At 69.0% G+C, this 53,387-nt stretch carries 63 protein-coding genes (1 of these 63 running past the window's edge); 32 read left to right on the top strand and 31 right to left on the bottom strand.

Features of this window, described 5'->3' with window-relative positions; all coding sequences use genetic code 11:
- On the top strand, window positions 1-309 hold a 309-nt coding region (locus tag AB0L53_RS42680), incomplete at its 5' end, for an SDR family oxidoreductase (protein ID WP_364007282.1).
- A gap of 386 nt (window positions 310-695) precedes the next feature.
- On the opposite strand, the gene AB0L53_RS42685 is transcribed toward AB0L53_RS42680, so the two are convergent.
- Window positions 696-1,376, bottom strand: coding sequence for a DUF2637 domain-containing protein (locus tag AB0L53_RS42685; RefSeq protein WP_364007285.1), 681 nt, complete (start codon window positions 1,374-1,376; stop codon window positions 696-698).
- 398 nt (window positions 1,377-1,774) lie between these two features.
- On the opposite strand from AB0L53_RS42685, the gene AB0L53_RS42690 reads away from it, so the two are divergent.
- The 7 genes from AB0L53_RS42690 to AB0L53_RS42720 all read left to right on the top strand — a co-directional run bounded on the left by AB0L53_RS42690 (window position 1,775) and on the right by AB0L53_RS42720 (window position 7,969).
- On the top strand, window positions 1,775-2,821 hold the full coding sequence (locus AB0L53_RS42690) for a LacI family DNA-binding transcriptional regulator (RefSeq protein ID WP_364007288.1): 1,047 nt from the start codon (window positions 1,775-1,777) through the stop codon (window positions 2,819-2,821).
- 100 nt (window positions 2,822-2,921) lie between these two features.
- The gene (locus tag AB0L53_RS42695) at window positions 2,922-3,839 is read left to right on the top strand and encodes a transporter substrate-binding domain-containing protein (RefSeq protein WP_364007291.1); all 918 of its coding nucleotides are present in this window, start codon (window positions 2,922-2,924) and stop codon (window positions 3,837-3,839) included.
- A gap of 62 nt (window positions 3,840-3,901) precedes the next feature.
- On the top strand, window positions 3,902-4,651 hold the full coding sequence (locus AB0L53_RS42700) for an amino acid ABC transporter permease (protein ID WP_364007294.1): 750 nt from the start codon (window positions 3,902-3,904) through the stop codon (window positions 4,649-4,651).
- A 27-nt stretch (window positions 4,652-4,678) separates the two neighbouring features.
- Window positions 4,679-5,482 (top strand): amino acid ABC transporter ATP-binding protein, encoded by an 804-nt coding sequence (locus AB0L53_RS42705; RefSeq protein ID WP_364007297.1) that lies wholly within the window; start codon window positions 4,679-4,681, stop codon window positions 5,480-5,482.
- A 79-nt stretch (window positions 5,483-5,561) separates the two neighbouring features.
- Window positions 5,562-6,254: an HAD family hydrolase gene (locus AB0L53_RS42710; protein ID WP_364007300.1), complete on the top strand. Its 693-nt coding sequence runs from the start codon at window positions 5,562-5,564 to the stop codon at window positions 6,252-6,254.
- Between the two features lie 49 nt (window positions 6,255-6,303).
- Window positions 6,304-6,963: a hypothetical protein gene (locus AB0L53_RS42715; RefSeq protein ID WP_364007303.1), complete on the top strand. Its 660-nt coding sequence runs from the start codon at window positions 6,304-6,306 to the stop codon at window positions 6,961-6,963.
- 37 nt (window positions 6,964-7,000) lie between these two features.
- Entirely contained in the window at window positions 7,001-7,969 is a 969-nt protein-coding gene (locus tag AB0L53_RS42720; RefSeq protein ID WP_364007306.1) for a C-terminal binding protein, read from the top strand.
- Between the two features lie 84 nt (window positions 7,970-8,053).
- On the opposite strand, the gene AB0L53_RS42725 is transcribed toward AB0L53_RS42720, so the two are convergent.
- Window positions 8,054-8,629 carry a WHG domain-containing protein gene (locus AB0L53_RS42725; RefSeq protein WP_364007309.1) on the bottom strand — a complete coding sequence of 192 codons (576 nt, stop codon included), beginning with the start codon at window positions 8,627-8,629 and terminating at the stop codon, window positions 8,054-8,056.
- 68 nt (window positions 8,630-8,697) lie between these two features.
- Here AB0L53_RS42725 and AB0L53_RS42730 point away from each other — a divergent pair, with 68 nt between their 5' ends.
- From AB0L53_RS42730 to AB0L53_RS42750, 5 genes are all read left to right on the top strand, one after another.
- Window positions 8,698-10,026: an alpha/beta fold hydrolase gene (locus AB0L53_RS42730; RefSeq protein WP_364007312.1), complete on the top strand. Its 1,329-nt coding sequence runs from the start codon at window positions 8,698-8,700 to the stop codon at window positions 10,024-10,026.
- Between the two features lie 84 nt (window positions 10,027-10,110).
- Entirely contained in the window at window positions 10,111-10,509 is a 399-nt protein-coding gene (locus tag AB0L53_RS42735; protein ID WP_364007315.1) for a metalloregulator ArsR/SmtB family transcription factor, read from the top strand.
- Window positions 10,506-11,228, top strand: coding sequence for a cation transporter (locus tag AB0L53_RS42740; protein ID WP_364007318.1), 723 nt, complete (start codon window positions 10,506-10,508; stop codon window positions 11,226-11,228). Before AB0L53_RS42735 ends, AB0L53_RS42740 begins: the two co-directional genes overlap by 4 nt.
- On the top strand, window positions 11,225-11,575 hold the full coding sequence (locus tag AB0L53_RS42745) for a DUF3703 domain-containing protein (RefSeq protein ID WP_364007321.1): 351 nt from the start codon (window positions 11,225-11,227) through the stop codon (window positions 11,573-11,575). The genes AB0L53_RS42740 and AB0L53_RS42745 overlap by 4 nt, the downstream gene beginning before the upstream one ends.
- Before the next feature lie 387 nt (window positions 11,576-11,962).
- Window positions 11,963-12,994, top strand: coding sequence for a cation diffusion facilitator family transporter (locus AB0L53_RS42750; RefSeq protein WP_364007324.1), 1,032 nt, complete (start codon window positions 11,963-11,965; stop codon window positions 12,992-12,994).
- A gap of 67 nt (window positions 12,995-13,061) precedes the next feature.
- Here AB0L53_RS42750 and AB0L53_RS42755 read toward each other — a convergent pair whose 3' ends face one another.
- From AB0L53_RS42755 to AB0L53_RS42785, 7 genes are all read right to left on the bottom strand, one after another.
- Entirely contained in the window at window positions 13,062-13,490 is a 429-nt protein-coding gene (locus AB0L53_RS42755) for a hypothetical protein (RefSeq protein ID WP_364007327.1), read from the bottom strand.
- Between the two features lie 110 nt (window positions 13,491-13,600).
- Window positions 13,601-14,215 (bottom strand): vitamin K epoxide reductase family protein, encoded by a 615-nt coding sequence (locus AB0L53_RS42760; RefSeq protein WP_364007330.1) that lies wholly within the window; start codon window positions 14,213-14,215, stop codon window positions 13,601-13,603.
- Complete coding sequence (locus AB0L53_RS42765) at window positions 14,212-14,889, bottom strand: DsbA family protein (protein WP_364007333.1); 678 nt, start codon at window positions 14,887-14,889, stop codon at window positions 14,212-14,214. Before AB0L53_RS42765 ends, AB0L53_RS42760 begins: the two co-directional genes overlap by 4 nt.
- Window positions 14,886-15,404, bottom strand: coding sequence for a DUF305 domain-containing protein (locus AB0L53_RS42770; RefSeq protein ID WP_364007336.1), 519 nt, complete (start codon window positions 15,402-15,404; stop codon window positions 14,886-14,888). The genes AB0L53_RS42765 and AB0L53_RS42770 overlap by 4 nt, the downstream gene beginning before the upstream one ends.
- Window positions 15,405-15,511: 107 nt before the next feature.
- Window positions 15,512-16,123 (bottom strand): DUF3105 domain-containing protein, encoded by a 612-nt coding sequence (locus AB0L53_RS42775; RefSeq protein ID WP_364007339.1) that lies wholly within the window; start codon window positions 16,121-16,123, stop codon window positions 15,512-15,514.
- 83 nt (window positions 16,124-16,206) lie between these two features.
- On the bottom strand, window positions 16,207-17,139 hold the full coding sequence (locus tag AB0L53_RS42780) for a M56 family metallopeptidase (RefSeq protein ID WP_364007342.1): 933 nt from the start codon (window positions 17,137-17,139) through the stop codon (window positions 16,207-16,209).
- Window positions 17,136-17,498, bottom strand: coding sequence for a BlaI/MecI/CopY family transcriptional regulator (locus tag AB0L53_RS42785; RefSeq protein WP_364007345.1), 363 nt, complete (start codon window positions 17,496-17,498; stop codon window positions 17,136-17,138). The genes AB0L53_RS42780 and AB0L53_RS42785 overlap by 4 nt, the downstream gene beginning before the upstream one ends.
- A 162-nt stretch (window positions 17,499-17,660) precedes the next feature.
- Here AB0L53_RS42785 and AB0L53_RS42790 point away from each other — a divergent pair, with 162 nt between their 5' ends.
- The 5 genes from AB0L53_RS42790 to AB0L53_RS42810 all read left to right on the top strand — a co-directional run bounded on the left by AB0L53_RS42790 (window position 17,661) and on the right by AB0L53_RS42810 (window position 22,270).
- The gene (locus AB0L53_RS42790) at window positions 17,661-18,041 is read left to right on the top strand and encodes a metalloregulator ArsR/SmtB family transcription factor (protein WP_364007348.1); all 381 of its coding nucleotides are present in this window, start codon (window positions 17,661-17,663) and stop codon (window positions 18,039-18,041) included.
- Window positions 18,041-18,940 carry a cation diffusion facilitator family transporter gene (locus tag AB0L53_RS42795; RefSeq protein ID WP_364007351.1) on the top strand — a complete coding sequence of 300 codons (900 nt, stop codon included), beginning with the start codon at window positions 18,041-18,043 and terminating at the stop codon, window positions 18,938-18,940. The genes AB0L53_RS42790 and AB0L53_RS42795 overlap by 1 nt, the downstream gene beginning before the upstream one ends.
- Before the next feature lie 213 nt (window positions 18,941-19,153).
- On the top strand, window positions 19,154-20,698 hold the full coding sequence (locus AB0L53_RS42800; RefSeq protein WP_364007354.1) for a CARDB domain-containing protein: 1,545 nt from the start codon (window positions 19,154-19,156) through the stop codon (window positions 20,696-20,698).
- A 114-nt stretch (window positions 20,699-20,812) separates the two neighbouring features.
- A complete protein-coding gene (locus AB0L53_RS42805) occupies window positions 20,813-21,301 on the top strand; it encodes a hypothetical protein (protein WP_364007357.1) in 489 nt (162 codons plus the stop codon).
- A gap of 384 nt (window positions 21,302-21,685) precedes the next feature.
- Window positions 21,686-22,270, top strand: a complete 585-nt coding sequence (locus AB0L53_RS42810; RefSeq protein WP_364007360.1) for a DUF4142 domain-containing protein — start codon at window positions 21,686-21,688, stop codon at window positions 22,268-22,270.
- A gap of 113 nt (window positions 22,271-22,383) precedes the next feature.
- On the opposite strand, the gene AB0L53_RS42815 is transcribed toward AB0L53_RS42810, so the two are convergent.
- Complete coding sequence (locus AB0L53_RS42815) at window positions 22,384-22,605, bottom strand: helix-turn-helix transcriptional regulator (protein ID WP_364007363.1); 222 nt, start codon at window positions 22,603-22,605, stop codon at window positions 22,384-22,386.
- Window positions 22,605-22,841: a DUF2975 domain-containing protein gene (locus AB0L53_RS42820; RefSeq protein WP_364007366.1), complete on the bottom strand. Its 237-nt coding sequence runs from the start codon at window positions 22,839-22,841 to the stop codon at window positions 22,605-22,607. Before AB0L53_RS42820 ends, AB0L53_RS42815 begins: the two co-directional genes overlap by 1 nt.
- Here AB0L53_RS42820 and AB0L53_RS42825 point away from each other — a divergent pair.
- Together AB0L53_RS42825 and AB0L53_RS42830 are read left to right on the top strand one after the other, a co-directional pair.
- Entirely contained in the window at window positions 22,834-23,079 is a 246-nt protein-coding gene (locus tag AB0L53_RS42825; RefSeq protein WP_364007369.1) for a helix-turn-helix domain-containing protein, read from the top strand. The two genes, AB0L53_RS42820 and AB0L53_RS42825, sit on opposite strands and share 8 nt — an antisense overlap.
- A 57-nt stretch (window positions 23,080-23,136) precedes the next feature.
- Complete coding sequence (locus AB0L53_RS42830; protein ID WP_364007371.1) at window positions 23,137-24,150, top strand: hypothetical protein; 1,014 nt, start codon at window positions 23,137-23,139, stop codon at window positions 24,148-24,150.
- A gap of 72 nt (window positions 24,151-24,222) precedes the next feature.
- On the opposite strand, the gene AB0L53_RS42835 is transcribed toward AB0L53_RS42830, so the two are convergent.
- Together AB0L53_RS42835 and AB0L53_RS42840 are read right to left on the bottom strand one after the other, a co-directional pair.
- Window positions 24,223-24,591, bottom strand: coding sequence for a YbaB/EbfC family nucleoid-associated protein (locus tag AB0L53_RS42835; RefSeq protein ID WP_364007374.1), 369 nt, complete (start codon window positions 24,589-24,591; stop codon window positions 24,223-24,225).
- A gap of 19 nt (window positions 24,592-24,610) precedes the next feature.
- On the bottom strand, window positions 24,611-25,000 hold the full coding sequence (locus tag AB0L53_RS42840) for a YbaB/EbfC family nucleoid-associated protein (RefSeq protein WP_364007377.1): 390 nt from the start codon (window positions 24,998-25,000) through the stop codon (window positions 24,611-24,613).
- Between the two features lie 239 nt (window positions 25,001-25,239).
- Between AB0L53_RS42840 and AB0L53_RS42845 the strand changes: the two genes are divergently transcribed.
- The 4 genes from AB0L53_RS42845 to AB0L53_RS42860 all read left to right on the top strand — a co-directional run bounded on the left by AB0L53_RS42845 (window position 25,240) and on the right by AB0L53_RS42860 (window position 27,300).
- A complete protein-coding gene (locus AB0L53_RS42845; protein ID WP_364007380.1) occupies window positions 25,240-25,551 on the top strand; it encodes a hypothetical protein in 312 nt (103 codons plus the stop codon).
- Entirely contained in the window at window positions 25,548-25,928 is a 381-nt protein-coding gene (locus AB0L53_RS42850) for a hypothetical protein (protein ID WP_364007383.1), read from the top strand. Before AB0L53_RS42845 ends, AB0L53_RS42850 begins: the two co-directional genes overlap by 4 nt.
- Before the next feature lie 26 nt (window positions 25,929-25,954).
- Window positions 25,955-26,314, top strand: a complete 360-nt coding sequence (locus tag AB0L53_RS42855; RefSeq protein ID WP_364007386.1) for a hypothetical protein — start codon at window positions 25,955-25,957, stop codon at window positions 26,312-26,314.
- A gap of 305 nt (window positions 26,315-26,619) precedes the next feature.
- Entirely contained in the window at window positions 26,620-27,300 is a 681-nt protein-coding gene (locus AB0L53_RS42860) for a hypothetical protein (protein ID WP_358533836.1), read from the top strand.
- An 81-nt stretch (window positions 27,301-27,381) separates the two neighbouring features.
- Here AB0L53_RS42860 and AB0L53_RS42865 read toward each other — a convergent pair whose 3' ends face one another.
- Together AB0L53_RS42865 and AB0L53_RS42870 are read right to left on the bottom strand one after the other, a co-directional pair.
- Window positions 27,382-28,809 carry a DHA2 family efflux MFS transporter permease subunit gene (locus tag AB0L53_RS42865; protein ID WP_364007390.1) on the bottom strand — a complete coding sequence of 476 codons (1,428 nt, stop codon included), beginning with the start codon at window positions 28,807-28,809 and terminating at the stop codon, window positions 27,382-27,384.
- Between the two features lie 110 nt (window positions 28,810-28,919).
- Window positions 28,920-29,516, bottom strand: coding sequence for a TetR family transcriptional regulator (locus tag AB0L53_RS42870; protein ID WP_364007393.1), 597 nt, complete (start codon window positions 29,514-29,516; stop codon window positions 28,920-28,922).
- 100 nt (window positions 29,517-29,616) lie between these two features.
- On the opposite strand from AB0L53_RS42870, the gene AB0L53_RS42875 reads away from it, so the two are divergent.
- On the top strand, window positions 29,617-30,204 hold the full coding sequence (locus AB0L53_RS42875; RefSeq protein ID WP_364007396.1) for a DUF2218 domain-containing protein: 588 nt from the start codon (window positions 29,617-29,619) through the stop codon (window positions 30,202-30,204).
- On the opposite strand, the gene AB0L53_RS42880 is transcribed toward AB0L53_RS42875, so the two are convergent.
- Window positions 30,188-30,778 carry a TetR/AcrR family transcriptional regulator gene (locus tag AB0L53_RS42880; protein ID WP_364007399.1) on the bottom strand — a complete coding sequence of 197 codons (591 nt, stop codon included), beginning with the start codon at window positions 30,776-30,778 and terminating at the stop codon, window positions 30,188-30,190. The two genes, AB0L53_RS42875 and AB0L53_RS42880, sit on opposite strands and share 17 nt — an antisense overlap.
- A 112-nt stretch (window positions 30,779-30,890) precedes the next feature.
- On the opposite strand from AB0L53_RS42880, the gene AB0L53_RS42885 reads away from it, so the two are divergent.
- The gene (locus AB0L53_RS42885; protein ID WP_364007402.1) at window positions 30,891-31,373 is read left to right on the top strand and encodes a DUF4396 domain-containing protein; all 483 of its coding nucleotides are present in this window, start codon (window positions 30,891-30,893) and stop codon (window positions 31,371-31,373) included.
- A 40-nt stretch (window positions 31,374-31,413) separates the two neighbouring features.
- Here AB0L53_RS42885 and AB0L53_RS42890 read toward each other — a convergent pair whose 3' ends face one another.
- From AB0L53_RS42890 to AB0L53_RS42910, 5 genes are all read right to left on the bottom strand, one after another.
- Entirely contained in the window at window positions 31,414-33,624 is a 2,211-nt protein-coding gene (locus AB0L53_RS42890; RefSeq protein WP_364007405.1) for a heavy metal translocating P-type ATPase, read from the bottom strand.
- A gap of 16 nt (window positions 33,625-33,640) precedes the next feature.
- Window positions 33,641-34,378, bottom strand: a complete 738-nt coding sequence (locus AB0L53_RS42895) for a hypothetical protein (protein ID WP_364007408.1) — start codon at window positions 34,376-34,378, stop codon at window positions 33,641-33,643.
- Between the two features lie 288 nt (window positions 34,379-34,666).
- Entirely contained in the window at window positions 34,667-36,952 is a 2,286-nt protein-coding gene (locus AB0L53_RS42900) for a xanthine dehydrogenase family protein molybdopterin-binding subunit (protein WP_364007411.1), read from the bottom strand.
- Window positions 36,949-37,908, bottom strand: a complete 960-nt coding sequence (locus tag AB0L53_RS42905) for a xanthine dehydrogenase family protein subunit M (RefSeq protein WP_364007414.1) — start codon at window positions 37,906-37,908, stop codon at window positions 36,949-36,951. The genes AB0L53_RS42900 and AB0L53_RS42905 overlap by 4 nt, the downstream gene beginning before the upstream one ends.
- Window positions 37,905-38,396, bottom strand: coding sequence for a 2Fe-2S iron-sulfur cluster-binding protein (locus tag AB0L53_RS42910; protein WP_364007417.1), 492 nt, complete (start codon window positions 38,394-38,396; stop codon window positions 37,905-37,907). Before AB0L53_RS42910 ends, AB0L53_RS42905 begins: the two co-directional genes overlap by 4 nt.
- A 157-nt stretch (window positions 38,397-38,553) precedes the next feature.
- Between AB0L53_RS42910 and cseB the strand changes: the two genes are divergently transcribed.
- Together cseB and AB0L53_RS42920 are read left to right on the top strand one after the other, a co-directional pair.
- Window positions 38,554-39,267: a two-component system response regulator CseB gene (gene cseB / locus AB0L53_RS42915; RefSeq protein ID WP_364007420.1), complete on the top strand. Its 714-nt coding sequence runs from the start codon at window positions 38,554-38,556 to the stop codon at window positions 39,265-39,267.
- Window position 39,268: 1 nt separating this feature from the next.
- On the top strand, window positions 39,269-40,498 hold the full coding sequence (locus AB0L53_RS42920; RefSeq protein WP_364007423.1) for a HAMP domain-containing sensor histidine kinase: 1,230 nt from the start codon (window positions 39,269-39,271) through the stop codon (window positions 40,496-40,498).
- A 101-nt stretch (window positions 40,499-40,599) separates the two neighbouring features.
- Here the strand turns inward: AB0L53_RS42920 and AB0L53_RS42925 are convergent, their stop codons facing one another.
- On the bottom strand, window positions 40,600-40,953 hold the full coding sequence (locus AB0L53_RS42925; RefSeq protein WP_357938526.1) for a DoxX family protein: 354 nt from the start codon (window positions 40,951-40,953) through the stop codon (window positions 40,600-40,602).
- A gap of 200 nt (window positions 40,954-41,153) precedes the next feature.
- Between AB0L53_RS42925 and sigJ the strand changes: the two genes are divergently transcribed.
- Window positions 41,154-42,065, top strand: a complete 912-nt coding sequence (gene sigJ / locus AB0L53_RS42930; RefSeq protein WP_364007426.1) for an RNA polymerase sigma factor SigJ — start codon at window positions 41,154-41,156, stop codon at window positions 42,063-42,065.
- Between the two features lie 99 nt (window positions 42,066-42,164).
- Here the strand turns inward: sigJ and AB0L53_RS42935 are convergent, their stop codons facing one another.
- The 3 genes from AB0L53_RS42935 to AB0L53_RS42945 form a co-directional block, all read right to left on the bottom strand.
- On the bottom strand, window positions 42,165-42,785 hold the full coding sequence (locus tag AB0L53_RS42935; RefSeq protein WP_364007429.1) for a hypothetical protein: 621 nt from the start codon (window positions 42,783-42,785) through the stop codon (window positions 42,165-42,167).
- A 187-nt stretch (window positions 42,786-42,972) separates the two neighbouring features.
- Window positions 42,973-45,765: an AAA family ATPase gene (locus AB0L53_RS42940; RefSeq protein ID WP_364007432.1), complete on the bottom strand. Its 2,793-nt coding sequence runs from the start codon at window positions 45,763-45,765 to the stop codon at window positions 42,973-42,975.
- Between the two features lie 146 nt (window positions 45,766-45,911).
- A complete protein-coding gene (locus AB0L53_RS42945; protein WP_364007435.1) occupies window positions 45,912-46,736 on the bottom strand; it encodes an NAD(P)H-binding protein in 825 nt (274 codons plus the stop codon).
- Window positions 46,737-46,836: 100 nt separating this feature from the next.
- On the opposite strand from AB0L53_RS42945, the gene AB0L53_RS42950 reads away from it, so the two are divergent.
- Complete coding sequence (locus AB0L53_RS42950; protein WP_364007438.1) at window positions 46,837-47,232, top strand: helix-turn-helix domain-containing protein; 396 nt, start codon at window positions 46,837-46,839, stop codon at window positions 47,230-47,232.
- Here AB0L53_RS42950 and AB0L53_RS42955 read toward each other — a convergent pair.
- Both AB0L53_RS42955 and AB0L53_RS42960 read right to left on the bottom strand, forming a co-directional pair.
- On the bottom strand, window positions 47,218-47,631 hold the full coding sequence (locus AB0L53_RS42955) for a DUF2332 family protein (RefSeq protein ID WP_364007441.1): 414 nt from the start codon (window positions 47,629-47,631) through the stop codon (window positions 47,218-47,220). The two genes, AB0L53_RS42950 and AB0L53_RS42955, sit on opposite strands and share 15 nt — an antisense overlap.
- A 45-nt stretch (window positions 47,632-47,676) precedes the next feature.
- Entirely contained in the window at window positions 47,677-48,243 is a 567-nt protein-coding gene (locus AB0L53_RS42960; protein ID WP_364007444.1) for a nucleoside deaminase, read from the bottom strand.
- Window positions 48,244-48,353: 110 nt separating this feature from the next.
- On the opposite strand from AB0L53_RS42960, the gene AB0L53_RS42965 reads away from it, so the two are divergent.
- A complete protein-coding gene (locus tag AB0L53_RS42965; RefSeq protein ID WP_364007447.1) occupies window positions 48,354-49,322 on the top strand; it encodes an antibiotic biosynthesis monooxygenase in 969 nt (322 codons plus the stop codon).
- Window positions 49,323-49,446: 124 nt separating this feature from the next.
- Entirely contained in the window at window positions 49,447-50,247 is an 801-nt protein-coding gene (locus AB0L53_RS42970) for an IclR family transcriptional regulator C-terminal domain-containing protein (protein WP_364007450.1), read from the top strand.
- A 13-nt stretch (window positions 50,248-50,260) separates the two neighbouring features.
- Here the strand turns inward: AB0L53_RS42970 and AB0L53_RS42975 are convergent, their stop codons facing one another.
- The 4 genes in view from AB0L53_RS42975 to AB0L53_RS42990 are tightly spaced (each overlapping or abutting the next) and all read right to left on the bottom strand, a layout consistent with a single transcriptional unit that may run on beyond the window.
- Window positions 50,261-50,620, bottom strand: coding sequence for a hypothetical protein (locus AB0L53_RS42975; protein WP_364007453.1), 360 nt, complete (start codon window positions 50,618-50,620; stop codon window positions 50,261-50,263).
- On the bottom strand, window positions 50,617-51,480 hold the full coding sequence (locus tag AB0L53_RS42980; RefSeq protein WP_364007456.1) for an extradiol ring-cleavage dioxygenase: 864 nt from the start codon (window positions 51,478-51,480) through the stop codon (window positions 50,617-50,619). The genes AB0L53_RS42975 and AB0L53_RS42980 overlap by 4 nt, the downstream gene beginning before the upstream one ends.
- On the bottom strand, window positions 51,473-52,294 hold the full coding sequence (locus tag AB0L53_RS42985) for a citryl-CoA lyase (RefSeq protein WP_364007459.1): 822 nt from the start codon (window positions 52,292-52,294) through the stop codon (window positions 51,473-51,475). The genes AB0L53_RS42980 and AB0L53_RS42985 overlap by 8 nt, the downstream gene beginning before the upstream one ends.
- Window positions 52,279-53,387, bottom strand: partial view of a CoA transferase gene (locus AB0L53_RS42990; protein WP_364007462.1) — the 3' portion only. It continues 31 nt past the right edge of the window; 1,109 of the gene's 1,140 nt are visible here — the last part of the coding sequence; its start codon lies beyond the right edge, outside the window; the stop codon is at window positions 52,279-52,281. Before AB0L53_RS42990 ends, AB0L53_RS42985 begins: the two co-directional genes overlap by 16 nt.

Below are 53,387 nucleotides of genomic sequence, written 5' to 3' on the forward strand. Positions count from 1 at the left end.
GGCGCGTACGCGGCGTCGAAGGCGGCCGTCCGGTCCTTCGCGCGGACGTGGTCCAACGAGCTCAAGGGCCGCGGCATCCGGGTCAACGTGGTCTCACCGGCATGGATCGAGACTCCCGGGGGCACCGCCGCTTTCGGCGACGAGGAGACCGCCCGGGCCGTCAAGGAGAATGTCGCCGCGACCGTGGCCAAGGGCCGCATGGGTCAGCCTGAGGAGGCCGCCGCAGTCGTGGCCTTCCTGGCCTCGGAACAGAGCAGCTACGTCGTCGGCGCGAACATCTACGTCGACGGTGGCACGAACCAGATCTGAGCAGGCACCACACGATGGGTGGCATCTGAAGCGTCCCAGGTTCTATGCCGCTACTATCCAGGCGGCGCAGCCACCAACATCGACGTCGGCGCCGAGATCGACCAGCAGTCCACGGCCCGAGCGGGCTCCTCGGCGAGGAGTCGAGCCGATGCCGCCGATTGGGCTGCCGACCGCGCTGCGCGTTCCGGCCAACGAGACTGACAACAACCCCGGTACCAACATCTACAGACCAGATGGCCGGAACAACGTCGGCGGGGGGGTGTTCCGCCTTATTCCTGCTGCCGAAACGGCGTCGCCACGTCGGCCCCGCGCATGCGGGGGCGTTCTGTGGGAACAGCCCGAGGATTTCCCTCAGTGGCTCAACCGCATCCCAGTAGCTCACTGCGTCATGCGGCGGTGGAGTGATCATGCTCCACGAGCTTCCCTTCGAGACCTACTCGCTTGATCCAACACCCCCAGCGAGCACTCCGCGCGAACTTCTCAGCGATAACCCGGCCCGACGGGAGCGCCCCATCAGGAAGGCGATTCGCCAGGGCCCACCGCCAAGCGGCGCGACGGAGGTCTTCCACCTCGCAGCTATGAGAACCCGGGTGATCTGAGGAATCGTGGTCATCCTCGCCAACAAGTTCCCGATCCCCTGCCATCTCACCCTGCAAGACAGCAGGCTCCTGCGTAGAAGCCCTGCGAATCTGGGACATCAAGAGCTCGTAACTACCGATCAACGCGACGCTCGGCCACGCCGCGATGACGCGGCCGATTAGGCTCGGCTCAGCGACGGCGATGTTGGCTCCGAGGCTGGCGAGACTGCCGATCAGCAACATGGTCCACGCCAGCAACCCGCCGCGGGAGCCGTACCGGTTGGCCAGGAGGATGGACCTTGAGGCGACGACGATCGCGCCGTCGACCGCGAGCGGGATGAGCACCGCCGCCGCATGATCCTCACCGTGGCGGAGGCAGAGCTCATGCATGTGCCGGAACGACACGACCGCCGCGATGGTTGCGAGAAGCAGGACTCCTGTGATCGTCGTACGGTGAATGCGGCGCACGGCTCGCATGTTCGTCTCCATAGCTGCTCAACCCTCCCGACTTGGGAGAACGAGTGTGGTGGAGGCGCTGAAGGGCATGTACGTATCGGCGGTGTCCCCCCTCGGACACATACCTTTCGCACACGTGGGGGCCAGGGACAACCTGAGCCTCCACTAGCTGTTTCTGGGGCCTGTACGTCAGGCGCAGCCCGATCTGGGCATAGAGCTCCGCCTTGTCCAGCGGATCAGCCTCCTGGATGACCTTGACGAGGTCTCCGAGTGCGGTCATCACGGCGTGAATCTCTGCGATGCTGGGCGAGCTCGCGGTCGCACTCCGCGATCTTCAGCTTGAGGATCCCGCAGTTGCCTCAGCGGCGTTGCACTCATCCAGGCTCAGCGATTTGTCCGCGGCCTACCGAATCTGTAACGTTCAAGTAACCATGGCTCAGTCATCTAATCCGGGCAACCGTCGGCCGACGGTGCGTGACGTGGCCAAGCTGGCCAACGTCTCCATGCAGACGGTCTCCAACGTGCTGCACAACAGGTCCAGCCAGATGACCCCCGAGACGCGGGCGCGGGTGGAGCAGGCGATGAAGGATTTGGCCTACCACCCCAACGCCGCGGCTCGTGGGCTGCGCTCGTCGAGCACGCGGACGTTCGGCTTTCTGCTTCTCGATGAGGCTCCGAGCTTCATGGCCGATCCATTGACCAGCCTGCTCGTCGCGGGGGTGGGGGACATCGCCCGCGACGAGGGCTATGAGCTGCTGCTGCGGGCCGAGCGCCCCCTTGCGGCCGAACGCTCGCTGGTGCGTCCGCTGCACGCGGGGCGGGTGGACGGCGCGTTCGTGCTGATGTCCGGCGAGCCAGGGCTGCGACAGGACTACATCGGGCAGTTGGCCGGGACGGGCGTGCCGTTCGTCTTGTTCGATGAGGTCGTCGACGATACGGCGCTGCTCTCGGTGCGGACCGACGAGCGTCAATGCGCGCGCAGGCTTACCGAGCATCTGCTGGCCGCGGGGCACCAGCGGATCGCGTTCATCGCGGCGAAGCTGCCGTGGGCGGTGGTGGAGCAGCGTCACCTCGGCTACCGGGACGCCCTGGCCGCCGCCGGGCGCAGCGTGGCGCCACACCTGGAGCTCTTCGAGGCGACCTGGCAGGCGGATGGCGGCGAGCGGATGGCCCGCCGGCTGCTGGAGCTGGCCGATCCGCCATCGGCCATCATGTGCGCCAGCGACGTGCTGGCCATCGGGGCCATCCACACGGCCAAGGAACTAGGGCGCCGGGTTCCGGATGACGTCGCCATCTGCGGGTTCGACGACTTCGAGTTCTCCCGCTTCGTCGATCCACCACTGACCACGGTCCGCGTTCCCGCGTACGAGATGGGCCGGACGGCCGCTGGTTTGCTGCTCGACCGCCTGGCCGGGCGGCCCATCAGCGAGCCCCACGTGGTCCTGAGCAATCAGCTGGTTCTCCGCGCATCTGCCTGATAATCGCCAGCACCCCCTTGAACGTTCTAGTAGCAACAGTTAGCATCCTGGACATCGAAGCTTTAACGTTCTAGAAGCCTCGCTGCTAGAAGGAGACGACATGCGCGCCCTGACAACGATCGGCCAGATGCGACGGAGCCTTGCCATCATGTCGGGCGTCTCGCTCGCGACTCTGCTCGTCGCCTGCGGGGCCGGCGGCTCCGCCGCCGAAGAAGGTTCCGGCGCTCGCGTGGTCAAGGTGGCGATCGTCCCCACGATGCCCTACATCGGCGTGCAGAACGGCAAGCTCATCGGCCTCGACGGTGAGCTGTTCAACAAGGCAGCGGACAAGCTCGGCCTGGAAGTGAAGCCGTACACCGTCAACTTCACCGGCCTGATGGCCGGCGTCCAGGCCCACCGCTATGACATCGGGATCGGCGACATCTTCTGGAAAGCCGAGCGGGCGCAGGAAGGGATCTTCACCGACCCGCCCTTCTACTCGCCGGTCGTGCTCGCTGAGCGGCATGGCCTGAAGGTCACGACCGTCGACGGGCTGAAGGGCAAGCAGTTGGGCACCGGTCAGGGCTTCGTCTACGTTCCGGCCCTGCAGAAGGTGCCGGGCGCGAAAGTCCACACATACCCGACTTATCAGGACACGCTGCAAGATTTGAACGCCGGTCGCATCGACATAGCCTTCCTCGACCCGCTCACTGTCTCCTACTCCCGGCAGCGGGACCCGAAGTCCACTTACGATGTCGTGCCGCTCACCCCACCGGACGCGGCACAACTCGCCGCCCAGCCCCAGTACTCGGCATTCCTCCCGCTCATGACGGGGTGGTATCTCAACAAGGCCGAGAGCGCGTTGGAGGGCAGGCTCAGCAAGATCATCCGCGAGTTCTACGCGTCGGGAGAGGCCGGCCAGATAGTCCGTAAGTACGGCGGTGATCCGGAGACGATGCTCAGGCCCTACCGGGAGTTCAGCGCCCAGCGGCGCGCGACGGATCGGCCCGCGGATTGGAAAGCTCCGAGCATCCCCTGATCAGAGGGTGCTCGTGAAGGAGGGATTTCGAGAAAGAGGGATTTCGAAAAGAGGGATGACGCATGAACGACCTGTTCCAGGGCGTGCCGTGGGCCGACTACGTGCCGGATCTGTGGGCCGCGTTTCTCAGCACTCTCAGCTACACCGTGGTCAGCTTCGTGGCGGCGGCCGTCATCGGCCTGGTGACGGCGCTGGCCCGGCTGGCGAAGTTCAGACCGGTCAGCGCGGCAGCGCAGATCTACACCGAGACGTTCAAGAACCTCCCGCTGATCACCGAACTCTACATCCTGTACTTCGGCCTGGCCTCGGTCGGCGTCAACCTCAGCGCCTTCCAGGCGGGGAGCCTGGGGCTGGCTCTGTTCTACGGCGCCTACCTCTCCGAGATCTTCCGAGCCGGCCTGCGTGGGGTACCCAAGGCCCAGCGTGAGGCCGCCTACGCGCTGGGGTTGTCATCCGGCCGGACGCTGCGGCACGTGATACTGCCCCAGGCCGCGCGGATCGCGGTCCCCGGCACCAGCACGATGATGGTCGACCTGCTCAAGGGCACCTCGCTCATGGTCGCGATCGGTGGCGGCGAGCTGATGACACAGGGCACGCTCATCGCGTCGGACACCTTCCGCGCCCTGCAGGTCTACATCGTGATCGGCCTGATCTACCTCGCCCTGTGCGCTCCGCTGTCACGCCTCATGCTGCGGCTTGAGCGCCGAATGCACGCCGGCGACGCGCTGTCGCCCAGCCGCCGCCGGGTGTGTGGCCTGATCCGGCAGGTGCAACAGGACGGCACGGCCCTGTACGCCTCCAGCCGGTCCTGACACCGAATCCACACGAAAGAAGCTGTGATGAGCACGTCCCCTTCCCGACCGGTGGTGGAGAGCGAGTCGCCGGCGATCCGGCTGCGCGCTCTGCGCAAGAGCTTCGACGGCCATGAAGTGCTCAAGGGCGTTGCCCTGGACATCCGCCATGGGGAGGTCCTGAGCGTCCTGGGCCGCAGCGGGGGAGGGAAGAGCACCGTACTTCGCTGCGTCAATCTCCTGGAACGCCCGACGAGCGGCACGATCGAGATCGAGGGCGAGACGATTTTCGCCGATGGTGCGGCCGTTCGGGGCCAGAATCTCGTACGGTTGCGCCGCCGGGTCGGCATGGTCTTCCAGAACTTCCAGGTCTTCCCCCACCTGACGGCCGCCGAGAACGTGGTGTTGCCGCTGGTGCACGGCGCCGAGGTGCCCGAGCCCGAAGCGGTCGACCAGGCGCTGCGGATGCTGCACAGGGTCGGCCTCGCGGACAAGGCGCTGCGGACCCCGGACACCATGTCGGGCGGGGAGCAGCAGCGCGTGGCCATCGCCAGGGCCCTCGCGCTGAATCCCGTCGCGCTGCTCTTCGACGAACCCACCTCCGCGCTCGATCCCGAATCCACCCGCGAGGTTCTGGGCGTCATCAAGGAACTGGCGGCGGACGGCATGACCATGGTGGTGGTCACCCACGAACTGGGCTTCGCCAGGGAAGTCGCCGACCGCGTGGCGTTCTTCGACGACGGCGTCATCGTCGAGGAGGGGGAGGCCCAGGAGGTGATCGGCAACCCGCAGCACCCGCGTACACGCGCCTTCATCACGGGCATGGAAACCGAGCCGCACACCGTTCACTGACTCTTCGTGGCCGCGACGCCACCCGCCTGGCAGCCGCGCGGCCGAGCACGTCCCGAGCGGGAACCAACAAGGAGATGAGATGGATCGCTGGGTTACTTTCGACTGCTACGGCACGCTGATGAATTGGAAGGCAGGACTGGCCGAGATCGTCCAGCCGCTCGCCGGCGAGCGCACCGACGCGCTTGTCGATGCGCTCGCCTACCTGGAACCACCGATCGCCGCGCGGCAGCCGCATCTGTCCTACCGGCAGGTGCTCTCACAAACGCTTCAACAGGCTGCCGCCCGGGAGCTGATCCCCTTCACGGCCGAGCAGCACGACCTGCTCGCGGACGGTTGGGGTCGGTTGCCGGCCTTCCCGGACGCCTCCGATGCCCTGGCCGGGCTGCGCTCGGCCGGATGGCGGCCGGCCGTACTGACCAACTGCGACGACGATCTGTTCGCCCACTCGGCCCGTACGCTCGGTCAACCGCTGGATGAGGTGGTCACCGCGGAGCAGGTCCGTTCCTACAAGCCGGTGCTGAACCACTTCCGCGAGTTCGCCGCCCGTACCGGCGCGGGGCCGTCGAACTGGGTGCACGTCGGCAACAGCTGGATGGCCGACATCGTGTCCGCCGCCCGGCTCGGACTGCCGCGCGTGTGGATCGACCGGGACCGCAGCGGCCATGACCCCTCGCTCGCCACGATCGCCGTTCCGGATGCCAAGGATCTGGCGGAAGTCGTAGGGCGCGCCCTGGACATGGGAGCGGCGCCCGGCATCGACCCGCTCCGATGAGACCCGGATCCCGACGCCCCCGCCCCCGACGCAAGGAGAAGAACTGCCCATGACCAGAGATAGCGCGTTCCTGGCGGCGCTGGCCGAGCTGCACTCCGCCCCCGTCGCGGACTGCCTCGACCAGGCGGGGCTCCCCTGTGCGGTGATGGCGCCGCACATCCGGCCTGTGTCCCCGGACTTCCGGGTGGCAGGCTTCGCCGCCACCATGCATGTGGTGGAGGTCGAAGCCAAGCCCGACGACACCGCGAACTACTACACGAACGAGCTGGCAGCGGTGGACGGGCTGCGCCCAGGTGACCTGCTGGTGGTGTCGCACGCTCGAAAGGCCGGATTCTGGGGTGAACTGCTGGCCACGGCCGCCGCCAGGAAGGGCGCGGTGGGACTGGTCGGCGACTGCTACGCACGCGATTCGCACGCCCTGACCGAGATGAACTTCCCGTCCTTCGTGGCCGGTTTCAACCCGCTCGACAGCCTGGGACGGCTCGACGTCGACAGCCTGGGCACGGATGTCGAGTGCGGCGGGGTCACCGTGCGTCAGGGCGACCTGGTGGTCGCCGACGCCGACGGGATCGTGGTGGTGCCCGCCGAGGTGATCGAGCCGATCGTCTCGGCGGTCCGGGCCAAGCTGGCACGCGAAGACGCCATGCGTCACGACTTGCGGACCGGTATGGGAATCGTCGAAGCCTTCCGCAAGCACGAGATCCTCTGAGCAGCGGTTTTCCGGAAGGGACTTTTAGGAAAGGACAATGATGGCAACCCTGAAAAGGGTGGTGGTGCTCGACCACCCGGAGCCGCAGGGGCTGGATCCCGCCCTGGTGGGCCCGGAGGCCGAGCTGATAGACGCCTCCGGGCGTCACGACGCCCTCGAGCTGTGCCGCTCGGCCGACGTGATCGTCACCGACACCGTTCCGGTGCCCGCCGCGCTGGTGGCGAGGCTGGAGCGGTGTCGGCTGATCTGCGAGTACGGCGTGGGCGTCGACAACATCGACGTGCCCGCCGCGACGGCGGCCGGGATCTATGTGTCGCGGGTGCCGTCCTACTGTGTAGAGGAGTTGGCCGACCACGCCGTGGCGCTGATCCTGGCTTCAACCCGGGGCATCGTCAGATATCACGATCACGTACGGGCTGGCGGATGGGACTACCGCCAGGCCGGTACGCTCCGGCGTACCCGGGGGCAGGTCCTCGGCCTGCTCGGTATGGGCCATGCCGGCCATGCGGTCGCTGTCCGAGCCGCCGCGCTCGGGTTCCGCGTCCTGGCGACCGATCCGGTGATCGACCCTGGTGATCCGCGCGCGGGGGCCGCCGAGTTGGTGCCGCTCGAGCGGCTGGTGACCGAAGCCGATGTGCTCAGCCTGCACGCCCCGCTGACACCCGCCACCACGCACGTCATCTCCGCCGCGCGGCTGGCGGCGATGAAACCCACGGCTTACCTGGTCAACACCGCACGGGGCGGCCTCGTCGACCAGGAGGCACTGGTGGCGGCACTGCGGGCCGGCCGGATCGCGGGCGCGGCCCTCGACGTCCTGGAGGCCGAACCTCCGCAGGTCCAGGAGGAGCTTCTTGGTCTGCCGAACGTGATCGTGACCCCGCACGCGGGCTTCTACTCCGAGGAGTCGCTGACGGACCTCACCCATGGGGTGTTCACCGAGGTCCGTGCCGCGCTGAGCGGGCTACGCCCGCGCAACGCGGTGAACCAGCCGCTCAACACCGACTAACCCTTCAGCACTCTTCGGTCTCCAGCCCCAGGACCTGGGGCTGGCGCTCCGGCTTCTTCCCTATACCACGTCGCTGCTGCGAAGTCATGCCGTCCAGCCACGTAGCGCGGCGGGGATCGTCGAGCGGAACGTGGTCTCGGCCGTGGCGGCGTCGAGGGCCCCGGCCAATTCGAGAGTCACCAGCCCGTGCAGGGTCACCCAGAGTGAGAGCGCGATGGAGGTCGCATCGCCCGAGAGCACGGAGGCCGACAGAGCGCGGTCTATCGCCTCGATGAGCGGCCTGACGGGGTCACCGACCCCCACGGCACCGGATGGGTCGAAGCTCTGCACGCCGCCGAACAACACCGTGTAGAGGTGGCGGTGCTCGCGTCCCCACCGCCGGTACGCGACCGCGAGCGCGTAGAGGTCGGCGAGGGGGTCATCGGAGGCCGCCACCGCTGACAGTTCCTGGGACAGCCCGGCGACCGCTCTGTCGCGCACTTCGGCGATCAGCCCGTCCTTGCCGTCGAACAGCGAGTAGACGGCCGCGGTCGCGGTCCCGGCGGCAGCGGCCAGGGCGCGGATGGTGATCGATTCCCGTGGGCGGGTCGCGAACATCTGGGTCGCGGACTCGATGAGGCGGTCCTTCACGGTGTCGTCGTTGGTTCTCGGTCTTCCCACGACGACCAGCCTAGCCGAGCTGGTAGCGTTTCCAAACGCTGTTCTGGAACAACGTTTGGAAACCGTAGATGCCTCTCACCGTTCCCCTCCGCCTCATCGGCCGCCTGATCCTCGCCGCGCTCGCCGTCGTCGGGCTGGCCGGGCTGTTCCTCGCCCTCGTCGTTCTGACGGATGGCGTGCGCGCGGGGCTCGCCGCCTGGCTGACCGCCTTTGGCGCCGGAGTCATCGCCGCACTGTGGCGAGGACGCGGCCGTACCTGGCCGGGTCGGCTGTGGCCCTTCGCACCGGTGATCGTCGCCGCCGCCCTCACGGTGTCGGTCTGCATCCCCACCGCCCCCACGACCCGGCAGTATCCGCCCGACCTGTCATTCGTCGCTACGAGACACTGGAGCCTGAGCACGGGCAGCCGGGTCGCCGTCTACCACTATCCCCCCGCCGCCGGTGTCCCCCGGCACCCCACGCCGCTCGTGTACCTCCACGGAGGGCCCGTCCGCAACATCTCCGTGCTCGACCACCGATTCCTTCGAAGCCTGGCCGGACAGGGCTACGACGTGTACGCCTACGAGCAGCCCGGCGGCGGACGGAGCGACCTGCTGCCCATGGAGCAGTACACGATCTCCAGGTCCGTACGCGACCTCGCCGCCTTCATCGATCGACTGGGCAAGGGCCCGGTCGACGTCCTCGGATTCTCCGCGGGCGCGGTCGTTCTCACCCGGGCCCTGGCCACCGCGGACGTCGCCGTCCACGTGCACCGGGCGATCATCGCCGAGCCCGGCCCCATGGACGGCCCCACCACGCTGATCAGCGGGCAACAGGGACGGCCGTCCGCGCGCGGCCTCGCTCAGGCCCCGACCGAACCCCGGGCGACGCGCGTCCCCCGGTACGCCGTCGCGCTCGGCCTCATCCAACTCGGGCTCCTCCCGCCCGGCACCGGCCTGATCACGCAGGCCGAAGGCGTCAACGCCTTCAAGGCCGCCGATCTCGGCAGCGACACCGCCTCCGCCTACTGCGCGCAGGACGTCGGCCGCATCCCTGCCGAGGACACCGCGGAGAACTTCTCCTTCAGCGCCGCCGCGAGCCTCCGCATCATGCAGACGATCAAGGACTCAGCTTCCATCGCCTCCGAGCTGAAACGCTCCCGCACGCCCGCGATGCTGATGATCGCCGAATGCTCGTCGCAGGTACGCCAATGGGCTACCGCCATCCTTGCCGCCGACCCCGCCATCGAGCGAACCCAATACATGCCCGGTGTCGGACACCACATGTGGAACGGCCTCGACGACAACAACGAACGCGCCGCCGCCGTCATCACGGCATTCCTCCAGGGCGAGCCGTCGCCTGTGCGGAACTACCCGACCCGCGCCGACGTCTCCGCCTTCCTCCGCGACCACAGGTGAAGTCCGCAGCGGGCCGACCTACGGGCGGACATCCGAAACCAGTCCCCTTGCACCGACATGCCCACATCGGGCTATCATCGTCATATGGCGATTGATTCTGAAGGTGGCCGGTGCGTCAGTGCTGACATCGCCGCCGGCATCTCCCCGGCGGCGGCGCTCTTCCACTCCCTGGCCGATGAGACCCGGCTGCGCATCGTGCAGCGGCTCGCACGCGGCGAGGCCCGCGTCGTGGATCTGACCAGCCAACTCGGGCTGGCCCAGTCCACGGTGTCCAAGCACCTGGCCTGCCTGCGCGACTGCGGCCTGGTCGACTACCGGGCCGAAGGACGGCAGTCGTTCTACAGCTTGACCCGGCCCGAGCTGATGGATCTGCTGGCCTCGGCCGAGCACCTGCTGGCCGCCACCGGCCACGCCGTGGCGCTGTGCCCGACCTATGGAGTGAAAACCGGCGACGGGGACGCCGAACTGGAACCGATGTCATGAGCGCGGTGAACCTGCACGGCATCGGCATGGCCCAGCGCGCCGTACTGCGGCGCCGAATCCGGCTGCTGGTCGCGGCGACCATCACCTACAACGTGATCGAAGCCATCGTGGCGATCACCGCGGGCACCATCGCCTCCTCCGCCGCGCTCATCGGGTTCGGCCTGGACTCGATCGTGGAGGTCGCCTCGGCTGCCGCGGTGGCCTGGCAGTTCTCCGTCACCGACCACGAGCGGCGGGAGAAGGTGGCTCTGCGGGTCATCGCGATCTCATTCTTCGCGCTGGCCGCGTACGTGGGCTTCGACGCCGTCCGGGCGCTGCTCGGTGTCGGCGAGGCCGAGCACTCCACGCCCGGCCTCATCCTGGCCGCGCTCTCTCTGGCGGTCATGCCGTTCCTGTCGTACGCCCAGCGCCGCGCCGGCCGCGAGCTCGGCTCGGCCTCGGCCGTTGCCGACTCCAAGCAGACCCTGCTGTGCACCTACCTGTCCGCGGTGTTGCTCGTGGGGCTGGCGCTCAACAGTCTGTTCGGCTGGTCCTGGGCCGACCCGATCGCCGCTCTGGTCATTGCCGCGGTCGCGGTCAAAGAGGGCCGCGAGGCCTGGCGCGGCGACGCCTGCTGCGCCATCCCCGCCGCCACCATGCTCACCCCGGCCGCCGACGTCGCCGAGCCCGGCGGCTGCGCCAGTGGCTGCTGCTCGTCTCCACAGGAGGAATCCCGATGATCGGCCGTCCGATGCCCGTCCGCGTACGGGCCGCCTACCGCGCCGAGATGCGCGCCGCCCGCACCACCACCGACCCCGAGGCCAGGTGGCGGCACCTGGAACGGGCGCACATCATCTCCCAGCCCTGGCCCTGGCCGCACACGGCCAACCACATCGCCATGTTCGCCCTGGCCGTCCGCCTGCGCGACCGGCGCGAAGCCCTCGGGCAGGTCGTGCGCATCATCGTGGCCGCGCCAGGCTCGGCGCTGGGCCGCTACCCCGAGGGCAACACCGGGCGCGCCACGGTGGGACTGACCCAGCCCATGCCGATGCCCGCCGACCTGGCCGAGCTGCTCCAGACCGCCTGACCCGGCCGGAGACGCCGATCACGGACACGACGCGGGCACTTCGCCTCCACCGTGGCGGCCACCCGGCCGGACTGACCCGGCTTCCCCCTCGACTCCCGTACGGCACGGCGCGCCGTGCGGGAGTCATCGGCTCGGGTTCGCCGGGGCCTCGCCGAGGGCGGTGAGAAGAAGGTGGCGCTGGCGCGGCGTGAGGTCGCCGGTTCCGGCGACATGCCAGCTTCTACGGAGAGCAGTTGACACACTACGAAGTGTTTAAACATCTGATGTGATGTTCATATGTAGAAGCGAGAGAGTTTGGCGCCCTGACGTATTGACGGGGATCTCTGGAGTCGCAATCATGTGCACATATGAACATTTGGGCAGGTGTCAGCACAAGGAGCTCAGCGCATGTCTGATCAACACACGCACGACCGAACCCACGGCCATGGGCATGGGCATGCGGTCAGCGCGCAAGCGGACCGGCGCTATCTGAGCGGTGCGCTCGCCCTGATCGTCGGGTTCATGGCCGTCGAGGTGGTGATCGGCGTGATCGCCGGCTCCCTGGCCCTGATCTCCGATGCCGGTCACATGCTCACCGACGCGATGGCGCTCATGTTCGCGCTGATCGCGATGCGGATCGCGGCCCGCCCACCCCGCGGCGGCTTCACCTACGGCCTCAAGCGCGCCGAGATCGTCTCCGCCCAGGTCAACGGCATCACCCTGCTGCTGCTCGCGGCCTACTTCATCTTCGAGGGCATCCGCCGCCTGATCGAGCCGGGCCAGGTCGAGGGCCTGTTCGTGGTGGCCACCGGGCTGGCCGGCATCGCCGTCAACGTGGCAGCCACCTGGCTGCTGTCCAAGGCCAACCGCTCCAGCCTCAATGTCGAGGGCGCCTTCCAGCACATCCTCAACGACCTGTACGCCTTCATCGCCACCACCCTCGCCGGGCTCGTCGTCTGGCTGACCGGCTGGACCCGCGCCGACGCCGTCGCCGCCCTGGTGGTCGCCGCCCTGATGCTCAAGGCCGGCTGGGGGCTGGTCCGCGACTCAGGACGGGTGTTCATGGAGGCCGCACCGCCCGAACTCGACCCGGCCGAGGTCGGGCGCCAGGTCGTCGCCCTGGACGCCGTGGTCGAGGTGCACGATCTACACATCTGGGAGGTCACCTCCGGATACCTCTCCCTGTCGGCACACGTGCTGGTGACTCCGGGAGCCGACTGTCACGCCGCCCGCATGGCCGTCGAGGGCTACCTCAATGACGAGCACGGCATCGAGCACACGACCCTGCAGATCGACCACGCCACACCCGACACCCACGCCTTCGACGACGACGGAGCCCTGCGCCGCCTCGTCCAGCACTGCGCCGACCCGCACGGCCCCACCCACCACAGGCTGGGGCCCGAACCGGTGGCGAACGCGAACGGCCACGCCGGCCACTGAAGCACCAGGCACGGCCGGGCGGCGACATCCCGGCCGTGCCCGACAGCCGCCTGGCCGGAAAGGGAGATCACGTGCCCGAAGCGCGACTGGAACCGCTGCCGTCGCTGCTCTGGAGCTCGCCGCCCAGTTTCTTGCGCAAGGTCTCCAAGACGGGAGGCGGGGCTGTGACGACCCACTGGCGTCCGACGAGATGGGTGCCTTTGTACATCAGCGCATAATCCAGCCAGTCTTTCCGCCCCTTTTCCGTCGTGAAGCTGGTGACCGCGTAGTTCCCGTCGGCCGTCTTGCAGAGCCCCTGGCGAAGCTCGGCGGCCTTGGTCCGCATCTCGGGCTTGCAGCCGAGCTTCGCGGCGAGGTCCTCGGCGCTCAGCACCGCATTCTGGTAGAGACTCGGCGAAGGGTTCGCCGCGACCTTGGACTGGTCGTTCGAACCGCACCCGGCGACGAGAGCCAGCCCGGCCAGAGTGGTGATAGCGCATTTCAACGGAGCAGACATGACGTAGCCTCCCAAACTGCGATCGATGGGAGATACGTCGAGGGGCGGTCGCCAGTTCGGCGCCTGAGCATAATTTTCTACAAGCTATAGAAGTTCATGCATGCGCCCTGTCAAAGGCCGCCTGCCCACTGTGTCCAGTACATCCAGAATCGCTGGAGAATGAGCCCGGCGATGACGAGCCCCCAAGCCATCACCACGACCGTGTGATAGCGCACTGCCGCCGCCGCGAGGTTGTGCATGGCGGAGGGAAGCCGGATCCGGCCCGCCTCGACGCTGGCCAGGCTCACGTACCAGAAGACGACGACTGTGGCCACCCAGACGAGCATGCAGTACGGACACAGCGCGCCGATCCGGTACAGCGATTGGAAGATCAGCCAGTGCACGAAGACGACGCCCGCCCCGGTGCCGAGGTGCAGGCCGTGCCAGAACCAGGCGTGGAAGCGGGCCCCGGCCAGGAGAGCCATGCCGACGGCGAGCACCGAGGCGAAGGCGGCGATGCCGATCAGCGGGTTGGGGAAGCCGAAGACCGAGGCCTGCTCGGTTCTCATCACCGAGCCACAGCTGATGATCGGATTGATGCTGCAGGCAGGGACATAGTCGGCGTTCGCCGCCAGTTTGAGCCGCTCGACGGTGAGCAGGAACGCCGCGCCGAATCCCAGCGCCCCGCCCAGGACGAGAACGTACGGCAGCGAGCGCGTGACGATCGAACCGGGGACCGCCGTCATGACGTCAGGGCTGCGTCGATCTTGGCCTTGAGGTTGTCGTAGCTGGGCTCGACATCCAGCGGCGCGCCGTTGAAGAAGATCGTCGGCGTGGCCTGCACGCCGAGCGCGAGTCCGTCACCCTGATCCTTCTTCACCCGTTCGGCGGTCTTCGCGGCATCGAGGTCGCGCTTGAAGACAGTCATGTCGAGGCCGGCCTGTTTTGCCAGATCGAGGAAGAACGCCTCCTTCGATGCGTTTGCCTCACCCCACTGCGCCTGGGTTTGGAACAGCTTGGCGTACATCACCTCGAGCTTGCCCTGCTGGGCCGCGGCCTCGGCGACGCGTGCCGCCAGTTCGCCATTGCGGTGGCCGGGCATCGGGAAGTAGCGGACGACCAGGTTGATCCGCCCGGCGTACTCGGCACGGATGCGTTCCATGTGCGGAAAGACCGCGCCGCAGGCCTCGCACTCGAAGTCGAGGAACTCGACCAGCGTGACCTTGCTGTCGGGGGCCGTTGAGAGCCGGTGGCTGTCGTCTCGTACCAGGAACCGCGCCGGGACGGTATCCGTACCGGATGCGGACGTCGGTGTGTTGGCGGGCTCGGGGCCGAACATCGCGACCGCTCCCACGATCAGGGTCACGATCAAAGCCGTGACCGCGCCCATGCCGAGAGTTACCTTCAGGTTCTTCGTCATCTTCCGCTCTTCGGGACGGTGCGGGTTTCCGCGGCGCCGCGGGCCGCGAGCATGCGCCGCATCAGGTCGATCTCGGCTTTCTGCGCTGCCAGGATGGCTCCGGCCATGCGGTTGACCTGCGGCTGCTCGCTCTGAACAGCCGCTTGGGCCATCTGCACGCCGCCCTGATGGTGCGGGATCATCAGGCGCAAGAACAGGATCTCGGCGTCCTTGCCGCCGGCCTGCTCCAGTTCCTTGATCTGGGTCGCCGTGGCCATTCCAGGCATGGCGGCGGCCCCGCTCATGTTCTGGTGGCCCTGCCGCATCCATGCCATCCGTGGCTGCGACGAGGCTTGCGGCAGACCCCACACGTCGAGCCACGCGTACATCTGCCCGATTTGCTGTTGCTGGCTGGTCGCGATGTCGTAGGCGAGCGTCCTGATCTCCCGATCACTGGTGCGATCCCGCACGATGAGAGCCATCTGGACGGCCTGCGCGTGATGGGTCTGCATGTCACGGGCGAAGCCCGCTTCCACCGAAGTGTCCGAGGGTGGCCACGGGCGCATGAGCCCGAGGACCAGGACGGTCAGGACGGCGGTCGCGGGCACCAGTACGCGGCGCCGCCGCAGGACGACCGGCAGTCTCATGCGGACGGCTCCCCGACCCCGCCGGTGCATGCCGCCCCCGGCTCAGGCGTCCCGGGGCCGTTGATGTTGGCCCGCAGGAACGCCGGCAACCGCGGATCCTCGGCGCTGTCGAGCTTGAGCTGCTTGCCCCAGGAACTGAGCACGATCGCGGACGACAGGCCCGGGTAGGGCGAGAGGATGACGAAGTCGCGTCCCTTGACCCGGTCGAGCAGCACGTCCAGCTGCGCTTTCGGCAGTCCCGGACGGTAGGCCGCCCAGACCGCTCCATGCTCTTGACTGTGGACCGCGTTCTCGTTGCGCACCGGATTCGGATAGATTCCGCAGTTCTGCCACGCCGGGGCGTGGTCGCCACCGACCGGCGGCGCCTGCGGATAGCTGACCGGATCGTCGGTGTGCTTGCGCTGCGTCACATTGATCGTCTGAACCGCGTCCAGCGACGAGCGGGCGCGCTCGTTGAGCACGAACACCGTCACCGCCGCCGCCAGTCCGCCCGCTCCGGCCAGCGAGAGGCCGATCATGATGGCCCGGCGCCGCAACTCCTCTCTCCGTTGGCGGGCCCGCAACACGGAGAGCCGCTCCTTGATCGAGCCCTGCGGCTTCTCGCCCATCCGACTTCCTCCGACCGCTAGCTTCTACGCTTTGTAGAACTTCTACCGTACGTCGAATATAGAGGTCATAAGGCGAGACGCGGTCAGAGCGTGATGCACACCAGCGGCGCGACCAGCACGGCCACCGGGCCGCTGAGCAGGAGGCCGGCGATCGAGTACGCCGCCGCGGGCACCCAGCGGGGCTGTGTGCGTTCGCCGAGCAGTCGTTGCAGGCGCTCGACGACTCCCGCGTCGGCCAGGGAGAGTGTGGCGAGACCCGGGCCAGATGCGGAGGTCGTCATGCGGACAAGAGCGCGCGCCAGAGGCAGCGCGCCGTGCGCCCGGCACGCGTGATCGTCGGCGATCATCTCCACCAGCACCGCGACCGCGTGCCGCGCCGTCCGGGCGGAGGTCAGCCATGGAAACGCGTGCGCCAGCGCGACGAAAGGCAGCAGCGCCAGATCGTGGTGGCCCCGGGCATGCGCACGCTCATGCCCGAGAACGGCCTGCAACTCCTTCGGAGTCAGCAGTTCCAGAGTGCCCCGGCTCAACACGATCCGCCGGTCTCTGCCCGGTACGCAGTAGGCGACATGTTCGGCGACAGGCAGCACATAGACGTCATGCGCCGGTGAATGATCGGCGACCACGTCGACCAGCAGGCGCTGCCGGCCTCGCTCCCGGATCGTCTTGGTGGTGACGCGCACCGTGTGGATGACGAGCCAGCCCATCAGGCCCGCCGACCAGGCCAGGGCCAGCAGATGCACCGGCCCGAGCCCGTCGAGGCCATGGCCGCTGGCGATCTGGCTGACCAGGGTGTGCGCTCCGTGCGGAAACACCGCGGCCAGCGGCGCGACGGCGCCCACCAATCCGAGACCGACCGCGCCCAGCCCGGCGGCCAGCCCGATCGCCTGCCACAGCGCCAGCGCCGCGCGGGGGCAGCGGTGCGTCCACGCCGCCCCGGCCAGCCTGCGCGCGGCCCGGTCGCCGAGCGCCACCGGCAGCAGCGCGATCCCGGCCGCGACCAGCCAGGCGATCATTGCGCCGATCCGCCCCGCTCGCCCAGGGCCGCGCGCAAGGCGGCGGCCACCTCCGGCGTCACCGTTCCGACGAAGCGCTGCACGGCTGCCGCGACGTCGCCGGCCTCGTTCAGGGCGGCGCGCATGGCCTCGGCGACGAAGGCGTCCTTGTCCGCGGTGGCCCTGTACAGGTGCGCTCGTCCGATGCGCTCGCGGGAGACCATGCCCTTGTTCGAGAGCCGCATCAAGACGGTCAACACCGTCGTGGTGGCGGGCCGGGACGGTAGCTCCGCGGCGAGGACGTGGGCGAACATGCCCTCGGGATGCTCCCACAGGGCTTCCATGATCGATCGCTCCAGGTTGCCGAGCTGCACCGTCACCCCTCCTGCCCGCGTTCTACTCCAAGTAGAAGAGTACCGGCACTGCTCTTCACGGCCGCGCTGTGCGACATATGCCGACAAAGACCGCACGCTTGACATGCCGTCCAGGCGACGCTCTATCTTGCTCATATGAATGCTTCTTCAGATGAGGGTGTGTTGGTGATGGACGGTTGTGCCGCCAAAGTGGTCGACGCCGATCGCGTAGCCGCCGTCTGCGAGCGGATGCCGGCCGCCGAGGATCTCACCGACACCGCCGACATCTTCGGGCTGCTGTCGGACCCGAACCGGCTGCGGCTCCTGGTCGCCTTGCTGGACGGCGAACTGTGCGTGTGCGACCTGGCCGCCGTGACCGGCCAGAGCGAGTCCGCCGTCTCCCACGCCCTGCGGCTGCTGCGCGCCCACCGCATCGTCGCCGCGCGCCGCGCCGGCCGGATGGCCTACTACCGTCTGGAAGACCCGCACGTACGCATGCTGCTCGACCTGGCGCTCGCCCACACCGAGCACACCGACGCCATCCATCCCGAACGCGGCGGGAACACTTGATGGGCGCGGGACACGGGCACGGGCACGCGGGAGGCCGCCATCGCTGGCGGCTGGCGGTCTCCTTCGCGCTGATCGGCTCGTACTTCGTGGTCGAGCTCGCCTTCGGGCTGATCTCGGGCTCGCTGGCGCTGATGTCGGACGCCGGGCACATGGCCGCCGACGTCGTCACCCTCGGCGCGGCCCTGGTCGCCACCAGGATCGCCACCCGCCCCGACACCACCGGCCGCCGCAGCTACGGCTCCTACCGGGCCGAGGTGTTCGCCTCCCTGCTGGCTGTGATCATGATGCTGGGCGTCGCCCTGTACGTGGTCGCCGAAGCCATCGGCCGCATCGGCGGACCCGCCGAAGTCTCCACCGGTCCGATGCTCGTCGTGGGCGCGATCGGCCTTGCGGTGAACCTGATCGCACTGCTCCTGCTGCGCTCCGGAGCAAGTGAGAGTCTCAACGTCAAGGGCGCCTACCTGGAGGTCGTCGCCGACACCGCCGGCTCGGTCGGCGTCATCATCGCGGGCTGGCTCGTCGCGATGACCGGCCAGGCGTTCTGGGACACCGTCGTCGCCCTGGCCATCGGCGTCTTCGTGGCCGTACGCGCTGTCTCGCTCGGCCGTCAGGTCTTCGCCGTCCTCGGTCAGCACGTCCCCGAAGGTCTCGACGCCGCCGCCGTGGCGGCCGACCTGGCCGCCATCCGCGGCGTACGCGACATCCACGACCTGCACCTGTGGACCCTCACCTCCGGCATGAACGTCGCCACCGCCCATCTCGTCACCGTGGACCAGGACAACAACCACGCCGTCCTGGACCAGGCCCGCGACCTGCTACGACAGCGCCACGGCGTCGCCCATGCCACTCTGCAGGTCGAACCCGTCGACCACACCGGCTGCGACGATCTGGGCTGGTGACCCGCCCCAGCCTCTCTGATCTCAGCGGTCCAGGCGCACAGCGACGCCGAGGGTCGTGTACGCGCTGAACAAGATCAAGCCAACTGTTGGTGCGACCGTACGTGTCGCGTGCCGCCGCGTGCCCTCGTCGGGCGAAGCTGCCGTCCGGCGCCGGTGCCGGTTTTCCCGGCCCGGTGGATGAAGGCAGTGCTCTGCGACGAGAGGAACATCACAATGAGACGCATCCGAGGGATGTGTTACCCGGTCGCCGCCCTCGCGGCGGCGGCCCTTCCGCTGACGCTGTTCGGCGCGGTCCCGGCCGAGGCCGCACCTGCTGTCACCGCCCCGGCGGTTTCGCGGGTCGCGCCGGATCCCACCTCATGCCCCGACCAGGTGTCGCTGGTCAACGGCGGTTTCGAGCAGCCGGTCGTCAGCCGCGGGACGTGGACCTCGTTCCCCGACGCCTCGCAGACCGGAGCGCCGAACCACGTGTCCGGCTGGCTCACCACCGCCACCGACCACATGATCGAGCTGTGGGCCAGCCCGCCGAACCCGGCCAACACCCCGCCCAAGGAGGGCAGGCAACTCGCCGAGCTGAACGCCAACCAGGTCTCGACCCTGTACCAGGACCACGCGACCACCCCGGGGGCGAAGCTGTACTGGCGGCTGTCCCACCGCGGCCGGCTGGGGGTCGACACGATGGCCTTGGACATCGGCGCTCCGGCGTCCCCGGTGCAACAGAAGGTCATGTCGGACGGCACCGGGAGCTGGGGCACCTACTCCGGCATCTACATCGTGCCCGCGGGCCAGACGACCACCAGGTTCGCCTTCCGTTCCGTCTCGGCGGCCGGAGGGAACGCCACCTTCGGCAACCTGCTCGACGACATCTACTTCGCGACCGCGCCGTGCGTCGTCGTCAGCAAATCCGCGAGCCCGCAGGGGCCGGTCGACGTCGGCGACGTGATCACCTACCGGGTCACCGCGGTCAACAGGGGCGGCGCCCCGGCGGAGAACGTGCGCCTCACCGACACCGTCCCGGCGGGGACCACTTACGTGCCCGGCTCGCTCCGGGTGGTCGACGGCCCCGGCACCGGGGACAAGACCGATCAGGCGGGCGACGACCAGGGCGACTTCAACGCCGCGGCCGGCAAGGTCTCCTTCACCCTGGGGAACGGCGCCACCGCCGCGGCCGGCGGCTCGCTGCCCAACGCCGCGAGCCTGCCCGGCGGCACCACCGTGGAGTTCAAGGTCAAGGTCGGTCGGGACGCCGCGGGCGGGGAGGTGACCAACCAGGGGACGGTCGGCTACGAGAACCGGCTCGGCCCGGAGCCGGAGCTGCTGACCTCCACCAGCGGCGACGCCGTTACCAAGGTCAACCCGGCTGTGGACCTGAGCGTGGTCAAGTCCGCCGATTCGACCAAGGTGACCGTGGGCCAGACCGTCACCTACCGCGTCACCGTACGCAATGCCGGCCCGAACGACGCGACGGGGGTCACGGTCAAGGACATGCTGCCGTCCAACCTCACCTTCGTGTCCGCCATGGCCTCCAACGGGACCTACGCGCCGGCGAGCGGGATGTGGACCGTCGGCACGCTGGCCAGCGGCGCCTCAGCCACGTTGACCATCCATGCCAAGGCCACAGCGGTCGGAGAGACGACCAACGCGGCCACGGCCGACGGCAAGGAGCTGGATCTCGATCCCGCCAACAACTCCGACAGCGTCAAGGTCTGCGTCGACCCTGAACCCTTCTGCCCGTACTGCATCAAGGCGAAGAGCTAGCGACCGGAAAGCGTCCCTGCCACCGATTTCCTCGTGGCAGGGACGCGAGGCTCCTGGGCCGCGAAGGAACGACGTGGAACGCCCAAAGGGCAAGACTGCCTTTCAGGGGGATCCATGCGCATCTCAAGACCGCGTCTCTTCACCGTCGCCGCGATCGTCTCACTCACGGCCATGCTCGGCATCCCGACCCCAGCCTCCGCCGACGCCGCCACCGACTCCAGGATTCTGTCGCTCACGTCGAGCTCGCTCTTCGCGCGAGGGGCGTTCGGCAGCCCGTGGAAGGTCGGCGACTGCCATCTGGAGTTTCCCAGTTACGTCTATATCGAGAGCGGCACTACTCGCGTGCACGTGCACGCCGTGAGCGACACCGACTTCACCAGGCACGCCGACGTCTGGCACAGCCAGCTCGTCTTCATGGACGCCCAGCAGCGGGTGGTGGCCAGCGTGGGCAGCACGGGCACGAGCCCCTTGGACTCGCCCGACATGGTGCCCGCCGAAGGCGACGAGGGACCGAGCATCGTCTACGAATGGGACCACGTCGTGGTGGTGCCGAACGGCATCCCGTCCAGGGTCGTGTTCGTCAGATGGCTCTCAGCCTGCTGACCACCACGCACCCAGGAACCTCAATGGCCTTTCGTGCGCTGCGCCCTCAGCGTCGCGAGTTCCGCATCGGATCGACTTCTACATGATGTCGAACTCGTTGGGTCAGGCTCGCGTACCTCTCAAAGAAGCACAGGCATCAAGTGGAGGTACGCCGATGATGATGACGGACATCACCGTCCTCGCGCATCCGCAAGCTCAAGACAGGGAGCACAAGCGGAACAGGCGGCGCTCAAGAGCGAGCGAGACGGCGCCCGTCAAGCTGCCGGCCGCCGTGCGATCGCTGGGCAACTGAGCATGGCCGAAAAATCCAGCGCGCCCACGGGCGGGCGTAGGCTTGTCCGCGCCGAGCTCCTCCTGCTCGGTGGCTTCGTCGTGGCGGCCGCGGTGACGATCGTGGTGGTCATCCCGCCGTCAGTCGACCCCGCCGCCGCTCAATTGACGCAGACGTCCTCGGGTCCGCTCTCGGCCGCCGATCGCGATCTGCTGATCAAGGTACGGCAGGCCGGCCTGTGGGAGATGCCCGCAGGCGAGTACGCCGCGACCCGTGCCGCATCCCAGCGTGTCAAGGAAGTCGGCAAACAGATCAGGAGCGAACACGCGAGGCTGGACGTGATGACCCGTCAGACCGCCCAGAAGCTGGGCGTGGCCCTACCCAACGAACCCAATGGCGACCAGCAAAGCTGGATGGCGCAGCTCGCGGCGGAGCGCGGCCCCGCCTTCGACCAGGACTACGCCAACCTGCTGCGCGCCGCCCACGGCAAGGTCTTCAGCACCCTGGCCGCGGTGCGGGCCGGCACCCGTAACTCGGAGATCAGGAAGTTCGCCGGAGAAGGCATCAACTTTGTCATGCGTCACATGACGTACCTGGAATCCACCGGTCTGGTCGAGCACGGTGACTTGCCCGAGGCTCCGACGCCCTCGCCTATTCCGCCCACCACGTTCGTGGATCAAAAGCCAGGGCTCCAATGAGATCCGAACGCCTGGCCGGCTGACGTAGGGGCCCAGAGCGGCACCGCCGTCCTGGGCTCTTCCATGTGGCCTGCAACAGGTCGCGTCCGTTTTCACGTCCGCCCTGGGGCACGTCATCCGTCCGCGGTGTCCTCGGCTTCCCAGCGCAGCAGGTCGCCCGGCTGGCACTCGAGCACCTCGCAGAGCGCGGTGAGCGTCGTGAAGCGCACCGCCTTGGCGCGGCCGTTCTTGAGCACCGCCAGGTTGGCGGGCGTGATCCCGATGCGGTCCGCGAGCTCGCCCACGGACATCTTCCGCTTGGCCAGCATCACGTCGATGTCGACGACGATCGGCATCAGATCATCTCGTCCAGCTCGGCCTGCATCTGCGCCGCTTCGCCGTCGCGCGCGACGGCCTGGGCGAGCAGCACCCGCAGCACGCGCACGATCAGCGCGACCCCCAGAATGGCCACGCCGATCCCGGCCATGATGACGGTGACACCCGGGTCCTCCCGCTGGCCCGGCGCATTGATGGCCGTGACCGCGAACCACACCAGGGCGGCCGCCACGATCGCGCCGATCACGATGTCCACATACCGGAAGGCGGCGTGGGAGAACACGGTTCCCCGTCGCACCATCGTCACCAGCGGCCAGCTCTATCACCACCTCCGCGCGCTGCAGAGCGCCAGGCTGATCACGCAACGGCGGCGGGGCGAGTACGAGCTGGCGCCTCAGGCCATGCCTCAGGTCGTCAGCATCCTCGCCGCCGCGTTCGACCTGGCCCACGACCCCCCGCTCTTCCCGCCTATCGATCTCCCCAGCATGGAATGACCCGGGTTGGCCTGACGGTCGCGGGGTGCTCTCAGCGTCGATCGTTACCCTGCGATCATGTCGTTCATTTATCGATCATCCGGCGCGCTCGCGGCCGCCGCCGCACTGGCCACCACGACCTCCATCGCGCAGGCGCAAGCGGCGCCCACGTCCGCGGCCGACCGGGTCTTGCGCGTCTACAACAACAACATCGAGAACCTGGTGCGGAACAACGCCGACGGCTCCTGCACCCGGATCTCCGGGCCGGACCACCTCACGTCGATGCTGGTCGACGACAACGGCAAGACGGGCACCTCCGGCGTGCAGGCTCCCGATCTCCTGATCGTGCAGCAGGTACGCGGCACCGGACAGGCCACGGCCTACGCCGACCAGCTCTCGGCCAAGTTCGGATATCCGGCGGGCACCTACAAGGCGATCGTGGCCTGGGACGACCCCGAGGCGTGGGGCTCCTCGCACAAGTGCGCTCAGCAGGCGCTGGGTGACCTGAAGAAAAAGCAGACCAACGGCATCGTCTACAACACCAGAACGCTGAGCCTGGCGGCGGGCGACATTTCCGCGTATTGGAGTGCGGGCTGGTTAAAGCCCGGGACATCGTACGGCGGCGGAGCCGGATGCACGCTGTACAAGCCGCCGAGCAACGACGACGGCAGCACCAACGCCTACAAATGGAAGCGTACGAGCGCCATCGCGGCGAGGTTCACGATCAAGGAAACGGGCACCACGGTTTTCGCCGCGACCATGCACCTCCCGGAACAGAACGGAGCGAACGCCTGCGCGGGCGCCGACGACACGGGCGTCGCCAACTCCGGCATCCACGTCGGCGCGGACGCCACAAGTCTGATGAACGCCTCGACGATCCGGGTGATCGGGATCGACGCGAATCGTACGAACATCGCCCCCACGACGCTCAGCGGCTTCGGTATGACCGGCTATGGAGCAAAGGTGACGTCCGGCTCCAGAAAGATCGACTATCTGTTCGTCAAAGGCGCAGTGCAGCCGTCGAGCATCGATCACACGGTGAGCGGCACGAAGTCGAACCATATGGCGCTGTACGGATTCATCACCTACTGAAGCTAAAGGGCGTCGACGGCCGCCAGGGGCCTGACCCCGCTCGCGTCGAGGTCACGTCGCCGGCGTCGTAGGTCAGCGCCAGTCGCCGATGACGCGCCGGAGGTCGGCGGCGGCCTGCTCCAGGTCGTGCCCGGGAAGGGTGTCGCGCAGGAGGGCGTCGGCCTGGCGTTGGGCGTCGGCGCCCGCCAGGTCGAGGGTCGCCATGACCTCCTCCGCCAGGTCCTGGCTGCCCATGCGCAGAGCGCGGGGGCCGAAGGAGACGTTCAGCACGCGGCCTTCGGGGTTCACGGATGCCTCGACGTGGCCCGACCGGCTCTTGGCCGTACCGACGATCTTGTCGAGGTCTTCCTGGGCCGCCTCCAAGGCGGCCAGCATCCGCGCGCCCTCGCGGGCGGGCCCGTCCACGTCCCGGACGCCGAAGTCGTTCTCCGGAAAGTACACGCTGTGCCTCCTGGATGAGCTAGATGAGATCGCGGATGGCCTGCTCGCCCCGTGCGCGGACGAAGTCCTCGTCGAGCGGCTCCGGCAGAGCGTCGGCACGGCTCGACACCTTGTCCACGACCTCCTGCGCCTGCCGTGCGGCGTCGTTCTGGGCCGCCTGGAGCACCTCGGTCACCTCGCGGCCGAGCTCCCGCTCGTTCTTTCGCAGCGCCCGCGGGTTGATGCTCAGCCGTGTCACCCGGCCCTGGCCGTCAGCGGTCGCCCACACCAGACCGTCGGCGCTCTCCGCCTGACCCTCGAGCTGTCCGATGGCCGTCTGCGCGGCGTACAGGCCACGAATGGCCTCCCGGCAACGGTCCACGTACTCGGCCAGGAACGCCGCGTCCTGCTCTGGGGTGGGTACAGACACGTCGACTCCGTGCGGGTTCGGTGAAGGGGGCCCGCCGCAATGGCACAAAGCGCGGGCACTCGGTCATCGCTTTCCAAACTGGTCGTGACCAACGTCGGAGAATGTTAAGAGATCGCTCTTCCGTTTTTCTTCCGCTCTTCTTCCGTACCGATGGACGATGAAAACTGTCGGCGCCGCATTTGCCGGTTCATCGCAGGAAGCTGCGTATTTGGCGAAATGTCGAGGTATGGTCATCCGGCATGACGGGATTGGAGATCAGCCTGGGGGCAGTGGGACAGGACGCCTCTCGGCTCAGAACCCACGCAGAAGAGCACAATGCCGCGCTCAACCCTCTCGTGCAGCGGGGGGACGGCGTCTCGTCCTGGGGGGACGACGGAATGTTCGGCATGTTCGCCGGCATTTACGCCGATGCCCGCGAGACCTCGATGGCCGCGCTCACCGCCCTGTCCACGGCGCTCGGCGAAACCGGCGACGGGCTCCACCGCGTGGTCAGGAACAACTCCGAAGCCGAGGCCGCGAACGTGCGGAACGCCGGTGACATATGGCGGTGATGCTCGACCCGGCCGCCGCCGGGATGATGCAGATGATCGGCCACTGGCCGAACATCAACGAAGACGAGATGCGGGCCGAGGCCAACGCCATGCGTGGCACCGCCGCGACCGCGCTCACGTCGGCGACACAGGCGGAGACGGCGGTCCGCGGCGCGCAGCAGAACTACCACGGCGGCTCCGCCGAAGCCATGCAGACCCAGTGGAACAGGCTCGGCGTCAACGGCGGATCCCTCGCGCAGGCCAGTCAGGCCTTATCCGTGGCGCCCGCGACCCTGGACGGCGCCGCCTCCGTGGTGTCGGCAGTGAAGGTCGTCTCGGGCATGCAGGCGGCGGCCACGGCGGTCACCGTGGCGAAGCTGCTGGCGGTCGGGGCGTGACCGGAGTCTCGTTGGCCTTGGTACGGATGAGACTGGCCCGGGCCCAGCTCAGGAGAGCCCAGGCCGAGGGCATGGAGATCACGGGCAAGCGAGTGGGGGAGGTGGTCATCAGGAGACTGAAGGAGCCGATGCGCCGCATCCTGGACGATCTCCCGCACCGCGGCGGCGGGCGCATGGCCTTGGCCGGCCCGCGCGGCGGAGTGCCCCTGCGGCCCGCCGGCATGAGGGCGTCGTCCGGCCCCCGCTCGGCCGAGAACGGCATCGCCCGGATGTCTCCCCGCAACAACAATCGAGGGAACGGGGGCAACCGAGGTAGAGGCCGCGGCTTTCTCGGCAGAGGAAGAAGCAACAAGAGCTACCGCGTGGAGAGACGGAAGAATCCATGAGGAGACCCCGACCAGTGCCAGGGGCATGACAGAGGCGGAGGCGAGGAAGGCCCTGTCCGAGATGAAGAGAAGCCTCAAGGTCAGAAAGAAAGAAGAGGAGGTCAAGGGTTATGAGGTCGGGCACGCGCAGCGAATCGAAAGGGAAGAAAAAAAATATCAAGAAATTAGAGGAGAGCATCCAACGGCGGGAGTTCCACCAGGATTCCGGGAGCGGACCCAGCGCCGGGGGGAGCCCGGATGCCAGCGAGTTCGAGAGAACTATGGGCCGGAAGCCGTACTGGAACGGCGAATACTGGGAGTAGTCGATGCAGACGCAAACAGGCGACGATCTGATCGAGCGTATTCGTACGCATCCGGCCGACGACGAGATCATGGGCGAGGCCGCCAATGACCTGCTGAGCGAGCTGTACGCGGGATACCCCGTCGAGAACCTCGCAAGGCTCCTTCACAGTGGCGAAGAGGTGGTCGTCGGCGTGGCCTCCTGGCTGCTCTCGGAGCTGGCCGAGCTCGCGGCCCCGATGATGGACGAGCTCCCGGCCCTGCTGTCCAGCCCGGTCCGCAACACCCGGTACAACGCGATCACCGTCGCGCTGGCGAGCACCGACGGGCGGCACGGGCCCATCCTCGCGCAGGTCATCAACCTGAGCCTCGACCCCGATCGCGCCATCCGCTGGAAGATCCTCGAGTTCCTGACCGAGGCGTCGATCGAGCAGCTTGAGGCAGGGGCGTCATGTCTGCCCCCGGGTCAGCTCAAGGAGCTGGTGGAGTGGCTGATCCTCCAGGACGAAGAGGAGTCTGACCGGACCGGCATCGTCATCCGGATGGAAGAAGGCGACCCGCTGACTCGGCTGTTCGCCGGGGCGGCCGCCGCGAGCCTGTCCCACAAGGACGACACGGACCTCCTGGCGCACGCGGCCATGGCCAGGGATGAGGCGATCCGCTCGTTCGCCCAGACTCGGCTGGAGCGGCTCCGCGAGGACGATTAGCGCCCCTCGGGGTTCATCAGGCCCGCGAGCTGGGCGGCGGCCTCGACGGCCCGGCCGCCCGGCCCACGCGCGTCGTACCCGTCAGTGGCCGTGTCCGTGACCGTGGCCGACGAATGCCACCGCGGGCTTGCCCGGTGGCACCAGCCACAGCGCGATGGCTGCCGCGGCGCCCGCGGCGACGGCGCACAGCGTGAGCCCCGAGACGAAGCCGCCGATGCCCGCCGTCGAGCCGGGTACGAGGCTGGACGCGGCGACCGTGGAGACGACGGCCACCCCGATCGAGCCGCCGAGTTCGTGGAAGGTGTTGATGACGCCGGAGGCGACACCATTCTCGCCGGGCGGGATGTTCGCCATGGTCGTGGTGGTGGCCGTCACGAACGCCGGCCCGATCCCCAGAGCGGCCAGCACGAAGCCGGGTAGCAGCGTGGTGTACGCGCTCGCGTCGGGCGAGATGCGGGTCATCAGCGCCGCCCCGGCCGCGGTCACCACGAAGGACGCCACCGCCACCGGCCGACCGCCGATCCGGCCGATGAGATGCCCGCCGAGCTGCGCGCCGATCGTGATCGCGATGGCCACGGGCAGGAACAGCAGCCCGGTCTCCAGCGCGCTGAAGCGCAGCACGTTCTGGAGGTAGAGCGAGCTGAGGAAGAACAACCCCAGCATCAGCCCGGTGGCCATCAGCATGACGAACGTCCCCGAGATCACCGGCCGCCTGGCCAGGGTCTCGGCGCGCATGAGCGGTGCGCGTACCGACCGCTCGACGACCACGAACAGCGCGTACAGCAGCACGGCCCCCACCAGCGGCAGCACCGTGCCCACCGCGCCCCAGCCCGCGTCGCCCGCTGTCACCAGCCCGTAGATCAGCAGTGCCGTCGCCAGTGTGACGACCAGGGCGCCGGGTACGTCGACCCGCTCGCTCCGCCCGGGCGTGGGCGGTACAACGGCGGGCACGGTGGCGAGCACCACCAGCCCGATCGGAACGTTGACGATGAACACCCAGGTCCAGCCCGGCCCGGCGGTGAGCACGCCGCCGAGCAGCACGCCCAGGGCCGCCCCCGTACCGCCGATGGCCGCCCAGACGCCGAGCGCCCGGCCGCGCCGTTCGCCCTGGTAGGTGGTGGTGATGACGGCCAGGGCCGCCGGGGAGAGCAGCGCCGCTCCGACGCCCTGGAGCGCCCGCCCGGCGATGAGCATCACGCCGCTCCCGGCCAGCCCGCACACCAGCGAAGCCGCCGTGAACAGTCCCAGCCCCATCATGAGCGTGCGACGGGCGCCCCACGCGTCGGCGAGCCGCCCGCCGAGCACCATGAGGCCGCCGAAGCAGAGCGTGTACGTGGTCACCACCCAGGTCAGCGACTCGCGGTCGAGCGCGAGGTCCGTACCGATGGTGGGCAGCGCCACCTGCACCACGGTGATGTCGACGATCAACATGAACTGGGCCAGGCACAGCAGCACGAGCAGGCCCCACCCGCTGGTGCGTGTCTGGGCGGAAGGCATGCCAAGACTCATCCGAAGTCTCCTTAACTCGAACACTGATGTTCAAGTTAGCACCCATGAACCATACACAGGTAGGGTTTATTCAGGGATGAGCTTCTGGGTGGAGCCTGCGGAGGCCGTGGTCAGGCGGGCTTGGAGAGCAGCGCCAGCATCGTCTTGATCAGCACCGGCTCGACCTCCTCGGCCGCCAGCCGTCCGGTCTCACGCTCCTGCGCCGCGGTGTGGATGATCGAGAAGAACGTCGTCACCAGCCAGGCCAGCGGCAGGTCCGTACGGAAGTCGCCCGCGCGCTGACCGCGCGCGATGAGCCGCTCCACGCGCTGCAGCGGCCGGTCGTGGTGCTTCCTGATCTGCTCCGTGGCCAGTGTCCGGTCGGCGGCCAGGAACAGGCGGCGGTGCCGGTCGAGGATCTCCCAGGACGACCGCAGGAGCTTGGCCATGGCCTCGGGCGCGGGTTCCGTGTCGATCGAATCGTCCGCCAGCACCGCCTCCGCCACGCCGACCGCGTGGTCGAGCACCGCGTCCACCAGCGCCTCCCGTGACGGGAAGTGGCCATAAAGGGTGACCCTGCCCACCCCGGCGGCCTTGGCGATGTCGGCCACGCTGGCCGTGGGGTCGGCGCTGAGCAGCCGGGTGCCCGCTTGGAGGATCGCGGCGATGTTGCGCTCGGCGTCCGCACGCCGGGCGGGTACCGGCTGCCGTGCCGCGGTCTTCGCCATACGACCAGCCTACGACCCGCCACCCCGCGCTCCTCACGGTTTTTCGAGACATAGTGTATATATCGTATGCACGCTGTACTGAAACCTTGAAAGGACAGCCATGCAACGCGTCGAAGCTCACATCACGACCGATCGCGCCAGTCGCTACCTCGTCCAGCTCTGCCGCCACGCCGACCAGATGAGCCGCGGCTTGCCCACAGGCCCCGGCCACGGCCCCGGCCCGCACATGGGCGGCGAAAGGCCCAAAAGCGTCAAAGCAGACTGGTCCGAGACGGACGGCACCATCAACCTCGACTGGGGCACCTGCACCCTGCGGGCCACCCCGGAAGGATTGACGGTGCGTGTCGAAGCCGTGGACGAGGACCGGTTACAGCGCGTCCAAGCCCTTCTCACCAGGAACATCACCAGGATGGGCAGGCGTGACCACCTGAGCGTGGACTGGCGCCGCCCTGACGGAACCACGAGCCCCGTCCCGGCCACGGCCCCGCCGCGCCGGAGCCGTTACCTGACGCTCGGCCTCACGCTGGTCGCCGTCCTGGCCGTGGCCGTGCACGTGGGGCTGGCCGCCGGAGTGCCGGCGATCCCGCAGTGGGCGGGACTGGGTTCGGACGCCGTCCTGGGGATCATCCTGGTGATGGCTCTGGCGAAAGGAGTCCTCATCACCGCCCACCTCAGGCGCCGCCGCTGAATGGTCGCAGCCCGGCCAAGGTAAGGGAGACGAGGCGCTTGACCGCGGCCTCCGAGGGCAGGTCGACGGCCGCCTGCAGCGCGTGCGTGCAGAAGGCGGCGAGCTCGTCCGCCGCCATGTCGTCACGTACATCACCGGCCCGCGCGGCAGCTGTCAGCGCGTCGCGCAGCATGTCATGCAGCCGCCGCTGGGCGCGGCCGGCGTCCTCGGACCGGTGCAGGAGCATGACGAGATCGGGGCTGAAGCCATGCCGCGCCATTCGCCGATGCATCAGGGCGTACGTCTCCAGCATGGCTTCGAGCCGCAGCCGGGCGTCGCCCTCGCGCTCCACCGCCTGGGCGAGGTGCTCCAGATGCCCGGCGACCATGCGGCCGTGCCAGGCCAGCAGGATGGTCTGGACGTCGGGAAAGTATTTGTAGAGCGTCGCGCGGCCGATGCCGGTTTTCTCGGCGATCTGCGACATCGTCACCGCCAGGAGCCCACGCTCCCGCACCAGCTCGACAGTGGCGTCCAGGATCGCGTCATGCACGGTACGGCGGTGCGTCTCGATCGTCTCGTTCCACAGCTTCGGCACCCGGCCAGTTTACGAATCGGCGAGCTGGATACACGCCGCCGTACCCGACAAATGCGGCGAGATACCCCCTATGAGTATGCTCAAGGCTCGACGCCGGCTAAGGAGCAACATCATGGACCACAGCGATCACCCGGCCACTGGTCACCACGCCCCGCCCGCGGCCACGTGGACGGTGGCCGCGCAGGCGACCCTGCACTGCCTGACCGGATGCGCCATCGGCGAGGTGCTGGGCATGGTCATCGGCACCGCCGCCGGCCTGTCCAACTTCACCACCGTGGTGCTGTCGGTGGCGTTGGCCTTCGTGTTCGGCTACGGGCTGACCATGCGTGGCGTGCTGCGGGCCGGACTCGGCTTTCGTGACGCGTTGAAGGTGGCACTGGCCGCGGACACCGTCTCCATCGTGGTGATGGAGATCATGGACAACGCGGTGGTCGTGGCCGTGCCCGGTGCCATGGACGCGGGTCTGACCAGCTGGCTGTTCTGGGCGTCGCTGGCCGGGTCGTTGGTGGTGGCCTTCGTGGTGACGACGCCGGTGAACAAGTGGCTGATCTCCCGGGGCAAGGGCCATGCGGTGGTGCACCAGTACCACCACTGAGTGGCCGAAGGCGGTGAGCGCCTTCGGCCACGCGAATGGATTACTTGAAGCGGCGCAGGCGCAGGCTGTTGCTCACCACGAACACGCTGGAGAACGCCATCGCGGCTCCTGCGATCATCGGGTTGAGCAGGCCGATCGCGGCCAGCGGCAGGGCGGCCACGTTGTAGGCGAACGCCCAGAACAGGTTGCCCTTGATGGTCGACAGCGTGCGGCGGGACAGGCGCAGCGCGTCGGCCGCCACCCGCAGATCGCCCCTGACCAGGGTCAGGTCGGAGGCCTCGATGGCCGCGTCGGTGCCGGTGCCCATCGCCAGGCCCAGGTCGGCCTGGGCGAGCGCGGCGGCGTCGTTGACCCCGTCACCCACCATGGCCACGACCTTGCCCTCGGCCTGCAGCTTCTTGACCACGTCCACCTTGTCGGCGGGCAGAACCTCGGCGATGACCTCGTCGATGCCCACCTCGGCCGCCACCGTACGGGCCACGGCCTCGTTGTCGCCGGTCAGCAGCACCGGCGTCAGGCCGAGTGCCCGCAGGTCGGCGATGGCCTGCTTGCTGGTCGGCTTGACCACGTCGGCCACCACCAGCACCGCGCGGGCCTGGCCGTCCCAGCCGACCGCGACCGCGGTGCGACCCTTGGCCTGCTCGTCGGCGAGCTCGCGTTCCAGGTCGACGGGCAGGTGCTGGGACCACTCCGCCAGCAGCCGGGGACGGCCGACCAGCACCGCGTGGCCGTCGACGATGCCCTGTACGCCGAGCCCTTCGACGTTGGCGAAGTCCTCCACCGTGGCGTCGGATCGGGCCTCGCGGGCGATGGCCTGGGCGATCGGGTGCTCGGAGGCGTGCTCCAGCGCGCCCGCCAGCCTGAGGACCTCTTCGCGGTTCTCCCCCTCGGCGAGGTGGACGGCGACCAGGGTCATCTTGCCCTCGGTGACCGTGCCGGTCTTGTCCAGCACGATCGTGTCGACCTTGCGGGTCGACTCCAGCACTTCCGGGCCCTTGATCAGGATGCCCAGCTGTGCGCCCCGCCCGGTGCCGACCAGCAGCGCGGTCGGCGTGGCCAGGCCCAGCGCGCAGGGGCAGGCGATGATCAGCACGGCGACCGCCGCGGTGAACGCCGCCGCCGCGCCGTTGCCCGTGCCGAGCCAGTATCCGAGTGTCCCGACCGCCAACGCGATCACGATCGGTACGAAGATCCCGGAGATGCGGTCGGCCAGCCGCTGCACCTGCGCCTTGCCGGTCTGCGCCTCCTCGACCAGTCTGGCCATCTGCGCCAGCTGGGTGTCGGCGCCCACTCGGGTGGCCTTGACGATCAGGCGGCCGCCCGCGTTCACCGTCGCGCCGGTGACCGCGTCGCCGGGCTTCACCTCGACGGGAACGGATTCGCCGGTCAGCATCGAGGCGTCCACCGCGGAGCTGCCCTCGGTGATCACGCCGTCCGTGGCGATCTTCTCGCCCGGCCGGACGACGAAGGTGTCGCCGACCTGCAGTTGCTCGGTGGGGATGCGGCGGCCGTCGGCCAGTTCGACCTCTTTGGCACCCAGTTCGAGCAGCGCCTTCAGTGCCGCGCCGGCGCGGCGTTTGGCGCGGGCCTCGAAGTAGCGACCGGCCAGGATGAACGCGGTCACCGCCGCCGCCGTCTCGAGGTAGATGTTGCCCGAACCGTCGGAGCGCTCGATGGTGAACGTGAAGGGATGCGTCATGCCGGGCGTGCCCGCGGTGCCGAAGAACAGGGCCCACAGCGACCATCCGAGCGCGGCCAGCGTGCCCAGCGAGATCAGCGTGTCCATGGTCGCGGCGCCGTGCCGGAGGTTGGTCCAGGCGGCCTTGTGGAAGGGCCAGCCCGCGTACACCACCACCGGCGCGGCCAGCACCAGCGACAGCCACTGCCAGTTGGTGAACTGCAGCGCCGGGACCATCGCCATCGCCACCACCGGCACGCTCAGTACCAACGAGGTGCGCAGGCGCTGACGCAGCGGCCGCAGCTCGTCCTCCGGCTCCTCCTGCCGCTGCGCCTCTGTCTTGGGCGGGGCGGGCAGGGCGGCGGTGTAGCCCACCTTCTCCACCTCAGTGATCAACTGCTGCGGATCAATGCCCTCGGGGAAGGTGACCTTCGCCTTCTCCGTCGCGTAGTTGACGGTCGCGGTCACGCCTTCAAGCTTGTTCAGTTTGCGTTCGATGCGGTTGGCGCAGGATGCGCACGTCATGCCGCCGATGGTGAGTTCGACAGCTCTGCCTTCGGTGAGGGAAGACATCACTCCCCCTTTCTGCTCAGTGCGTGTCGTCGCCGTGGGACGGGCTGACGCTCGGCTCCGCCGCGGGCTTGGGCTGTCCGGCCCCTGCTCGGGCGGTGAAATCGGCGGTGCGTACCTTGCCGGCGTGCTGGAAGTCCAGGAACAGCCGGTAGTCGCCGCCGCTGGGCACTTCGGCGTAGAAGGTGATCTCGGGCCCGGCCTTGTCGCTTTCTTCCGGATGTACGTGGAGGTAGGCCAGGTCACCGGCCCGCAGCGCCACCAGGTGGCCGTACGCCCCCAGGTATGGCTGCAGATCCGTCACCGGCTTGCCGTCCTTGCTCACGCTCAGCGTGAGCTTGCTCGCCTGGCCGGGAACCAGGTCGCCCGTCAGGGTAACCGTGTAGCCGTCCACCTGCGCCGTACGACTGACCGCAGGCAGGGCCCGCGGCTCGTAGTCGCCCGCGACCGGCACATCCGCACCAAGTGTCAGGCCACTTCCGCCCGCGGGGGCGAAGTCGGCGAAGGCCCGGTAGGCGCCAGGGGCGTCCAGCGTCAGCTTCACCGACCACACCCCGTCGCCGGCCTGCTCGGGGTGCAGGTGCTGGAACGTCGCCAGGTCACGAGAGACCACGATGAAATGGAGCTTCTTGTCGTGCTGTACCTGATAGTCGGTCACCGGCTTGCCATCTGGCCCTGTCACAGTGAACCGGAAATCGGTGGGCTCGCCGGTCTTGACAGTGGTCAGCGGATTGAGGGTGTAGCCGTTCTGGGACACCTGTAGCCCCCCGGGGGTATCGTCCTGCGGTTTTGCGCCAGCCTGAGTGGGAGTGGTGTGAGCGCTCCCATGGCTCGGCGGCGCCGGTGCGGGGGTGCCCTCCCCAACTGCGTTTCCGACGCCCAGGGCGCTGCCGAAGACGACGGCCAGCCCCACAGCGTAGGCACCTAGCTTGCTCGCGGTGTTCATGTCGTACCGCCTCCTCGGCGAGGTCATCGGGAACGCGTGGGTCGCGCGATCTTTCGACTCCCACAACGTACTATACCCCCCTACCGTATTCCAATCCGGCTACATGAGTTTGTCCGGAGTGATGGGGAGGGAGCGGACGCGTTCGCCGGTCGCGTGATAAACGGCGTTCGCGATGGCGGCGGCCACGCCCACGATGCCGAGCTCGCCGATGCCCTTGGCACCCAGCGGGGTCTGCGGGTCGGGCTGGTCGACGAAGTGGATGTCGATGTCGGGCACGTCGGCGTGCGTGGGCACGTGGTACTCGGCCAGGCCGCGGTTGACGATGAGGCCGGTGCGCTCGTCGAGCAGCGTCTCCTCGGTCAATGCCATGCCGATGCCCATGATGATGCCGCCGCGCATCTGGCTGGTGGCCTGCTTGGGGTTGACGATCCTGCCGCCGTCGAACGCGCCGACCCAGCGCGTGACGCGCGCCTCGCCGGTCTCCTCGTCGACCCGTACCTTGCAGAAGTGCGCGCCGTAGGAATAGGTGCCCCGCTTGATGGTCTGGTACGGCAGCGCCGACTTCCCCGCCACCTCCACGGCCTCCGTCTCGGCCCTGGCCAGAACGCGCTCGTAGCTCTCACCCCCGCTGGGCCCGAACAGGCCACCGTCGCGGGTCTCCACCTCCTCGAACGACCGTCCCGCCAGCGGTGAATCGGTGTCGTGCACCAGCTTCAGCAGCTCGCGGACGAGGTTGTCGCGGGCGGACCAGACGGCCGAGGCGAGCGTCGTGGTCGCGGCCGAGGCGCCGGGGATGCGGGTCCTGGCCACGTTGGAGTCGCCCTGCTCGAAGCGGATCCGGTCGAGAGGCAGCCCAAGACGGTCGGCCGTGGCCTGGCTCTGCGCGGTCGAGGTGCCGGCGCCCAGTTCGTTGGTGCTGCTGCGGATGGTGACGGTACCGTCGGCGGACAGGCGCAGCTTGACTCCGGCGATGAGCACGGCGTCGGGGTTGATCGCCGCGGCCATCCCATACCCGATGAGCCAGCGGCCGTCCCGCGTCGCGCGGGGCGCGGGTGGGCGCCGGGACCAGCCGAACGCCTCGGCGCCCAGGGCGTACGCCTCGCGCAGGTGGCGGCTGGTGAAGCCGATGCCGCTCATCGGGTCCCGCTCCGGTTCGTTGCGCAGGCGCAGCTCAAGCGGGTCGAGGCCGAGCCGCCAGGCCAGCTCGTCCATGGCGGATTCCAGCGCGAAGGATCCGGGGGCGACGCCGGGGCCACGGAAGAAGGCGTTCTGGATGCGGTCCAAGCGGACCACCTGCTGGACGACATGGACATTGGGGCAGGCGTACAGGTGGCGGGAGGCGACGACGGCGGCCTCGGCGAACTCGTCGGTCGTGCACGGGGCCAGGGCGTCGTGCTTGAGCGCGGTGAGCCGCCCCGTGGCGTCGGCGCCGAGCGCGACGCGGCTGCGGGTCGGGGCCCGGCCGCCGGTCATGGCGAACACGTCGGCCCGCGAGAGCACGAGCTTGACGGGACGGCCGGAGAGCTTGGCCGCCGCCACACTGAGCCAGACGTGCGGCCAGGCCGGCGTCTTGCCGCCGAAGCCGCCACCGATGAACGGCGCCAGCACGCGGACGTTCTCCTCGGCGAGGGAGAACTTCTTGGCCAGCATCTCCTTGACGCCATAGGGGTACTGCGCGGTGTCGTAGACCGTGAGGCGGTCGCCCTCCCAGTTGGCCACGGTGGCGTGCGGTTCCATGGCGTTGTGGTGTTCGAGCGGCGTGGTGTACTCGGCCTCGACCGTGGCCGCCGCCGCGCCGAGCGCCGTACGGACATCGCCGCGCCTGGTCACGGGCTCCTCCAGCACGGCGTGCGCGGGCGTGTACGGTTTCCCGTCGGCCATCGACAGCCTGGCGGGCCACGGCTCGTACTCGGCGTGGATCAGCGATGCCGCGTAACGGGCCTGTTCCAGGGACTCGGCCACGACGACCGCGATGGGCTGGCCGTACCAGAAGATCTCGTCGGTGTTGAGCACCGGCAGGCTCATCGCGGCGGCGCCCAGCGGGCCCTTCATGGTGGCGTAGGCGGGGGTGCGCTTCATCGCGGGCGCGTTGTCGTGGGTCATCACGAGCAGCACACCGGGCGCCCGCGGAACGTGCACGGCGGTGACCCGGCCCCTGGTGATGGTGCTGCCCACCACGACCGCGTAGGCGAGGCCGGGGAGTTGCCGCTCGGCCGTGTAGCGGACGGCGCCGGTGGCCTTGGCGCGGCCGTCCAGCCGGTCGGCGGGCCTGCCGAGCTCGGCGCGGCGGTGGGCCAGGGGGTCGGGCCTGCCGTCGGGCAGGAGTCTGGCCAGCCTGGTCAGTGCCTTGCTGGCGAGGGTGAAGCCGCGGGCGGCGAGATTCATGACCTGACTCCTTGCATTGCTCGCCGGATCAGTCGTCGGGCCAACTCGGCCTTGAACGCGTTGTGCGCGCGTGGGCGGGAGCCGGCCAGCGCCTGTTCGGCCGCCTGATGGATGAGCTCGTCGTCGAGAGTGGTGCCGGTCAGGAGCCGTTCGGCCTCGTACGCGCGCCACGGTTTGGCGGCGACCCCGCCCAGCGCGATGCGTACGCCGGTGGCGCGGCCCGCTTCCATGCGGACGACGGCGGCCACGCTGACCAGCGCGAAGGCGTAACTGGCCCGATCACGCACCTTGAGATACACCGAGCGGCCCGGCTGAGCCGGCGGCAGGTCGATGGAGGTCACCAACTCCCCCGGCGCGAGCGCCGTCTCCAGGTGCGGCGTGTCTCCGGGCAGGCGGTGGAAGTCCACCAGCGGTACGGGGTCGCGGCCCGCGATGTTGACCACGGCGTCCAGGGCGGCCAGGGCCACGCACATGTCCGACGGATGTACGGCGACGCAGCTCTCGCTCGTGCCGAGGATGGCGTGCGTGCGGTTGAACCCGTCGAGAGCGTCACAGCCGGCGCCCGGATCGCGTTTGCCGCAGGCCGAGTGCCGGTCGTAGAAGTAGCCGCAGCGGGTGCGCTGCATCAGGTTGCCGCCCACGGTGGCGCGGTTGCGCAACTGAGGGGAGGCGCCGTTCAGGATGGCTTGGGCCAGCACCGGGTAGCGATCGCGGATCCGCTCGTCGGTGGCCACCCGCGTGTTGCGGGTCAAGGCCCCGATCCGCAGGCCGCCTGCGTGCTCCTCGATGTCGGCGAGCGGCAGCCGGGTGATGTCGACGAGCTCGTGCGGGCTCTCGATGCCCTGGCGCATCAGGTCGACCAGATTGGTGCCGCCTGCCAGGTACTTCGCCCCTTTTGCGGCGAGTTCAACGGCCGAGGAGGTGTCGGTAGCCGGTACGTAGGAGAACGGGTTCACCGGGCGACCTCCCGCACCGCCGCAAGGATCCCGTTGTACGCGCCGCACCGGCACAGGTTGCCCGCCAGCCGTTCCCTGATCTCGGCATCCGTCAGACCGGACCCGCCTACGGCACTCGGCACCCCCGCCTCGTACTCGGTGAGCATGGCCACGGCCGAACAGACCTGACCCGGCGTGCAGTAGCCGCACTGCAGGCCGTCGTTGCGGACGAACGCCTCCTGCATCGCCCGGCCGACCTCTGATGACGCCAGCCCTTCGATGGTCGTGACCTCCGCGTCCGCGCATTGCGCGGCGAGCACGAGGCAGGAGTTGACCCGCTCACCGTCCAGCAGCACCGTGCAGGCGCCGCAGGCCCCTTGGTCACAGCCCTTCTTGGTACCGGTCAGGCCGAGGTGCTCGCGCAGGCAGTCGAGCAGGCTGACCCGGGTGTCCAGCTCCAGATCGTGCTCGCGGCCGTTCACCGAGAGCCGCACTTGTATGGATGGCATCCGCATTCCCCGCTATCTCGTACATCTATGTACGGGTTGTAGAGTGCGGACTATACCCCTCCTCCGTATGAGGGTTGATTCGTGGCTGATACACGGCTGAGGCATCGCGGATGTCGGCGGCTTGTATCGTCTGTGGCGTCAAAGCTTTTGGGGAGAAATGTCGGTTTCGGAGGTCGGGGGCAGGGTGTCGGCTCCGGTGACCGTGCTGCTCGTCGAGGACGACGAGGTGATCCGCAAGACCGTCGGGATGGTGCTGGAGCGCTACGGCTATCGCGTGAGCACGGCGGGCGACGGCCTGACGGGCCTCGAACTGTTCAGGGAGGAGCGGCATGACGTGCTGCTGCTGGACGTGATGCTGCCAGGACTGGACGGCATCGGGCTGTGCCGGCAGGTCAGGGAGTGGAGCCTGGTGCCGATCCTGATGATGTCCGCGCGGGGTGACGCTCTCGACGTGGTGTCGGGGCTGGAGGCGGGGGCCGACGACTACGTGGTCAAGCCGGTCGACACCTCCGTGCTGGTGGCCAGGGTCCGTTCCCTGCTGCGCCGGGCCTCCTTCGCCCCGGGGCCGGAACACGTCCAGGAGGCCACCGGCCTGGCCTTCGGGGACCTCGCCATCGATCCGCAGGGATTGGAAGTGCGCCGCGCCGGGGAGGTGGTCGAGCTCGCTCCCACCGAGTTGCGGCTGCTGCTGGAGTTCGCCGCGAATCCGGGGATCGTGCTGGACCGGCAGACACTGCTGCGCAACGTCTGGGACTACGGCTGGGACGGAGACAGCCGCGTCGTCGACCTGTGCGTGCAGCGGCTGCGTAAAAAGATCGGCGCCGACCGGATCGAGACGGTCCGCGGCTTCGGTTACAAGCTGCGGCGCTGACGTGGGACAGGCGGTACGTGGTCCGCTGAACTGGCGGTCGCTGCGCTGGAAGATCGCCGCGCTGGTGGCCGTGACGTCCTGCGCGGTCGCGCTGGCCGTCGGGGTGCTGGTCCACCGGAGCGCCTTCGACCGGTCCATGAGCCTGGGCAGGGACCGGGCTTTCAGCGCGCTGCTGGCCGAGGTGGACACCTACCGGCGTACGGGCGAGGCGCCGCAGCCCACTCAGGTCCCGCCCGCGCTGCTCCAACAGGCCAGGAGCACCGGCGAGTTCAGCACCTGGTACGACGACCGCCGGCCGGACATCCCCTGGATGTGGGCGGCGCAGCGGATCGACGGCCAGGTGCTCGCCGTGCAGATCGACATGGGCTCGGAGATACGCGGTCTGTGGGCCCTGGACCGGAACATCGTGAAGGCGTCGCTGGTCGCGCTCGCGATCGTCGTACCTCTGGCCGTGCTGGCCGCCGAGACGTCCAACCGGCGGCTGAGGCGGGTGGCCCGCACCGCGCGGCGGATCGCGGACGGCGACCTGGAGGCCAGGAGCATGATGGGCGGCCGGGGCGGCGACGAGATCACCGACATCTCGGCCACCATCGATTCGATGGCCGACGGCCTGCGGGACCGGCTGTTGAGCGAGCAGCGCTTCACCGCCGATGTGGCTCACGAGCTACGTACCCCGCTGATGGGGCTGGTCGTCTCGGCGGAACTGCTCCCGGAGAGCGAAGCCACCGACCTGGTACGTGACCGGGTACGGGTGCTGCGGGCGCTGGTGGAGGACCTGCTGGAGATCTCCCGGTTGGACGCGGGCGCGGAGTGGGCCGATCGCCGTCCGGTGCCGCTGGGCCGGGTCGTCGAGGAGTGCGTGGCCCGGACGAAGCTTGCGGTCCGGCTGACGGTGACCGGTGAGCCGGTGGTCGACACCGATCCGCGGCGCATCGACCGGATCATCACGAACCTGGTCACCAACGCTCACCGCCACGGGCGCTCTCCGGTCGAGGTCGCCGTGAACGACACGACGATCGTCGTACGCGACCACGGCCCCGGATTCCCGGACGGGTTGCTGGCGGAGGGGCCGCAGCGTTTCCGTACGGGCGGGGCCGAGCGTGGCCACGGCCATGGCCTGGGCCTGGCCATCGCCGCCGGACAGGCACGGGTGATCGGCGCCGATCTCGCCTTCGCCAACGCCCCGGACGGCGGCGCGACGGCCACGCTTCGCCTTCATTACCCGGTGTAGTTCTTCCCAGGGGGCTTACCGGGGATCGGCTTGCCGATGAGGGCGACGGGGATGAAGATCTGCCGGACGGTGTGGTAGGTGCTGCCGACGATCTGCCCGCCTCACGACCAGTGGTAGGCCAGGTTCACGGCTAGTGCGGCCACCGCGGTGAAGAAGAATCCGCCCCAGTTCACGAGCTTGCGGGAACCCACTCGCAGGTGCGCGAGGAGCGCGCCGACGAAGTACAGCACGAGGCTGTAGGCGGCGAGTGTCCCCAGCATCGGCACGGCGAACCCGCCCAGCAGCCCCAAAGAGCCCGCCGCTAGCATCATGCCCAGCACCGGTACCCACGACCGTGGCAGGCGCTTCATGTCCGCCTGGGCCTTGGGAAATTCGTGGCCGATCAGGTAGACGACGGCGGCGCTGCCGAACAGGAGCGCGGCGAAGATGGTGACCGCGACATAAGCGGTGAACATAAGCTTTCCTTTGTGGTTGTCAGCTGCGAGAACTTCCGTCGAGGAAGCCAGCCCGTGCATCGTTGATCACTGCGATCCGGGTCCCAGCAGTCCGACGAAACAACCGCGGAAAATGTCAGGCGACGCGCCGACCTCACAGTCCCGTGGGCTGTCTCGTCGAACGGGTGAGGGCAGCCGCGAGCAAGGGAGCCATCCACACCATGACCACCCCATCCGATCCGGGACTGAGCGCGATCATGAGTGAGCGGCGTCAGCTGATCAACCTCGCCTATCGCCTCCTCGGCTCCCTGGCCGACGCGGAGGATGTCGTACAGGAGACCTACGCTCGCTGGTACGCCATGACCCGGCAGCAGCAGGACGCCATCGAAGTCCCCGGCGCCTGGCTGACGACGGTCGCCAGTCGCATCTGCCTGGACCTGCTCGGCTCGGCACGGACCCGGCGCGAGAGCTACGTCGGCGAATGGATCCCCGAGCCGCTGCCCGACCCCACGGAGTGGATCACCGGGCGGCCGGTCGACCCGGTGGACCGCGTCACCCTCGACGAGTCGATCACCATGGCCTTCCTGGTCGTGCTCGATTCGATGACCCCGGCCGAGCGCGTCGCGCTCGTCCTGCACGATGTCTTCCGCTACTCCTTCGCCGAGGTGGCCGAGATCGTCGGCCGTACGCCGGGGGCCTGTCGCCAGCTGGCCTCCTCGGCCCGCCGCCGTCTTGGTGCCTCGCAGGCGCCGGCAACTCCGGCGGCGCGGCAGTCCGGCATCGTCAGGGACTTCAAGCAGGCCTGGGAGGCCAAGGACATCGACGCCCTCATCGGTCTTCTCGACCCCGACGCCACGGCGATCATCGACGGCGGCGGCCTCGTCAGCGCCGGGCTCCACCCGATCGAAGGCAGCGAGCGGATCGCCCGCTACATCCTCGCCCTCGCCGGCCGGGCACCCGACCTGACCATCCTGGAGCGTACGGTCAACGGTCAGCCCGGTCTGGTGGCTCATCAGAACGACGTCGCCGTGACGGTGGCGGCGTTCGACGTCGAAGACGGCCGGATCAAGCGCATCTGGGCGGTACGCAACCCCGAGAAGCTCCGGCCATGGACGGCGGCCACCTCGCGGTAGCGTGACGCGGCGATCCGGGGTCACCTGGACGGGTGATCGCGCGATGTGACGCCCGGAGGGGTGGCGCGAGCGTGTCGTCGCGCCACCCCGGGGTTCCGGTCAGGGATCGTTCGGCTTGGGATTGTGCGGGCTACCGCCGCCGCCTCCACCGCTGCTGCCGTTGTTGCCGGCGAACTCGATGGGCTGGTACCGGGGCAGGACCACGGTGTTGGCCGAGGCGTCGGAGCCGTCGGTGCTGAGCGTCTTGTACACGGTCCAGATGAACTTGGCGAAGCCGAGGACCTGACCCCAGTCGATGCCGTTGTTCCAGTGCACGATCGACACCGCGTACGTCTGCTCGGCGATGTCCGGTGAGACCTGCCCGGACCAGTTCTCCGTACGCTTGGAGTAGCCCAAGGCGGTGCCGTTGACACCCCAGCAGTCGCCGCCGACCTCGCCGATGACCATGCCGTCGACGTTGAGGAGCAGGGCCTTGGCGCACAGCCGGACGCCGGTGAGGTAGACGCCCGACTCGACCGTCGAAACCCCGTAGACGTTGCCGCTGGCGTAGACCTTGACCGTGGTGTCGATGGTCTTGTTCTGGTTGTTGGCGTGCCAGGAGTGGAGCGACGCCTCGGCGACCAGTCTGTCGGCGCTGGCCGGCGGTGAGGCGACGACGAAGCCGGTCAGGGCGATGAGGGCGGTGAGTAATGCGGTGATCAGTCTTCTGGGGGTGCCCATGGAGGCCTTTCCGTTCGTGGTGCTCGGTTGATCCGTCCGAATTCTCACCACGTGGCCGTTCACCGGCGAAGAGCCACCGACCCGTAATCGGGAAGGTCCGTCGTTTCACGGATGCCGCCCTGCCAGAGGGTACGTCGTTCAACGGATCCCACGGCCGGGCCCGCCGATCCACCATGTCCAGGTGACCTCACACCTGGCCCACCGACCGGCGGACCAGGGCCGCGCGGGTGTTGACGCCGAGCTTGCGGAAGACCCGGGCCAGGTGCGTCTCGACCGTGCGCGGGCTCAGGTACAGCCGCTCGCCGATCTGCCGGTTCGTCAGGCCCTCGCCGACCAGTTCGACGATCTCGCGTTCGCGCTCCGACAGCCGCCCGCCCGCCCCATGGGCCGCGGCGCCGCGCTGCCTGCGCCCGGCCTGCGCCGCCGGCCAAGGCGCGCCGACCCGGGTGAACAGGGCCTTGGCCTGGCCGAGCTGCTCCTGCGCCGTGCGGACGTCGCCCGTGTCCGCGCTCACCTCCGCCAGCAGCATCCGGGCGAAGCCTTCGCCGACGGGCAGTCTGGCCGTGACGAGACACGCCACGGCCTCGCGAGCCGCCGCGTCCGCCTCGTGCGGGCGGTCCGCGGCCATCGCCAGCGTCGCGCGGGCCGCCTCGACGTCGGCGGACCGGGCGGGCGGCGCTCCCGACGCCACGACCGCGACGGCCCGCTCGTACCACTGCCCGGCCGCTGTCAAGTCGCCGCAGGCCGCCTCCGCCCGCGCGCGGCGGGCGAAGACACTCGCCGCGCCGGGCCCGAGCCCCGACGGATCGCCGCCGACGCGGGCGGCCAGGAACCGCCGGCAGTCCTCCGTACGGCCGACCGACAGCAGCACCTCCGACACCACGTCGTCGGCGATGGTCCGCCACCACGCCGAGCGCATGCCCGGACCGTGCAGCACCTCCTCCACCAGCGGCACGGCGGCCTCGGGACCCGCCTGCCACAGCAGCGGCCGGGACTTGACCACGTGCGCGAACGCGAGCATCTCGGCGCTGCCGAGATGACGCGCGATCTCCTCCGCCTCCTCGGCGTCGGCCAGCGCCGCCTCGATCTCGCCCAGCGCGGAACGGACCATGGCCCGAGCCGCGTGCAGCAGGGGGACGACATTGTCGCGGCCGTGGTCACGGGCGACCTGCAGCCCGCGGGCCAGGTGCCGCAGCGCGTCGTCGTGGTGGTCGACGATGAACTCGCCCCACGCCAGAGGTGCCACGAAGCCGAGGTCGTCGCACAGCTCGCGGTCGGTCAGGGCGTCCATGAGCGTCTTGGCGCGGGCGAGCAGGCGATATCCGTCGGGGAAGTGGCAGCGGTACAGCTCGGCGACCGCGAGCAACGTGACGGCCGAGGCCGATGTTCCAGACCTTGCTTGGTTCGACTGGTCCAGGGCCTGGGCGGCGTTGTCCGCCGCCGAGTCCCACTGGCCCTGCAAGAGGTCGATCGCCGCCAGCTCCACCAGGAGGGGCGGCCTGCCCGCAGAGTCGTCCACCCGGGCCAGCTCGCCGGTCAGCAGCGCCCTGGCCTCTTCCAGCCGGCCCAGCGACCGTTGCATCGCGGACAGCAGCCCCACCGCCCGGTCCCTGCTGCCGTCGCCTTCCCGTACGAGCTCGTCCAGCAGCCCCCGGGCCTCCTCCAACCGTCCGGACACGGCGAGCGCCGCGGCGAGCGACATCCGCAGCTCCGGCGTCGCGTCAGCGGGCGACGCCTCCAGCGCGGCGCGGAACCATCGCGCCGCCGTCGCGGGCGCGTTGACCGACACCGCTCCCGCCGCCGAGACGAGCAGCGCGGCCCCATCCGCGTCGCCCACGCCTATCGCGTGCTCCATGTGCACCGCGCGGCGGACCTCCGAGGCGCCCCGCGCGAGCAGGTGCTCCGCCGCCCGGCGATGCGCCGCCCTCCTCCAGGAGGGCCCGGCCAGCTGGTACGCGGCCGCGCGGACCAGCGGATGCCTGAACACCAGCGCCCGCCCGGCCGTGCCGAGCACCCTGCGGCGCACCAGTTCGTCCAGCGCCGACTCGGCGGTACGGGGATCCAGCCCGGACACGGCCGCCACGAACGCCGCATCCAAGTCGTCACCGGCGACGGCCGCCGCCTGGGCCACCAGTTGCCGGTCCGGGTCCAGCCCGGCGAGTTCGGCCACGATCAACCGGTCAAGGGCATCGGTCCTGGTGACCTCCGTGAGAGCACCGGTGACCCCCGCGAGGTCGGCGGCCGGGGTGTCCGGCAAGGTGGCCAGGATCTCCAGGAACAGCGGGTTGCCGCCGCTGCGCTCGTACAGCCGCCGCCTTCCCGGACGGGACAGTTGCCGCTTCCCCGGACGGGACGGCTGCCCGGCCAGCATGGTGTCGGCCTCGCCGGCCGACAGCGGGCCGAGCGGCAGGTTGACGACGTTCGCCGAGGTCAGCGAGCGGACCAGCCCTCTGGGCAGCTCGCCGGTACGGCAGGCGAGCACGATCACGGCGCTCGTGTTCGGCGGATGTCTGATGTGATAGTCGATCACCTCCACCGAGGCGTCGTCGGCCCACTGCACGTCGTCCATCAGGACCACCAGCGTGCTCGACTCGCCCATTCGCTCCACGCCCTGACGCATCTCACGGAAGCGGCGGTGACGGTCCAGACCGGCCAGGTCACCCGTCCCGCTCTCCCGCGACAGCAGCGCGCGCAGGCCATCGAGGTGTCCGGCGAGGTCAGGATGCTGGTGGGCGTCGGCGAGCGCGTCCTGCACGATCCCGTACGGCGCGCTGCGCTCGAACTCGGTGGCCCGTCCGGCGATGGCCATGATGCCCCGTTCGCGCGCGAGGTCGGCGAACGCGCCCAGCATCCGGGTCTTGCCGATGCCCGGCTCACCGGTCAGCAACACGAAGACCCACTGCCTCCGGGCGTCCAGGAGACCCGACAGGTGGGCCAGTTCGGCGGTTCTGCCGACCAGTGGACGCCGGCTCTCGAACACCTGCTGCCTCCCACGGACACGCCACTCTCGGCCGGGAGGATCGCCCGGACATGATCCATGTCTATCCCACGCGAATCCCCGCCAAAGCACCAGCCGCCCCAAGGCCGCTGCGGTGGTCCAGCCGCACGAGCACCGACCCGGATCTGCTATTTGAAGGCCGCGATGTTTCGCTCCGCCCACTCGGCGAAGGTGCGGGGTGGGCGCCCGAGGAGCCGCGCGACGTCGGGGCTGACGCGCTGCTCGGCGGCGGACGGAGCGCCGAGGGCGCCGAGGGTGGCCTCCACGACCGGCTCGGGCATGTACTCCAGCATCTCGTTCCGCGCTTCCGCGCGGCTCTGCTCAACGAACCGTACCGACTCGCCGAGGGCGGCCCCGATCGCCGCGGCCTGTTGCCGGGGTGAGATCGGTGCCGGTCCGGTCAGCGTGTAGACCTTGCCCCCGTGGCCTGGCCCGCGCAGTGTGACGGCGGCGACCTCGGCGATGTCGGCCGGGTCGATGGCCGGCACCGCGACGTCGCCGAACGGCGCCGTGACCACCCGTCGCGTACGGACGGAGCCGGCCCATTGGACCGTGTTGGAGGCGAAGTTGCCCGGCCGCAGCATCGTCCACTCCAGGCCTGACTGTTTGACGGCGTCTTCCAGGTGCGATGGGTGGCGTTGTGTGCCCACGCCGTGGGAGGACAGCAACACGACCCGTTGGACGTCGGCCGCTCGTACGACGTTCATGACGTCACTGAGATCACCGTTCGCCATGAAGTCGGGGGAGGTCAGCAGGAACAGCGCTTCGGCTCCATGCAGGGCGGGCTTGAGGCTCTCCGGTTCGGCCAGATCGGCTCGCTGGTGCCGTACCTCCTCCGATACGTCCAGCTCTGAGATCCCGCGTGACACCGCCGTCACCTGCTCGCCGGCCGCGACGAGCGCCCGCACGAGCGGCTGCCCGACGTTGCCCGTGGCCCCAGTCACCACAATCATGTTCACTCCCGTTGGTCGATGTCCTCTGTGGACTCGATGGAAGCTACTAGCGCTGTGATAGTAGGTACCTAGAGGAAAGTATTGGCGAGGAAGGCTCATTGTGACCAACAGCACACCTTGGCCGCCTCCTGCCGATGTCCCTCCGGAGCAGGCGTGCCCGATCACCCCGGTGGTCGACATCGTCTTCAGCCGCTGGACCACTCCGATCCTGTGGGTGCTCAATGAATTCGGGCGGCATCGGTTCGTGGAGCTGCAACGCCGCATCACGACCATCACGCCCAAGGTGCTGACCGAACGACTGCGGCAACTGGAGCGGGACGGACTCGTGGTGCGCACCTACCACCCCGAGGTTCCGCCGCGAGTGGAGTACGAGATCAGCGAACTGGGACGCAGCCTGGCACCCCTGTTCGAGACACTCGCCGACTGGTCGGTCAACCTGGACAGGGTCGAACAGGCCCGGCTGGACTACGACGCCAGGAAGTCACGTCGAGCCTGACCCGAAGACCGCGGAAAACCTAGGCCAGCCAGTCCAAGCGCTGGCCATGGAGCCCGGTGAAGGCCAGCGGCTGCCCGTCCAGGGCCAGGACGAAGGTCGCACGGTCTTCTGGCGCGGGCCGTTGAGGTCGCCGGCCATGAGGTGCGCCGGTTCGGACCGGGCGATGCGGATGGCCCCGCGTAGCCGGTCGAGCCGCTCGTGCTGCTCGGGCCAGACCAGGCATTCCAGCCAGCGCACATCATCAGCGCTGGTCACGTCGAGCGGGTTGCGTATCTGCGGCCACTCGGCCGACATCCACGCGCGGAAGGCTTGATAGTCCCCCATCGGGCCGTCGAGGTAACGAACCGCCCCGAACAGCAGGTTCGGCTGCCGCTTCGGCACCGGCAGCTGCTCGATCAAGGCCGGCAAGAAGGCGTCGGGAAGGGCGGCCTGCCGATACGGCGGTCAGTACGGGTGCCGGTCGGGCTTGTTCATCCACGCCGCACAAGCCTTGGCGCCGAGTTCGGGCTGAGCCTGCTGGATCAGGATCCTTCGCTCGTCGAGAGGCCGGGTGAAGTCCTGGTACTGGAACTCGTCGTCGAAGCCGATCTTCTTCGTCGCCGCCAGGTCGAAGGCGAAGTAGACCCTGTCGATACGTGACCAGTAGATGGCGCTCATGCACATGGGGCAGGGGGCGCCACTGCTGTAGAGCGTGTATCCCATGAGCATCCGGGCCCGCTCCGGCATGAGATCGGGGGATCCCTCAGGGCGTGGCACGAGCTCCAGTGTCGATTCGTTCTGCCTGCTCTCCGGTATGGAGGGGGCCCGGGAATTCAAGATCTGAATGGCCTTGCGGATGGTCTCCACTTCGGCATGGGCCGTGGGGTCGCCGGTGAGAAGGACGCGATTCTGCCCTCGGGCGATGATTTCTCCGTCGTTGGTGAGGACCGCACCGAAAGGGCCGCCCCAACCGTTCTCTACGGACTCGATAGCGAGCCGCACCGCTTCCGCCATGAAATCCTTGGAGTCCATTCCGAACCCTCCGATCCGTAAAAGGCGGTTGAAGTTTCGGCCCTTCGCCGACCTGGTCAATCGCCGCATCCTGCTCCTTACCCGGGCGCTGCTGCACTACACTCGGCCTTATGAAGCCTGGTGGTGGCCACAGTCCCGACAGTCAGGGCGCGACCGTGGTTATTTCCTCGACAGTTCGCCAAGGCCGCGACGATGATTATGAGCGGTGGCAGGAAAAGACGACCGAGGTCGCCCGCGGTTTTCCTGGGTTCGAGGGCACCGAGATTTATCCGCCGATCGCCGGCGAGCAGAATTCATGGGTGGTCGTATTTCGCTTCTCCAGCATCGGGCAATTGACCGCGTGGCTTGATTCCGAGGTGCGGCGGAAACTGCTCGACGAGGTTCGCCCGATGCTGGCGGAGCCCGCGTCGCAGGAGGTTCTCGCCGGGGGGACGGCGGTCCGGGAAGCCGTCACGGCGGTGATCTCGCACAATGTGCGGCCGGGGCGCGAGGCCGAGTTCGCGCGCTGGCAGGAGAAGGTCCGTAAAGCGCAGGAGAGGTTCGCGGGCTTCATGGGCACCGAGGAGTTCGAGCCCGTGAGTGGTGTCCAGGATCGCTGGGTCGTGCTGCTTCGCTACGACACGCGTGAGCATCTGGACGAATGGCTCGGGTCCGACAGCCGCGAGAAACTGCTGGCGGAGGGTCGCGACTACTTCGTCGACTACGACGTGCGGAAGGTCCAGTCGGCGTTCAGCGGCTGGTTCCAGTTCGGCCGCGAAGCGGGAGACGGTGCCCCGCCGAGCTGGAAACAGGCCATGACCGTGCTGCTTGTTCTCTATCCCACGGTGATGATCCTCAACCTGACGGCGGGCCGTGGGTTCGCGATGGCGCACCTGCCCGGATATCTCGCCATGTTCCTCAGCAACGTGTTGAGTGTCACCGTCCTGACGTGGCTGGCCATGCCGCTGGTGAACAGGGTCTTCGCGGCATGGCTCGTACCCGGCCGGACGGCCTCCGCCCGCGCGAACGTGGTGGGCGCCGTCGTGATCGCGCTCTGCTACGCGGTCTCCATCGCCGTCTTCGGGGTGATCGGCGGCTAGAATCAGTCTGCTCGGACAACTGTCCGGCTGGCGGTCGCCCGCTGATACAATCAGGCGATTCGCCGCAGGTGCCACGGCCGGGACGCCGCCGCCATGCGGACAACCGAGCAGAGGAAGTCCTCCCATGGCGCGCGCCGAGACCGGACCCGATTTCATCGAGGCGCTGGCCCGTGGCCTCGATGTCATCAGAGTGTTCCAGCCGGGACGGGCGAGCATGTCGCTGACCGAGGTGGCCACCGCGGCCGGGCTGGCCCGTCCGACGGCCCGGCGCATCCTGCTGACCCTGCAAGAGCTGGGATACGCGCGGGCCGAGCAGGGCGGCTTCGCGCTCACCCCGCGCGTGCTGGAGCTCGGCATGTCGTACGTGCGCTCGATGGGTCTGTGGGAGGTCGCCCGGCCGCATATGGAGCGGCTGGTCGAGCAGACCAACGAATCCTCCTCGATCGCCCAGCTCGACGGGTCGGACATCGTGTACGTCGCCCGGGTGGCCGTGCCGAAGATCGTCGCCCTTCGGGTGCAGATCGGGACGCGGTTCCCGGCCCTGCAGACTTCGCTCGGCAAGGTGCTGCTCGCCGCGCTGCCGCCCGCCGAGGTGAGCCGGGTCCTGGCCGAGCCGAGCCGCTCGGGCATCCAGCCGCGCTGGGAGCCGGACGCGGAGGAGCGCGACGCGGCGCTGCGGGTGGTGCGGGCCAAGGGCTGGGCGCTCACGGACGAGGAGCTCTCGCTGGGCATCCGGTCGGTGGCCGCGCCCCTGCGCAACGGGCTCGGCGAGGTCATCGCGTCCGTCAACGTCAACGTGCACGCCGCCGAGACCTCCGTACGGAAGCTGACCCAGGAATACCTGCCGCTGCTGCTCACCACGGCCGGCGCGATCAGCGCCGACTGGGCGCAGTATGAGACGGTGCCCGAGGTCACCGCCTCATGATCACCACAGCGGCTCAGGTAGCGATGTCGGGATAGGGCAGGGCGAAGTGCGCGAGCCGCTGGGCGTACTCAAGCTGGAATCCCAGAGGCTCGTGGTCCCGCTCGAACATCGCGATGAACAGCGTGAGCGTGAGGAAGGGGTGCGCACCCAACCCGAACAGCGCCGGATAGTCGTGCGTGGCCAGCGCCTCGCGCTCGACGTCGTCGAACCGCAGCCAGGTGGAGGACTCACCGTCGTGGCAGTTGAGGATGCGGTTGGCGTAGTCGGTCTCCCACATCGCCACCGTGCCGCGCGGGTCCTCGCGGTAGCGCTCGACGAGCTCGGGATCGCGGTCGACGGTGAACAGGAACTTGTCGAGCAGGTACTTGCTCATGAGCCGCCTCCGGTGGGATACCAGGTGAAGTAGGCCTCCATGGTGTGGAACAGGTCGTACGTGTCGACGTAGTCGGCCTTCCTGCCCTCGCCCGCGACGCCCATCATCAACATGAAGTCCATGAACCCGTGGGTGGCGTTGCCTGGCGTCCACAGGCTGTCCAGCGTCACCTCGGCCAGGCAGCCCTCGATGTCCCCGGACGCGATCCAGCCGACCGCCTTCTGGTCGAACTCCGGGTCCGGCCCGTGCGGGCCGAACTGGCGGGGCCCGCCGAGTTCGAGCGACAGGTGCCCGGTGCCGATGACCGCGACCCTCTTGTCGGCCGGCCACGCTTCGACCAGCTGCCGGATCGTCCGCCCGAGCTGGACGAACCTGGAGGGGCGCGGTAACGGCGGCGCGAAGATGTTGGTGTAGATCGGCACGATCGGCAGGTCGTTCTGCGGCCGGAGCGTGATGATCGGGCACGTGATCGAATGGTCGATCCGCAGCTCGTTGGAGAAGGCCAGGTCGAACCCGGCGTCCATGCCTTCGCGCAGCACGTACGCCGACAGGTCCTCCTGGCCCTTGAACAGCATCCTCGGCAGGCCGAACTCGCGCTCCTCGTTGTAGAAGTTCGCGTCGTAGAAGGGGGCCTTGCCGACCAGGAACTGCGGCATGTTGTCCAGCCACAGCTGATGGAAGTGGTCCGAGCCGACCATCACCAGCACGTCCGGGCGGGCCCGAGTCAGCGTCTCCCGGAACGCCTCGACCTTGCGTACCCACTCGTCCGCGAACGGCGGGCGGTCCTCGCCGGTGGCGGTGCTGGCCCGGTAGAAGAAGGGATGGTGGGTGGACGCGATCACCGCGACCAGTTCAGCCATGCGAACCTCCTGGGGGATGTGGCTCGGGTACGACGGAGCGGTGGTTCAGGTCGACCGACAGGAAGATCTCGTTGGCCACCGGGCGGCGCAGCTCTTCGGCCAGCTGCCCGATCAGCCCCGCCGTCCTGGCCAGCAACGCGAACCCGCGCAGCAGCTCCAGCGGCAGGCCCAGATCGGCGAGCGCCGCGCCGCAGACCCCGGCCCCGTTGAGCGGCAGCGTACGACCCAGCACTCGCGGATGGACGCGGCCGATCGCGGCGAACAGCGACAGGTGCGGCCCGAGGAGCCCCTCCTCTTCGGCGATCTGGAACAGCCGCGGCGTCCGGGGGTCGACCTCCTTGTGCACGTGGTGGCCGAGGCCGGGGATGCGCCGCGCCGCCGTACGCTGGGCCGACACGACGTCCAGGGCGACGGCGTCCCACCCCGCGTCGTCGTCCGGCGGCGGGCCGTCGAGCGAGGTCAGCACGTCATGCAGGAACCGGCCGCTGTCCTCGGTGACCCCGAGAAAGCGGGACCCGCCGCCGAGCAGCCCGGCCGCCAGCGCGCCCTGTACGGAGTCGGGCGCGGACAGGTATGTCAGCCGGGTCACGATCGCCGTGGGCGTGAACCCGTGGTCGGCCAGCGCGGCGAGCACGGCTTCGAACACGCGGGTCTCGCCCGGCGTCGGCCGCCGCTGGGTGGCCAGCCAGAAGGCCAGCTCGCCGAAGCCGACCTTGCCCATGACCTCCTCGGCCAGGTCGTGGCCGAGCAGGGTGATCGAGGTCGGCGTCGACGCGCCGAGCGCCGTGGGGTAACCGTTCACGGAGTCAGCCATGCGCGCAGCTCCTCGCCGTGCTCGTCGAGGTCGGGCGGCGGTAGCCGGTAGCTCACCGGAGTCTCGGAGAACCTGATCGGATGCCGCGTCGTCGGCATCGCGCGCTCACCCTCCCCGGCGGCCACGACGGGGTCGAGCCCGAAGCGCTCGGCCATCGCGAAGCCCCCGTCGATCGTGTTGATCGGCCCGCTCGGCACCCCCGCCTCGACAAGGAGCTGGAACCACTCGACCGCGCCACGCTTGACCAGCCGCTCGACGAGGATGGGCCGCAGCTCCTCGCGGTGCACCACCCGATCGACGTTGCGCGCGAACCGTGGGTCGCTCGCGACCTCCGGGATGCCGAGAACCTCGCAGAGCCGGCGGAACGAACCGTCGTTGGGCGCCGCGATGATCAGGTCGTTGTCCGCGGTCGGCAGCGGCTCGTACGGGAACACGCTCGGGTGCGCGTTGCCCATCCGGTACGGCACCGTGCCGCCCGCCACGTACGCCGAGCTGTGGTTGACCAGCCCGGTGAGCGCCGACGACAGCAGATTGACCTCGACCAGCTGCCCCTGCCCCGCAGCCTCGCGGTGCCGCAGCGCGGCCAGGATGCCGATGACGGCGTGGTTGCCCGCCATGACGTCGAAGACCGAGATCCCGGCCCGGTACGGCGGCCCGTCCGCGTCGCCCGTGAGGCTCATCAGGCCGGAGATGGCCTGGACCATCAGGTCGTAGCCCGGCACGTCGCGCCCGGCGCCCGAGCCGAACCCAGTGATCGAGGCGTACACGACGCCCGGATTGGCGGCCCGCACGGACGCGAAGTCGAGGCCGAACTTGGCCAGCCCGCCCGGCTTGAAGTTCTCGATCAGCACGTCGGCGCGGCGGGCCAGCTCCCTGGCCACCGCCGCGTCGGCCGGGTCGCGCAGGTCCAGCGCGATCGACCGTTTGCCGCGGTTGACGCCGAGATAGTACGTCGACACACCCTCGCGCACCGGCGGCATCCACGTACGCGTGTCGTCCCCCTGCGGGCCCTCGACCTTGACCACGTCGGCGCCCATGTCCGCGAGCAGCATCGTGGCGTACGGGCCGGCCAGGATCCGGGAGAAGTCGGCCA

The sequence above is a fragment of the Nonomuraea sp. NPDC052129 genome, assembly GCF_040680095.1.
Taxonomy (GTDB): domain Bacteria; phylum Actinomycetota; class Actinomycetes; order Streptosporangiales; family Streptosporangiaceae; genus Nonomuraea.

What these genes read in the sequence shown, in the direction of transcription:
- AB0L53_RS42705 (WP_364007297.1), top strand. Translation starts at nt 4,679, where the DNA reads ATGAGCACGTCCCCTTCCCGACCGGTGGTGGAGAGCGAGTCGCCGGCG.
- AB0L53_RS42710 (WP_364007300.1), top strand. Translation starts at nt 5,562, where the DNA reads ATGGATCGCTGGGTTACTTTCGACTGCTACGGCACGCTGATGAATTGG.
- AB0L53_RS42900 (WP_364007411.1), bottom strand. Translation starts at nt 36,952, where the DNA reads ATGAATCTCGCCGCCCGCGGCTTCACCCTCGCCAGCAAGGCACTGACC.
- AB0L53_RS42740 (WP_364007318.1), top strand. Translation starts at nt 10,506, where the DNA reads ATGAGCGCGGTGAACCTGCACGGCATCGGCATGGCCCAGCGCGCCGTA.
- AB0L53_RS42765 (WP_364007333.1), bottom strand. Translation starts at nt 14,889, where the DNA reads ATGACGAAGAACCTGAAGGTAACTCTCGGCATGGGCGCGGTCACGGCT.
- AB0L53_RS42815 (WP_364007363.1), bottom strand. Translation starts at nt 22,605, where the DNA reads ATGCCGATCGTCGTCGACATCGACGTGATGCTGGCCAAGCGGAAGATG.
- AB0L53_RS42980 (WP_364007456.1), bottom strand. Translation starts at nt 51,480, where the DNA reads ATGGCTGAACTGGTCGCGGTGATCGCGTCCACCCACCATCCCTTCTTC.
- AB0L53_RS42730 (WP_364007312.1), top strand. Translation starts at nt 8,698, where the DNA reads ATGCCTCTCACCGTTCCCCTCCGCCTCATCGGCCGCCTGATCCTCGCC.
- AB0L53_RS42985 (WP_364007459.1), bottom strand. Translation starts at nt 52,294, where the DNA reads ATGGCTGACTCCGTGAACGGTTACCCCACGGCGCTCGGCGCGTCGACG.
- AB0L53_RS42830 (WP_364007371.1), top strand. Translation starts at nt 23,137, where the DNA reads ATGTCGTTCATTTATCGATCATCCGGCGCGCTCGCGGCCGCCGCCGCA.
- AB0L53_RS42750 (WP_364007324.1), top strand. Translation starts at nt 11,963, where the DNA reads ATGTCTGATCAACACACGCACGACCGAACCCACGGCCATGGGCATGGG.
- AB0L53_RS42885 (WP_364007402.1), top strand. Translation starts at nt 30,891, where the DNA reads ATGGACCACAGCGATCACCCGGCCACTGGTCACCACGCCCCGCCCGCG.
- AB0L53_RS42780 (WP_364007342.1), bottom strand. Translation starts at nt 17,139, where the DNA reads ATGATCGCCTGGCTGGTCGCGGCCGGGATCGCGCTGCTGCCGGTGGCG.
- cseB (WP_364007420.1), top strand. Translation starts at nt 38,554, where the DNA reads ATGTCGGTTTCGGAGGTCGGGGGCAGGGTGTCGGCTCCGGTGACCGTG.
- AB0L53_RS42795 (WP_364007351.1), top strand. Translation starts at nt 18,041, where the DNA reads ATGGGCGCGGGACACGGGCACGGGCACGCGGGAGGCCGCCATCGCTGG.
- AB0L53_RS42870 (WP_364007393.1), bottom strand. Translation starts at nt 29,516, where the DNA reads ATGGCGAAGACCGCGGCACGGCAGCCGGTACCCGCCCGGCGTGCGGAC.
- AB0L53_RS42695 (WP_364007291.1), top strand. Translation starts at nt 2,922, where the DNA reads ATGCGCGCCCTGACAACGATCGGCCAGATGCGACGGAGCCTTGCCATC.
- AB0L53_RS42855 (WP_364007386.1), top strand. Translation starts at nt 25,955, where the DNA reads ATGAGACTGGCCCGGGCCCAGCTCAGGAGAGCCCAGGCCGAGGGCATG.
- AB0L53_RS42735 (WP_364007315.1), top strand. Translation starts at nt 10,111, where the DNA reads ATGGCGATTGATTCTGAAGGTGGCCGGTGCGTCAGTGCTGACATCGCC.
- AB0L53_RS42865 (WP_364007390.1), bottom strand. Translation starts at nt 28,809, where the DNA reads ATGAGTCTTGGCATGCCTTCCGCCCAGACACGCACCAGCGGGTGGGGC.
- AB0L53_RS42875 (WP_364007396.1), top strand. Translation starts at nt 29,617, where the DNA reads ATGCAACGCGTCGAAGCTCACATCACGACCGATCGCGCCAGTCGCTAC.
- AB0L53_RS42965 (WP_364007447.1), top strand. Translation starts at nt 48,354, where the DNA reads ATGAAGCCTGGTGGTGGCCACAGTCCCGACAGTCAGGGCGCGACCGTG.
- AB0L53_RS42690 (WP_364007288.1), top strand. Translation starts at nt 1,775, where the DNA reads ATGGCTCAGTCATCTAATCCGGGCAACCGTCGGCCGACGGTGCGTGAC.
- AB0L53_RS42775 (WP_364007339.1), bottom strand. Translation starts at nt 16,123, where the DNA reads ATGGGCGAGAAGCCGCAGGGCTCGATCAAGGAGCGGCTCTCCGTGTTG.
- AB0L53_RS42825 (WP_364007369.1), top strand. Translation starts at nt 22,834, where the DNA reads ATGTCCACATACCGGAAGGCGGCGTGGGAGAACACGGTTCCCCGTCGC.
- AB0L53_RS42685 (WP_364007285.1), bottom strand. Translation starts at nt 1,376, where the DNA reads ATGGAGACGAACATGCGAGCCGTGCGCCGCATTCACCGTACGACGATC.
- AB0L53_RS42755 (WP_364007327.1), bottom strand. Translation starts at nt 13,490, where the DNA reads ATGTCTGCTCCGTTGAAATGCGCTATCACCACTCTGGCCGGGCTGGCT.
- AB0L53_RS42700 (WP_364007294.1), top strand. Translation starts at nt 3,902, where the DNA reads ATGAACGACCTGTTCCAGGGCGTGCCGTGGGCCGACTACGTGCCGGAT.
- AB0L53_RS42720 (WP_364007306.1), top strand. Translation starts at nt 7,001, where the DNA reads ATGATGGCAACCCTGAAAAGGGTGGTGGTGCTCGACCACCCGGAGCCG.
- AB0L53_RS42845 (WP_364007380.1), top strand. Translation starts at nt 25,240, where the DNA reads ATGACGGGATTGGAGATCAGCCTGGGGGCAGTGGGACAGGACGCCTCT.
- AB0L53_RS42860 (WP_358533836.1), top strand. Translation starts at nt 26,620, where the DNA reads ATGCAGACGCAAACAGGCGACGATCTGATCGAGCGTATTCGTACGCAT.
- AB0L53_RS42890 (WP_364007405.1), bottom strand. Translation starts at nt 33,624, where the DNA reads ATGTCTTCCCTCACCGAAGGCAGAGCTGTCGAACTCACCATCGGCGGC.
- AB0L53_RS42935 (WP_364007429.1), bottom strand. Translation starts at nt 42,785, where the DNA reads ATGGGCACCCCCAGAAGACTGATCACCGCATTACTCACCGCCCTCATC.
- AB0L53_RS42760 (WP_364007330.1), bottom strand. Translation starts at nt 14,215, where the DNA reads ATGACGGCGGTCCCCGGTTCGATCGTCACGCGCTCGCTGCCGTACGTT.
- AB0L53_RS42910 (WP_364007417.1), bottom strand. Translation starts at nt 38,396, where the DNA reads ATGCCATCCATACAAGTGCGGCTCTCGGTGAACGGCCGCGAGCACGAT.
- AB0L53_RS42975 (WP_364007453.1), bottom strand. Translation starts at nt 50,620, where the DNA reads ATGAGCAAGTACCTGCTCGACAAGTTCCTGTTCACCGTCGACCGCGAT.
- AB0L53_RS42960 (WP_364007444.1), bottom strand. Translation starts at nt 48,243, where the DNA reads ATGGACTCCAAGGATTTCATGGCGGAAGCGGTGCGGCTCGCTATCGAG.
- AB0L53_RS42790 (WP_364007348.1), top strand. Translation starts at nt 17,661, where the DNA reads ATGGACGGTTGTGCCGCCAAAGTGGTCGACGCCGATCGCGTAGCCGCC.
- AB0L53_RS42805 (WP_364007357.1), top strand. Translation starts at nt 20,813, where the DNA reads ATGCGCATCTCAAGACCGCGTCTCTTCACCGTCGCCGCGATCGTCTCA.
- AB0L53_RS42945 (WP_364007435.1), bottom strand. Translation starts at nt 46,736, where the DNA reads ATGATTGTGGTGACTGGGGCCACGGGCAACGTCGGGCAGCCGCTCGTG.
- AB0L53_RS42800 (WP_364007354.1), top strand. Translation starts at nt 19,154, where the DNA reads ATGAGACGCATCCGAGGGATGTGTTACCCGGTCGCCGCCCTCGCGGCG.
- AB0L53_RS42925 (WP_357938526.1), bottom strand. Translation starts at nt 40,953, where the DNA reads ATGTTCACCGCTTATGTCGCGGTCACCATCTTCGCCGCGCTCCTGTTC.
- AB0L53_RS42715 (WP_364007303.1), top strand. Translation starts at nt 6,304, where the DNA reads ATGACCAGAGATAGCGCGTTCCTGGCGGCGCTGGCCGAGCTGCACTCC.
- AB0L53_RS42970 (WP_364007450.1), top strand. Translation starts at nt 49,447, where the DNA reads ATGGCGCGCGCCGAGACCGGACCCGATTTCATCGAGGCGCTGGCCCGT.
- sigJ (WP_364007426.1), top strand. Translation starts at nt 41,154, where the DNA reads ATGACCACCCCATCCGATCCGGGACTGAGCGCGATCATGAGTGAGCGG.
- AB0L53_RS42745 (WP_364007321.1), top strand. Translation starts at nt 11,225, where the DNA reads ATGATCGGCCGTCCGATGCCCGTCCGCGTACGGGCCGCCTACCGCGCC.